This window comes from Actinomyces israelii (genome assembly GCF_030253495.1).
In the GTDB taxonomy this organism is placed as follows: Bacteria; Actinomycetota; Actinomycetes; order Actinomycetales; family Actinomycetaceae; genus Actinomyces; species Actinomyces israelii.
Genome location: NZ_CP124548.1, coordinates 403,140 through 460,810 on the forward strand (window position 1 = coordinate 403,140; position 57,671 = coordinate 460,810).

Sequence of the window (57,671 nt, forward strand, 5' to 3'; positions counted from 1 at the left end):
GGATCCTGGTATGGACCGCGGCGCTGCGGCGCAGCGCCGCCCGAGTCGCATGAGTGTGCTCCCGCAGCCCGCAGCCCCGCGATCCTTCGCCGGTCGGGTCTCCGCCATATGGCGCACCGCGGCAGAGCCGAGGGACCCTGGGCTGTCGGCCTTCTCGGCAACGACTACGGTCCCGCCTGAGCCGTCCGCGCCGGCGTCTCAGGCGGGGCCGAGGGTTCCGCGCACCTTCCTGGACCGGGTCGCCGCCTGGTGGCGCACGAGCGCCGTGGGGCTGTGGGCCGTCGTGGCCGTCATGGGCCTGTTCGAGCTGCTCGTCCTGGGCCGGACCCTGGTCTTCGGCGGTCCTCAGGAGAACGTCCGACCCTGGCTGGCGTTCGGCCTGCTCGCCACCCTGATCCTGCTCGGTCGGCGCCGCCGGCCGCTGGCGGTCGTCATTGCGGTCTCTCTGGCCTCCGCGGCCATGGACCTGTGGGGTCTGCGCGGAGGCCTGGCCGTTCTGACGCTGGTCGCTCTCTACTCCCTCTTCGTCATTGCGGGAACGGCTCAGCGCCTGGTCGGTCTGCTCATGGTCGTCGCCGGCTGGGCCCTTCCCCTGGCCGGGACGTCCTCATCCTTCACTCCGGGAGACATCCTCATTCCGTACCTCATCCTCCTCTCCGCCGTCGTCACCGCGGCAGCGATCTCCCGGTCCCGCAGGGAGGCCCTGGAGCACGGCGACGCCCTGCTCGCGGCTCAGGCCGCCGAGCACCGGCTGCTGGCGCAGCGCGACGCCGCCCGCCGCCAGGCGCGGGTCGCGGCCGAGCTCCACGACTCCGTGGGGCACGACCTCACCGCGATCATCTCCCTGTCCGAGGGGCTGGCGGGCGCCACCGGCGACCCCGACCTCGACGAGGCCATTGGCACCATTAACGCCCTCGCCCGCGAGGGCCTGGCCGACACGCGTCACGCCGTCGACGCCCTGTCCCCCCTCCCATCCGCAGCCGGCGACGCCGTCGGGCCTCGCGGCTGGGACCGCCTGGGCGAGCTGCTCACCACGGTGAGGGCCACCGGCATCGGCGCCGCCCTGACCGAGACCGGGCTCCGCTCCGAGGACCCCGGGGTTGGCGCCCTGGTCTACACCGTCGTGCGAGAGGCCCTCACCAACGTCATGCGGCACGCCGCGGGCGCCACCCGCGCCGTCGTCGCCCTGGACCACGCGTACGGCGCCACCCGGATCACCGTGTCCGACGACGGCCGCGCACAGGGCGCTCCGAGCGCTCAGGAGGATGGGGTCCCGCAGCCGGGGCCTCCTGAAGGGCCCCTCGCCGCGCCGTCGTCCGGGCACGGGCTCATCCACCTGGCCGAGGCGCTCCACGAGGCCGGCGGTGCCCTGAGCGCCGGTCCTGTTCCCGGCGGCTGGAGACTGCACGCCGTCGTCCCCCACCAGGCGGGCGCGCGGGCGGCGCCCGGCACGAGCACGATGACGGCCCCGGCCGTCGTCCCTCACCGGACGGAGGCATGACCGTGCCCGGCAGCAGGTCCAGGAGCATTGGGAACGGCGCCGGCCGGGCGCTTGCCGTCATGATCGTCGACGACCAGAAGGCCGCCCGCATGGGCCTGTCCCTGACCATCAACCGGGCCGACGACCTGCGGGTCGTCGCGCAGGCCGACAACGGCCAGGACGCCCTCGACCAGCTCGACGGCCTCGCCCAGCGGCATGAGCGCCTGCCCGACGTCGTGCTCATGGACATCCGCATGCCCGTCCTCAACGGCGTCGACGCCACCGCGCGCATCACCCAGCTGCACCCCACCATCAAGACGCTGGTGCTGACCACCTACGACCAGGACGACTACGCCTTCGGCGCGCTGTCCGCGGGCGCGGCCGGGTTCCTCCTCAAGGACACGCGGAGGGACCAGCTTCACCAGGCGATCCGGGCGGTCGCCTCCGGGGACGCCATCCTGACCCCGCGCATCACCCGCGAGCTGCTCAACCGCCACATGTTCCGGCCCGTGGCCTCGCCCCAGCAACGCGCCGCCCTGGAGCGGCTCGGCCGGCTGAGCCGGCGCGAGCACGAGGTGGCCGAGCTCATCGCGCAGGGGCTGACGAACGCCGAGATCGCCCAGCGTCTCACCATCGCCCCCGACTCGGTGAAGAAGAACGTCACCCGCATCCTGGCCAAGCTGGACCTGCGCGACCGGGTGCAGCTCGTCATCCTCATGCGCGACATCCAGTCGTAGCGGGCGGAGGGCCGTCGGGCGGCCGGGGCGGGAGGGCCCAGCCTCAGGGCCGGCCGTGCGGGGCCTCGATCGGGCCGGCCGTGCGGGACCGCCGTCGGGCCCGACTCCGACGGCGGTCCCTGCGCGGGTGCGCGAGCGCCGCTACGACTCCCCGGGCGGCGGCCCCTCGGCCAGCAGGTCCGGGCCCGGCACCGGGATGCGCTCCATCTCCCCGGGCTCGAACTTCACCAGGCCGCCGGCGTACGTCCGCCCCCGGCTCAGGGCGACCCCCGCGCGCAGGTGGTCCGCGAGGCGGTCCAGGAGCGGGCCGGCCATCGGCTCGCGCGGGTAGAGCCCGTGGGCGATATTGATGTGACGGGCACCGGCGTCGTTGCGCACGAAGGCCGGGGGGCGGCGGGCCATGTAGGTGGCCAGGATGGGGGCGGGCTCGCGCAGGCCCACGCTCCACCAGGCCCTGCGCCGGGAGGCGATGTACCCCTCAGGGACGCCCAGCGCCCTGGCCTCGCGCAGGAACGCGTCGATCTGGCGGCGCTCGTCGTCGTCGAGGACATCGAGGTCCACGGGCAGGTCCACCACCCGGCGCAGGGCGTCCGCGCTCTCCAGGCGGGCACCGGCGTCGAACAGTTCGCGGGCCCGGGTGATGCTCGGGAAGAGCATCCTGGCGGGGAGCGCGAGGCGCCGGTCGCGCCTGACCCACACGGCGTTGGCGCCCGTGACGGCTCCGCGGTGCACCCGGCACAGCTTGCCGAGCTCGACGTAGCCGGTCGGGATCCCGGAGGCCGCGCGCGTCAGGGCCGACCAGCGGGCCGCCTCGGCAAGGCGGTGCCGGGGGATGTCGCGGTCCTGGTCGAGCCGGCCCAGCTCGTGCACCGACGCGACTCGGCGGATTGTGATCGACGGCGGCTTCTGGCCCATGCGGAAGCAGGTGATGGCGCCGGTGGTGGCGGCGTCGGCGAACGGTGCGGCCGCGGGGTCGAGGACGTGGATCGATGCAGCCCCCAGGTCGTCGAGAAGAAGCCGGCGCATGAGCCGGCCGTAGCCGGTGTCCAGCCACTCCGCGGAGGTGATGAACGCGCCGTAGTCGCCGTCGTGCCCGAGCTCGGCGGTGGCGAGGAGGAAGTGGGCGTGGAGCCCGGCCAGTGCGGTGGCGGGCAGGCCGCGGCGTCGGGCCGTCTCGGTGAGCCAGGCCTTCCACTCCGGGGCGATCCGGTGGTGGCGCACGTACGGAGGGTTGCCCAGGAAGAGGGTCGGGCCCGGGGCCTCCGGCAGGCTCAGCGCGCGGTAGTCGGCCAGGTGGATGCGGGCGCGGTGCGCCAGGCCGGCGGCCGCCAGGTTGGCGCGCAGCATGAGCGTGGCCAACGGGTCGATGTCTACGCCGTGCAGCGAGGCCTGCGGGAACTGGCGGCCCGCGGCCAGCAGGTAGCGGCCCGAGCCGGCTCCGGGGTCGACGACGCGCGCCGGCCGGCCCTGACCGGCTGCCCAGCCGACCATGGAGCCGATGATCTCCGGCGGCGTGTAGGTCTGCCCGAGGCGGCGGCGCTCCCGCGGGGAGCGGATGGCGCAGTAGGCCTCGCCCAGCGGGTCCTCACCATCGCGGATGCGCGCCCGGATCTCGTCCACGACGGCGGGGGCCGGGGCTGGGCGCCCGCCGGGGCCCGGGCACGAGGCGGAGCTGCTGGGGCCCGGGCGCGAGGCGAGGCCGCCGGGGCCCGGGCGCGAGGCGGGGCCGCCGCGGCGCTCGCCGTCGGGGCCCGGGCGCGAGGTGGGGGCCCGCATGCTGCGGACGAGCCGGGCCTCGGCGGGCGTGAGGTCTCCGGAGTCCGCCGCCCCCAGTGCGACGGCGAGGGCGACCAGGGAGCCGATGGTTGTCGGGGCGCTCATGTCGTGCAGCATTTTAGATGGCCGACGGCGGTGGCGGGATGGGGGCCGGTGGGAGGGGCGAGGCCGGTGGGAGGGGCGAGGCCGGTGGTGGAGCCAGCCGGTGTGCCGCGTCGTCTATTCCCCGCGGGCACGGCGCCATCTTGCTCATCTCTATCGCGGGATTGCCTGGGAATCGGGCTTCCTCGACCAGGTCGAGGCCTGTGCCTTCCGCGCTTATGGGTCGTTGTGAGAACTTAGTCGGCCTTCCGTGGTTCCGTGGCCGGTCGCGCTCGCGACTTCACGCCTCACCTCTGGTGAGCAGGGAGCGGGACTCGGGTCGTGTGTTCGGCGGCTCGCTCATTCAATGGACATCCTGTGACAGGAGATGACCCTGGAGACCGTCGGATGAGTCACTGCGCACAGTGCCGCGATCTGCCGCCTGGACAGGCCAGGCTGTTGCTCCATCCCGTAGAAGAGTCTGTCACGGGCGGGTCCCGGCCCGGGGCTGTTCGGGTGCTGCTTTCCTGGTGATTGAGTGAACTTGGGGTGGCTGTATGAGCCATAGCCTTACCCGCTGAACTGATCGCGGGACCGGCGATGCGCGCACCAGAACCCAGTCAAAGTGAACTGAGTCACATTAGTCGGGGTGGCGGGATTTGAACCCACGACCTCTTCGTCCCGAACGAAGCGCGCTACCAAGCTGCGCCACACCCCGCGTGCGGCAGGAGAAAGCATAGTCGGCTCATGACGGTGGAAGGAAATCCGCCCGAAGAGGCATCGGTCACGTGGATGCGAGGCCCGTGCTCGTCGTCAAGAGTGCGGCGCAGCCGGGTGATCCACTCCGGTACCGGACCGATCTCGGTGCGGAACTGAACCGATCTCGGTGCGGGGAAAAGCGGGCGGGCGGCGCGGTGCGGCGGACTCAGGCGGCGGGCAGCAGCGTGAGCAGCGTGGCCTCCGGGCGGCAGGCCAGGCGCACCGGTGTGTAGGGGCTCGTGCCCAGGCCCGCCGAGACGTGCAGATACATGTCGCCGACCGCCTCGGGGGAGCCGATGCGGCCCGGCCACTGCGACAGGCCCGAGGCCCGCCCGCGGTCGAGGTCGCAGTTGGTCACCAGGGCGCCGACACCGGGAAGGCACAGCTGGCCGCCGTGCGTGTGCCCGGCCAGCGCCAGGTCCACGCCGTCGTCGGCCATGGCGTCCAGCACCCGCTGGTAGGGCGCGTGGAGCACGCCGATCCGCAGCGGGCGGCCGTCGCGCCCGAGCACCGCCGGCCCGCCCCCGCCGTCGTCGTCCCGAGAGACGGGCGCCGGGAAGGCGTCGCGCTCGGCGTGCGGGTCGTCCACCCCGACCAGCTCGATGCGCCGCCCGCCGACGGCGATCGCGCCGCGGGCGTTGGTCAGGTCCGCCCAGCCGCCCGAGGCCTGCAGGTCGCGCACCTCGCCCCAGGGCAGTGCCACCTCCGCCTCGTCGAGGTCGTCGTAGGGCGAGGGCGGGTTCGAGCGCAGGTAGCGTGTGGGCAGCCTGAAGAGCGTCGTGCGGTAGTCGTGGTCGCCCAGGACGAAGGCGCCGGGCCGGCCCAGGAGGGGCTCGAGCGCGCGCCCCAGCGGCTCCAGGCCGTTGGCGAAGGACAGGTTGTCGCCGGTGTTGACGACGACGTCGGGGTGCAGGCGGGCCAGCCCCCGCACCCAGGAGACTCGGGCCTCGGTGCGGCTGGTCAGGTGCAGGTCGCTGAGGTGCAGGACGGTCAGGGGCTCCTCGCCGGCGGCGAGAAGGGGGACGTCGACGCGCCGCAGCACGGGGCGGCGCGCCTCGATGAGCGTGTATCCGAGCAGGCCGACGCCCGCGGCAGTCACGCCGGCAGCGATGCGGGCGAGCGAGCGCGCCGCACTGTGCATGGTCACGGGCACCCTGTCAGTCCCCGTCCTTGCCCTGGGGGCTCCGCTGGCTCGGCGGGGTCATCGGAATGTCCTGGCTGTCCTGGGTGGCGGACTGCCCGGCGCCCTCCTGCGCCCCCGGGCCGGCTGACGGCGGGTGGGACGCCCCCGCCTGGGGCGCCTGGCCCTGGGCCGGCTGCCCCTGTGATGAGGCCTGCTGGGAGGGGGCGGGGCTCTGCACAGGGCTCTGCCCCGCGGCGGGACTCGAGGCCTGGACGTCCTGCCCGCTCTGGCCCTCGGGGCCGGTGGCCGAGGGCGGGGCGGCGCTCGGCGTGACGCCGAGGCCCACCTGTGTGAAGCCGAGGGCGGGCTGGCCCTCCAGCGCCTTGTCCATGTACATCTTCCACAGCGGCACCGGGGCGTCCGAGCCGTACATGGTGGTGTAGTAGCGGCCGCCGATGTACTGGTGGTCCATCGAGGAGTAGCCCTCCGAGTGCCCCAGCCACACGGATGTCGCCAGCTGCGGGGTGAAGCCCGTGAACCAGGCGTTGTCCATGGACTCGGTCGTTCCGGTCTTCCCGGCGGCCTGACGCCCGTTGAGGACCGCGTCCTTACCGGTCCCGTTCTTGTCCAGGACGTGGGTGAGGGTCATCGCCGTCTTGTCCGCGGCGTTGGAGTCCATCGCCTGGGTGCAGTTGGCGGAGGGCACCTCCAGCGAGTTGCCGTCGGCGTCCAGGATGGAGTCGATGGCGATCGGGCGGCAGTAGAGGCCGTGGGCCGCGAAGGCCGCGTAGGCGCTGGCCATCTGCAGCGGCGTGACCTCCTGGGAGCCCAGCGCGATCGACGGCGTGGGGACCAGGGGGTTCCCGGAGTTGGTGGTGACTCCGAGCCGGGCGGCCCGGTCCGTGATGTTGCAGATGTCCATCTGCTGCGTCATCCTGGCGAAGCCGACGTTAATGGACTGGGCGGTGCTCTGAATGACGGTGTGATTGCCGCCCTCGCTCGCGTTGGCGTTGCCGACGGTCCACTTGTCGGCCTTGGAGGGATCGCAGGAGATCGTCCAGTCCGATGCGCCGAAGGTGGTCGGGCTGGTGTTGAACACGTCGTTGCCCGAGTGACCCTCCTGATACCACTCCGCCAGGACGAAGGCCTTGAACGTCGAGCCCGGCTGGAAGCCGGAGGTGCCGTCGTAATTCTCCAGACCTCCGTGGGAGGCGTCGGCGTTGAGGGATATCTGCGTGGTCGAGGGATCGTCCTCGGTCGCCACCCCGTAATTCGTGTTCTGGCTCAGGGCCACGATGCGGCCGGTTCCCGGTTCGACGGAGGACAGCGCCGCCTTGACGTTGGACGGGTCGCCCGTGGGCACATACTCCTGGACGGCGGCGTCCGCGGCCGCCTGCTTGTTCATGTCCAGCGTCGTGGTGATGGTCAGGCCGCCCCGCAGGAGCCGCTGGCTGCGCTCCTTCGGCGTGGCGCCGAAGAGCTCGGAGTTCTCGATCTCGGACTTCACGTACTCGCAGAAGTAGGCCGCCGTCCCGGCGGTGCCGCACCCGCCCACGGTCTCCGTGACGTGCAGCAGGTCCTCGATCTTGGTGTTCTTGCCCGCCTGCCACTGGTCCTGATCGATGAACTGCTCCTCGAGCATCTTGTCCAGGACCCAGTCCATGCGGTCCTTGGCCTTGTCCGGGTAGGCGATCGGGTCATAGGCGCCGGGCGCGTTGGTCAGGCCCGCCAGAAGCGCCGCCTCGGGGATCGAGAGCTCCTTGGCGGAGTGGGAGAAGTAGTGCCGCGCGGATGCCTCGACCCCGTAGGTGGACGGGCCGAAGGCGGCGATATTGAGGTAGCCCTCGAGGATCCGCTGCTTCGCGTCGGGGTACTTCTGCTCAAGGGTCAGCGCGTACTTGATCTCGCGGATCTTGCGACCTGCCGAGCGCGCGGTCGCGGCGGACTGCGCCGACGGGTCGTCGTTCTGGATGGCCGCCTCCACCAGCACGTTGCGGACGTACTGCTGGGTGAGGGTCGAGGCGCCCTGGGAGCCGCCGTTGGCGTTGGAGACCATGGCGCGGGCGATACCGGTGGGGTCGACGCCCTTGTGCTGGTAGAAGCGCTGGTCCTCCACCGCGATAATGGCGTTCTGCACGTTGGTGGAGATGTCGGCCAGGGGCACGACGATGCGGTTCTCGGCGTAGAACTGCGCGATCTGCGTGCCGTCGGAGGCCTTGATGACCGAGATCTGGCTCGGTTCGAGGAGGTCGAAGTCGTCGGGCAGCTCGTCGAAGAAGTTGGCGGATGCGCTCGTGAAGGCGGCCGCGGCGCCGACGGCGGGCATGGCGAACCCGGCGGCGAGTATGCCGCCGGCGGTCGACAGGAGCACGAAGACCAGGAGCATGGAGACCACCTGGGCGGGCGAGAGCGACCTGCCACGGGGGGAAGACTTCGACATGGAGGCAAGCCTACGGGCAATCGTCCGTTCGCGCTGTGGGCTACGACGCGATCGGTCTGAAAAAGACCTAAGAAATGCGCATGAAGGAGCACGGAGGGCTGGTGCCCGCTCGGCGGGGGCCGGACGGGCGCAGGACGGGCGCAGAAGGGGGCGCGGAGCGCCCCTGCGGAGGGCCGGCGCCTGTGCGAAGGCGGGCGCTGACGGGCGAGCGCCCTGCCGAGGGAGGGGCGTTCGCCCCGTGCGGGTGGTGGGCGGACGCCCCGGGAGGGCGGCCGGCGCGCCCTCCCGGACGCTGCGAATCTGAGCCGGATTTGGCTTAAGGCCAACGTGTGACATACGGTCGTCAGTGTGATGCGGCTGACATCGTCGTCGGCCGACCCGGCTAGGGAGAGAGAGATGACGACGACCGACCAGACCTGGGCTGTTCGAGCGGCGTGCGCCAACGTCGATCCAGATCAGTTGTTCGGTAAGGGCGCCGAGCAGCGGGACATCCGGTCACTGTGCTTCTCGTGCCCGGTCCGCATGGAGTGCCTTGCCGAGGCCCTCGACTCCGCCTCCTCCTTCGGAGTCTGGGGCGGGCTGACCGAGCGGGAGCGTCGTGCACTGCTGCGCCGCTTCCCCGAGGTGACCGACTGGAGCGAGTGGCTGCGCCGGGAGGACGACGAGCTCGTGGCCGAGATCCACGCCCGCCGCGCCCCGCGGATCCTGGCCCGCGTGAGGTGAGGCGGGCGAGCACCCGCCCGCATCGGCGTCGAGGACCGGTCTCGGCGCGGAAGTGAACCGATCTCGAGCCGGAGATCTACCGATCTCGGCGAGGGGGCGGCTCCGGCGTCAGCACCGCCCGCGTCACTTCCCCGACGCGCGCGGCCGCCCAGGACCGGACTGAGTCGGATCGCCCCCGCACGCGCGAGGTTTACCGTCGTGCGGGGCTGCCCGTAGGCTCGCGCCATGACTACTCACCCGACCGCCTGGGAATACGCCACCGTCCCCCTGCTCACCCACGCCACCAAGCAGATCCTTGACCAGTGGGGCGCCGACGGCTGGGAGCTCGTCCAGGTCATCCCCGGTCCGACCGGCTCGGACAGCCTCGTCGCCTACCTCAAGCGCCCGCGCGCCTGACGCCCCGGCCGCCGGCGGGGCGCGCCCTCGCACGGGCGGCGCCCCGCCGCAGTCGCGGGCGGCCACGGAGGTCCGTCACCGGGCGCGACGGCGCAGGCGATCGACGTCGAGCAGCGTGACCGCGCGGCCCTCCAGGCGGATCCAGCCGCGGGAGACGAACTCCGCCAGGGACTTGTTGACCGTCTCGCGGGAGGCCCCCACGAGCTGGGCCAGCTCCTCCTGGGTCAGGTCGTGCGGGACGTGCACGCCGTCGTCCGTCGTCGAGCCGAAGCGGTCGGCCAGGTCCAGCAGGGCCTTGGCGACGCGCCCGGGGACGTCGGAGAAGACCAGGTCCGCCAGCGCGGTGTTGGTGCGGCGCAGGCGCTGGGCCAGGGCGCGCAGCATGTCCTTGGCCAGGGTCGGGTGCGACTCGACGAAGCCCATGAGCTGCGTGTGCTCGAGAGCCAGCAGCTCGGTGGGGGCGACGGCGGTGGCCGTCGTCGAGCGCGGGCCCGGATCGAAGAGGGTGAGCTCGCCGACCACCTCGCCCGGGCCGAGCACGGCCAGCAGGTTCTCGCGGCCGTCCGCCGAGGTGTGGCCGAGCTTCACCTTGCCGGAGAGCAGGATGTAGAGGCGGTCGCCGGCGTCCCCCTCGTTGAAGAGGGTCTCGCCGCGACGCAGAGTCGTCTGCGTCATCATGGCGCGCAGCTCGTCCTGCTCGTCGGGGGTCATTCCCTCGAAAAGCGGGATTCTGGCGATGATGCTGTCTTCCACGAAGGTCCTCCTGTGGGGTTGATCGGCTGGGTCCCGGCCTTCAGCGGGCAGCCCTGTGCTCTATCCTGCCACGGCTTGTGATCTGTGGCACGCGGATAAACATTGTAGTCTCTATTGTGATCCGGTCGGCATCCGAGGGCCGGGGCGCATGACAGTGAGGAAAGTGAATGAGGGGGTCCGCGACCGCGCCGGCTGACGCGCTCGGGCGCCCGGGGGCGACGGCCCTGCGCGCCCGCGCCGTCGATGACGAGCTCGCCGCCGCCTACCCCGATGCGCGCTGCACCCTGGACCACGACGGTCCCTTCCAGCTCCTTGTGGCCACGGTCCTGTCCGCTCAGACCACCGACGCCCGCGTCAACACCGTCACCCCGGCGCTCTTCGAGGCCTGTCCCGACGCCGGTGCGCTGGCGGCCGCCGACCCGGGCCGGCTCGAGGCGCTGCTGCGGCCGCTGGGCATGCAGCGCATGCGCGCCGAGCGGCTCATCGGCCTGGGCGACGGGCTGGCCGGGCGCTTCGACGGCGTCGTACCGCGATCGCGCGAGGCGCTCGTGAGCCTGCCCGGCGTCGGGCGCAAGACCGCCAATGTCGTGCTGGGCAACGCCTTCGGGGTGCCGGCGCTCACCGTGGACACCCATGTGGGCCGTCTGTCGCGGCGCCTGGGCTGGACGACGGCGAAGGACCCGCTGCGGGTGGAGCGCGACCTGGCCGCGCTGTGGGAGCCGGAGCGCTGGACCGACGGCTGTCACCGCCTCATTGCGCACGGGCGCGCGGTGTGCGGCGCCCGCGCGCCGCGGTGCGGGGAGTGCGTGCTGGCCGAGGCCGAGCTGTGCCCGCGGGTGGGCGTGTGAGCTGACGTCCTGCGGCCGTCTTCCTCGGGGCTGCGATCGGGTGCCGGGGGCCGTCCCGTCCGCCGCCCTATCGCTTCTGGCTGATCTCGGCGAGGAAGGGCAGGAGGGCGTCGACGAACTGCTCGGGAGCCTCCTCGTGGGGGAAGTGCCCGACGCCACGCACCGTCACCTGCCGCAGGTGCTCCGCGACATGGTGGACATCGCGCGCGTACGCCTGTGCCGGCTGAACCGGGTCCACCTCGCCCTGCACGCTCATGACCGGCACCTCCGCAGGGGCGCTCAGGCACATGATCTCCTCACGGCTGAGGACCGTGCGGCGAACCGTCTCCAGCGCCGAGTGCGCCGCCCCCGGCCGCGCCATGAGGGCGGCGTAGTAGCCGGCAGGCTCCGCCGCGGCCTGCCTGGTGCGGGGGCCCGCCCAGGACCGCAGCAGGCGGTCGACGCCCGGGGCCGTGCGCAGCGACCGCTCCGGAAGCAGGGGCGTCTTGAGCCACAGGTACTGCAGCGCCGCCCCGGAGACGATCCGGCCGCGCAGCGAGCGCAGCGCCAGCGGGTGCGGCGCCCCGACGGGCACGATGGCCGCGGTCATCGTCGGCTCCCGGTTCGCCAGTGCCCACGCGACCTGCCCGCCCAGGCCGGCCCCGACGACAACGGCCCGCTCGTGCCCCAGCGCGTGCACGACGGCGGCCAGGTCGGAGGCCAGCGTCACCAGGTCGTAGCCCGACGGCGGTCGGTCCGAGCCGCCGAAACCGCGCAGGTCCGCGGCGGCGACGCGATGGCCGGCCTCCGCCAGGGGCTCGATGACGTGCCGCCACGTCCACCAGCACTCGGGGAAGCCGTGGACGAGCAGTATCAGGGGCTCGGCTGAGCCCGGCGCCGTGAGGGCGCCGGTGCCCGGTGACGAGGGGGGCTCCTCGGGCCCGGCGAGGGCTGCGTGGAACTGGGTCCCGCCCGCGGTGAGGTTGCGGTGGGTCCAGGGTCCGGGGCGGTTGACGATGACGGGCACCAGTGCAGCCTAGATGATTGGTTCCGGCGAGACGCAGGCCGGGTCTGGTTGCGGACGGGTGCGCGGGTCGGCGCGCCGGCCGGACGGAGACGAGCGCCCGGGATCGATCAGCCAGGTGATTGACGACGGGGTGCGGGAGGGGGCCGCGCCGGTGGCGGTGTCCCTCTCGTCGAGATCGGTTCACTTCCGCGCCGAGATCGGTCGTACTCCGGCTCGAGATCGGTCCGGGGCGCAGCGGTTCCCGGCGGGTGTCAGGCCGGCGCCGCTGCGCCCCGGACAGCGGCCGCCCTGGGAGTCCTCAGCGTCCCGCGCCGTCCAGCCCGTGCCGCGAAACCGCGGAGCCGCGCCGAGACTCCCTCGGCGCCGTGGCCGTCGGCCGTCCTGGAAGCGCATGGGAGTGGAGGATAGTGGAGGATGCGGCATCCGGTTCGGCCGTCATGTGGAAAGGCCCTCTGCGCGTGCGAAGGACTGCGCCGACTCGTCTTGACGGACTGGGAGGAACGGCGGTGTTTCAACGAGAACAGGCGTTCTCTGTGCCGGGCCGCGCTCTGCCGTGCGCGAATCGCTGCCGCGCCCGTCCCCGGGCGGGGAGCCCGCGGCCCGCGCTTCGATGCGAGCCGGGCGGCGTCGGCACGGGCCCGCAGGGTTGGACAGTGGGCCGGTGACGGTCCGAGCCCTGAGCTCTGCGCGTGACTGGGCGAGCGCATGAAGCGCATGAGGAGGGCCGCTGGCCCTGGTGATGCCTGCGCACGCTGTTCGGCCGGCATCCGGGTGCGGACGGGAAGAACCTCTGCCCGGGGGCGGTTCGCACATGGGAGAGAGGCTGCCTAACAGAGAAGCCGCAGGTTTTCGTTGAGATTCTACGGTTCTGCCTGGACCATCAAAGTTGGTTGACGTGCTCCCATGTGCGTACAGGGGGGTCTGCGCACATGGGAGCGCGTTAGCTCGTCTTGACCGATGCCGAGAGATCGCGGAATCACGCGGAAAATCGGCGCCCATCCCGGTGAGGCCCTCTTCTCCCATGTGCAACCTCTGCCCCACGCGGTCGCAATTCACACTGCGCCGCGGACGGAACGCGCCTCGCTGCGGACGGAACATGAGATTGCGGCGTGCGTGGCCGGCACTCACCCGCGCACTCCGCGCGCCTGGTCGGTGCGAGCCCGTGAGGTGCCGCCCTCAGCCCAGCAGAAGGCTGACGAGCACGTAGATCCCGGTGCCGCCGATCAGCGACAGGCCGATCGAGCGGCGCCACAGGTGCAGGCCCGCCGTCGTCCCTATGCCGGCCAGCGCCGGTAGCCAGGTGGCGGGCGCGGGGCCGACGTCGTCGAGCGTGTAGGCCACGAGCACGATCATGACGCCCAGCGGCATGGCCGAGGACAGGAAGTCGAGCAGCGGGCTCCTGCGGCGGCCCCGCAGGAGCGCGAAGGGCGCGATGCGGCAGGCGTAGGTGATGAGAGCGACCGCGCAGACGGCGACGGCGATCTGAGGGTCGGTCAGCATGAGCGGCCCTCTCCGGGTGCCCGCCTCCCGGCGGCGTCCGCGTCGGGACGCATCCTCCGGGTCCGCGCGCCGGCGCGCCGGCGCCAGCCGTAGAGCGCGACCAGCCCCGCCGCCAGCGCGCCCAGAGCGCTGAGCAGCGCAGCCGACCCGCCGATCGTCATGCCCACCACCCCAGCGAGCACTCCGACGACCAGGACCGCCCGGTCGGGGTGGTTCTTCCAGTTCTCGATCGCCAGGACGACGAACAGCGCGGTGAGCACGAAGCCCAGCAGCTTGATGTCCTCGCCGACCAGCGCCGCCAGCCCTGTGCCCGCCAGCGCCCCCGCCGTCGTGCCCAGGGTCCACGACGCATGACTGACGGCCTCGACTGCGACGATGTAGCGCCCGCTCATCGCGCTGCGGTCCTTGGAGGCGAGCAGCGCGTAGACCTCGTCGGTGATCGCGTGGACGGCGTAGAGCCGGGTCAGCAGGCGCCCGCGCACGCGGTCGAGCGGGAAGCCGAGCCCGTAGAAGACGTGCCGCCCCGAGACGAAGACGGCGGAGGTCGCGATCGCCGCCAACGGCTCGCCCGCCCCGGCCAGGGGCACGAGCAGCATCTGCATGGTCCCGGAGTAGATGACGACGCTCCACAGGGGCGCCCACCACCACGACAGCCCCTCGGCGACCAGCAGCATGCCGGCGGCCAGCCCCAACGTCACGTAGCCGATCACAATGGGCACGACGTCGCGCAGGGCGTCGCGCACGGATGTCATGGACGGGGTGGCAGCGGTGTCGGGCACGTCCCCCAGGCTAGATGAGCGGGGCGGCGGGCGGGCGCCGGCCTCCGCCCCACCCCCGGCGGCTCAGTCCGCACTGCCGGCACGACGGCGATCCCGGTCGATCCTCTCCTGCTCGCGCCGCCCCTCGAGGCGCGCCGTGTACGAGACGACGCCGACCATCACCATGAACAGGCCCAGGGCCAGGAACTTTCCCGTGACCGCGTCGGCCCACAGGTAGGTGCTCATGCTCTGGCCGAGGGCGGACTGGGTGCTCAGGGCGCTGAGGAAGGGCGAGAACGCGTCTGTCATCACGCCGGGGGCGACGAGGAAGGGCAGCCCCAGCAGGATCGAGAGGGTGCCGACCACAATGCTGCCCACGGAGGTGCGCCGTGCTACCCACATGGCGATGATGAGTGCGAGCGCTCCCACGGCCAGCTCGGTCAGGCCGCGGGGCGACATGGTGAAGGCGAATGAGTCCGAGGCGTGGGATGTCGCCATGGAGGCGCCGTCGTGGAGGAAGAACCAGGTCACGGGCAGTGCCACGATCGACACGAGGACTCCGGCCCAGTGGGTGCCGGCCCGCGACCTCGGGCGGCCGATGACGGTGGAGCCGTCCAGCGGGACGTCTTCCTCGTCATTGTCGGCGGGGCGGGAGCGGCGCCTGGTCCTGCGGGTCTCCGGCTGCTCGGGCTCGACGGCGGGGGTGGGGACAGGGTTCGGCCCGGGGCCCGCCCCCGGTGACGCGGCATAGCCTGCGGGCCCGCCCGCACCGGGTGCCGCGTCCGGGAAGGCGGCGGCCTCCGCGGGCGCCGCACCGGTGGCGCTCGGCGTCTCCGCGGGGACGGGCTGGGCGGGGGTGAACAGGGAGCGACGACGGACCGCTGTGTCCTCGACGGGAGGCTTGTCGGTCTTGCCGGGCCGTCCGGCGTCGGGGGCGAAGACCGCCGAGTCGGGCCTCTCCAGGGTGAGAGGGTCTTCGTCGTGCCTTTCGAAGGGGAAGGCGCCCGCTGCGGGCCCGGGGGTGCCGGCCTGCGGGGTCGTGGGCGTGCCGGGGGTGCTGGTCTGCGGGCTGGACGGGCCGACGCCGGCCTGCGGGGTCGTGGGCGTGCCGGGGGTTGCGGGCGTGCCGGGGGTCGTGGGCGTGCCGGCCTGCGGGGGCGCCATCCCGACGCCGGGGCCGAGCGGTCCGGGTCCGCTCAAGGGGGCGGCGTCGAACTGCGCGGCGTCCTCCCGCACAGTGAGAATCTCGCCGTTGGCGCCCACCACTGGCGCAAGGGCGGGGATCTCCAGGGATGGCGTCTCGTCGGCGGGGGTGCCTCCTCCGACAGGATCGTTCGTTGCGTTACGGCCGGGTGCCTCATCCTCAGGACGACCGGGGTTCTCAGTACTCACGGGGCCTCCTTCTGCGCTACCACCGTAGTCGTGAGACGGATTGGTTGGGAGGAGGCGTGCCGGGGCCTCCGTTGTGGGCTGCGGTTCTCCATGGGCTCTCCCGGCTCACGGGCGGGCGGTGCCGTTCGCCGGCGTGGTCGTCTCCATGCTCTTGAGCCCGGCCAGCTCGCCGGCCCGGCCCTGACGCCTGGCCAGATGCACTCCCCAGCCCACGGTCGTCAGCAGCAGGCCGGTTGCGATGAGCCCCACCCCGGTCGGGTCGCTCGGCAGCCACCGCGCGAGCCGTGCGGCTCCCGGCGCCGCGGGCCACACGCCGTGAAGCAGTGCGGGCAGGCCGGCGAGCACGAGCAGCGGTCCGATCGCCCGGGCGCCGAGGGTCGAGCGGCCCGTGAAGAAGGCGCCCGCTGCGAGCAGGACGAGAGCGGCCAGCGCCGTCGGCGCTCCGGAGAGGCCTGAGCGGCCCGGGCCGACCAGCTCGGCGTATCCGTGCTGAAGGAGCAGCAGCGCGCCGGGAACCGTCGTCGCCGTCACTACGAAGGACAGGGCGTGGGCGCGGCGCCTGGACGGCGGGGCGGACGGCGTCACCCCCCGGGCGCGGTCGGCTGCGGCCAGGCGCACGGCCAGGCGGGCGTCGGCTCGCCCGGAGCGACGGGCGTGGCGCATGCCCCACGAGCCGCCCAGGAGCACCCCCGCCGTCACCAGCAGCGCGCCGGTGGGGATGAAGGCGCGCGCCCACGGCATGGGGGAGGACTGGGCGCCCTGCGGGGCCAGGAGCACCACCGCTTGCACGGCCAGTGCCGTCAAGCCCGCCACGAGGCCTCCCAGTGAGGAGCGGGCGGCGAAAAGCCATTGTGACGCAATACATACGAGGAGTGTCAGGGCGAGGAAGAGCACAGCCGGCAGCAGTCGGCCGACGGCGGTGAAGCGGGAGGCGATGCCCAGCGGCGCCATGATCATGGGGGGCAGGACGAGCCCGACGGCGGCGGTCAGCAGGTAGTCGGCGCGCCGGGAGCGCGGGGCGACCGGCACGCCTCCCGATGGCGTGGGGGGCGCGGTGCGGGTGGCGGGGGATTGTGCGGGGGTCACGGCTCGAAGCCTACAATTCTCCGCCGGGCCGGGCATTCCCGGCCTCTCGGGCTGTCTACAGTGGTGCGGTGATCAGCATGTCGGTGAGCATCGGGCCCGGGCCTGGTCCGAGCCCCAGGCGGGGCGAGGGGCCGGACGTCCGGCCACGGGGTCGTTCCAGCGGCCCGACCGGTCCTGACGGCGCGGGTGGCCTCGGCGGCCGGGTCGGCGGCCCGGCCGGCGCCGACCCGGCCGCCGAGGCGTTGCGCTCGATCGCTGCGGACGCCCGGGTCGTGCGCGCCGAGGAGGCCCTGCGCCAGGCCTCGGCCGAGCTGCGGTTCCACGAGGCCCTGCGGCGACGGTGGCGCGAGGCCCGGGCCGAGGCGGCGGTGCGCGGCGCGATCGCCTCCGGCGGCGTGGAGGGCGTGGTCCTGCCCGCCTCCGTCCTGCGCGACGCCGTCGCCTCCGGCGGTCTCACCGAGGCGTCCACGGGCGAGCCGTCGCTGGATGTCGTCGCCGGACTGTGGCGGGCCGGGGTGCGGCTGACGACCTGGATGCCCGACCTGCGCGGCGACGCCCGACCCGCCCAGCCGGGCCCCCGGGCGCTGCTCGCGGCCCTGCACCGGGACGTCGTCGGGCCCATCGCCGTGGCCGGGCGCGTTCCGTTGGATGCCGTGGCCGCTCCCCGGCCGGCCGGGACCGCGCCCGTGGAGGGCGGGCCGGGCACCGCGCCCGATGGCGAGGCACTGACGGCACGCCTGGAGGGCGTGGCCCGTCTTATCGACCTGCCCGGCGCACCGGCGCTCGTGCGGGCCGCCGTCGTGCACGGGGAGATGGTGGCGGTGCGGCCCTTCCTCGTGGGCAACGCGGCCGTCGGCAGGCTTCTGGTCCGCCACCTCATCACTCGCGACGGGCTTGAGCCGACCGGGGTGGCGGTCACCGACCAGTACGCGGGCCGGGTGCCGTTGGCCTACGCGGACGCGGCAGCCGCCTATGCCGGCGGGACCCGCGACGGCGTCGTGGCGTGGGTCGTGTGGCAGGCCGAGGCGATCCTGGTGGGGATCCAGGAGGCGCAGGCGGTCTGCCGCACCGTCCTGGCCGGGACGACAGCGGCCGGCTGAGGCGCTCGGGTCGGTGCCGGCCGGGCCGGCTGGATCCTGGTGCCAAAGTGCGGGGGTGGTCGGTGCGGACCGGGTTTCACGGCTCTTGTAACAGGACCTTGATCTACGACCGCGAGAGGGCGGCGCGCTCAATGTCAGCGTCAGTTCGTCGTGTTCCAGAGCCCTTCGAGCGGGCGAGTCGCACGCAGTGAGCGGCGCCCGCTCTGAGTGACTGATTTCGAGGCGAGGCGGGTTCCGCCCGGTCCTCGCGCGAGCTGAGGTACGACCGCGCCGGTCGGACAGGGACGAGCACCCGGGCTTGGTCTTTTAGATGGTTGCTTCCGGGGCCTGCGGCTTCTTCTCGTCGGGATCGGTTCGAGGCGTCTGCCTGGCGCTCCGCTGCGGGCTGCGGTACTTCAAAAAGGTGGCTCCCACGCACTTTTAGCACCGATCCTCGCCCCTCCCTCGCCGCAGAACCGCGGAATCACGCCGATCCCCGCTGCGCCCGAGACCGATGAGCACCTTAAAAGTGCGTGGGAGCCACCTTTTTCTGGTCGACGCCTGGACTGTCGGGGATCCTTGAGAGTCCCGGAGGGTTGGTGGAGGTCCGGCAGAGGGCCCGCTGAGCCCCCTTGAACCGGTCTCGGCGAAGAGGGTGACAGGGGTCGAGGGGCGGCGGGCGCAGCGTCCGGACGTCCGACATCTAGCGAGGGCGGCGAGCCCGGCGCACCGCCGTCGCTGCGCCGACGACGACAATGGCCGCCGCGAGTCCGGTGAGCCCGGCTGCGCCCCAGAGGAGCCGCGAGCCGTCGGGCAGGCTCGGGCGGGGCATGCGGATCCGCACGCGCACCCGTACCGGCCGTTCGAAGTCCCGCACCGGCCAGCCCTGTGCGGCGGCCAGGCGCCGTAGGTCGCGGTCGGGGTTGACGGCGACCGGGTGGCCGACAGCCTCGAGCATGGGGCGGTCGGAGATGGAGTCGGAGTACGCCCAGGAGCGGGCGAGGTCGATGCGGTGCGCGCTCGCGTCGGCGACCAGGGCGTCAACCTTCGCGCCGTGCAGGAGACTGTGCTCGATCCGGCCGGTGAAGCGGCCCTCGGTGTCGACCTCCATGCGGGTGGCGATGGCGCGGTCCGCCCCGACGAGCGCGGCGATCGGCTCGACCATCTCGGCCGAGGACGCCGAGACCACGACGACGTCGTGACCGGCTCGATGGTGGGCCGCGATGAGGTCCAGGGCCTCGGCGTAGACGGCAGGCTCGATCACGGTAGCCAGGGCGTCGCGCACGACGGCCTGCATGTCCGCCCGCTCGACGCCCGCGGACATGAGTGCGAGGCGCTCCATGAGGCGGCCGGTCTGGTTCTCGTTGGCGCCCACCAGGAGGTAGGGAAGCTGGGCGATGACACCGCGCGCCAGGGCGGCGGTCGAGATCAGGCCGCTGCGTCGCATGGGGGAGCCCAGGGCGAGCGTGGTCGAGGTCGCCAGGATGGTCTTGTCGAGGTCGAAGTAGGCGCAGGTGCGTGCGGGGGAGCCGCCGGGGGGCGGGGCGGCCGGCGGGGTTGGCGCGGCCGGCGGGGCGCTGCCGTCAGTGGCGCCGGGGCTCCTGGGGGTCGTCACGGTCGCTCACCTCCCGCTCCTCGCTGTGACAGGTGCCACAAGGATACTCGACTGTGCGAGGCGGTGCGAGGATGTGCTGCTCCGGGGCGCTCAGCCGGCGGCTGGAGCGCTCGGGCGGCGAGGCGGCAGGTGCTGTGGACGCGGGAAGCCCCGGCGAAGCACAATAACGGGGAGTCACTCGGCGACCACCGGATGGCTCCTCAGAATCGACTGGGATGTTGACTCAACGACCCGTCAGGGCGTTGATCAGAGCTGCAAGGGCCCAGATCGACGGTGGAAGCATCTCCAACGCAGTCCGCCAGATCTGGGCCTTTTGCGAGCCCGTCATCCCCGTGCGTGCCTTCTTCCCCTTCTTACGGGGGCGACGCTTCCGGTTCTTCGACGACGTGCCCAGCCTCACCCTCTCTCGGTGCACTCCCCGGCAGAGCTGATGCTGTGTTGACCCGGGGTGCGCTGTGGAGGCAGGACCAGTATGCCGCAAGACACAGGACGGGCGCGGCGGGTTGTCTGGACACTCGGCCGGACGACTTAGCGTCCTCCAGGCGCGGTGGGGAGTCGGTATGACTCCGCGGTTTGGCGGTGCGGGTAGGGCGGTACGAGGAGCCGAAGGCGCGTGGGGCCATCGCTGTCCGAGACGCGGAGACGCCCGGCGTGCCCGGCGTGCGTCGGGCCGGCGCCTCGAACCGATCTCGGCGCGGAAGTGAACCGATCTCGGCGAAAGATAACGGGCACGAGGGCCGGACAGAACCGGCGCCAGCGGAGGCGGGCTTCACAGGCGCCGTCGCGCATCCGTTTTCCACAGGGCTCAAGACGGTTGGATGCGGCACTGCGGTGTCATGGCCCACCCTGGAGACGCAGAGGCGGGGCGCCTGCGCCCCGCGCGGGCGGGGGATGCCCCGGTCTCCGCACCGTCCGCTCTGTGCTCTTCTGCCTTCTTCCGCCCCTTCCTCGCCCCAAGGAGCTGCCGTGTCCGACTCGACCACACCTTCGGCCCTCCCGGACGCGCCGGGCCCCCGGTTCGCGGCGGATGCGTCGCGCCCGGCGCAGTCCCCCGCATCTCGGTGCGCCGTGCCCGCTGCGTCCACAGCGCCCGTCGCCGACGAGGCGCCGCCGACGCCCGACGTCCGTGTCCTCGTTCTCACGCCTTGGGCAGTTCCCGCCGCTCGGGCGGGCACCGCCACTCGGGCCGATGCTGTCGTTCAGGCCGAGGCCGCTGCCCCTGCCTCGGCCGACGCCGCCGTTCCCGTCGTCCTGGCGGACCTCCCCGACCAGGCCGCCGAGGCCGACGCCGTCGCCCTTGTCGCACCGGACGACCCGGCGTGCCCCGCCGCGCTCCCGCCGGGCGCGTCTCCGCCCGATCTCCTGTCGGAGGCGCTGTCCGACGCCCTGTCCGAGCCCCGGACCGAGGAGGTCCTCGCCCTCGTGCGCGCCTGCACCGGCGGCGACCCGGTGCTGTGCCCCGTGAGCGACCTGACCGACGTCGTCGACAAACTCACGGAGACCGCCGCCGCCGTCCTCCTCCTGGGCGCCGCCGACGTGCTCGCCGACGCCCCCGTCGAGGACCTGGGCAGAAGCCGCCTGAACACTCTTGCCCTGGAGGAGCTCGCGGCGCCCGACGGCCCCGACCGCCTCGTCGCCGCCCTGCTGAGCGCCCAGCACCCGCCGCGCGCCCGCGTCGTCGCGCTCACCGGGGCCCGCGGCGGACTGGGCACCAGCACCTTCCTGCTCCACCTCGCGCGCGCCTGCACCGTCGCCGGCGCCCGGGTGGCGCTGCTGGACGCAGACCCGGCGGGTGGCCTCGGCCTGCTCATCGGTGACGACGTCGTCCCCGGCCTGCGCTGGGGCGACCTGCCCGCCGAGGAGGCCGCCTTCCGCCCCGACCGCCTGGTCCCCGCCCTGCCCACCTGGCTCGGCATGCCCGTCCTGACCGGAGACGGGCGCGGCGGGGCCTCCAGCCCGGCGTGCGTCGGCCCCGCCCTGGAGGCGCTGCGCGCCTACCACGACCTCGTCCTGGTCGACCTGCCCCGCGGCGCCGAGGTCCCGTCCGGCTGCCTCGTCCTGCTCGTGACCGGCTTGGACCTGCGCTCGGCCGTCGCCGCCGAGGCTCTGGCCGCCCGCGCCCGGCCGGCCGAGGGCGGGTCGGTGGCGCTGGCCGTGCGCCTGGTCGGGGAGGACGTCACCGCCGACGACCTCACGGTCATGGCCAGGGCGCCGGTGGTCGCCAGGATTCCTCACGACCGGGCCGTCGCTCAGCGGGTGGCGCGAGGCGACGACCCGACCCGGGGCCGCGGCGGCGCCCGCCGCGCGGCCCGTGCCGTGGCGGCGGAGCTCGTCGGGCTCGTCGGGACGGAGCGGCCGTGGTGAGCCCGCGGCAGGGCCCAGGCCCCGCCGGGCGGGACAGAGACGGCGCCGGGGGCGCAGCGGGTGCCGGAGGTGCGGCAGGCTCTGGGAGCACCACTGGAGACGAGCTCGCCACCGTGCGCGGGGCGCTGGCCCGCGGCGTCAGCCTGGAGCGCGCTCTGGGCCGGGCCGCCGCGCCCACCACCGGCGCCGGCGGCCTGGCCCGCCTGAGCCGCCGCGTGCGCGCCGACGTCGAGGGCGCGGGCCCCGTGCTCCAGCCGCTGCTGGAGACCGACGGCGTCACCGACGTCCTCGTCGGGGCGGGGCGCACCTGGATCGACCGCGGCCGCGGCCTGGAGAGCATCGACGCCGCCGCCCTGCCGGAAGAGCGGGCGCGTGCGCTCGCGGTGCGTATGGCCGCCTCCTGCGGGCGCCGGTTGGACGATGCCAGCCCTGTGGTGGACGCGACCCTGCCCGACGGCACCCGCCTCAACGCGGTCCTGCCGCCCCTGTCCGCCGACGGCACGCTCATCTGCCTGCGCACTAAGCGGCGTCGTGCCTTCACCCTGGACGAGCTCGTCGAGGCCGGGACGGTCGCGCTCGGCCTGGACGCGGTGCTGGCCGAGCTCGTTGGGGCGCGGGCCTCCTGCCTGATCACCGGGGCGACCGGCACCGGCAAGACGACCCTCCTGGCGGCCCTCCTCGGCCTGGTCAGCACCGCCGAGCGCATTGTGTGCATCGAGGAGGCCGCCGAGCTGCGCCCCGACCACCCCCATGTCGTCCACCTCCAGGAGCGTGGCGACAACGTCCAGGGCGTCGGGGCGGTGCCCATGACCGCGCTCGTGCGCACGGCGCTGCGCATGCGGCCCGACCGCATTGTCCTGGGGGAGTGCCGCGGCCCCGAGGTGCGCGACGTGCTCACCGCACTCAATACCGGGCACGAGGGCGGCTGGGCGACCCTGCACGCCAACTCCCCGGCCGACGTCCCCGCCCGCCTGACGGCGCTGGGGGCTCTGGCTGGGCTCGATGAGGCCGCGGTCGCCGCCCAGGCCGTCAGCGCCCTGGACGCCGTCGTCCACCTGCGGCGCACTGACGGCGCGGCGGGCGGCGGGCCGAACGGCCCGTCTGGTGGAGCCGGCGGCGCCCCGTCCGGCACACGCCGCTATGTGGCCGGGATCGGCATGCTGCGCCGGGGCGTGCGGGGGCGGCTCGTGTGCGACGATGCGCTCCAGGTCTCCCTTGACGGCGCCGTGAGCGCCGGGCCGGCCGCCGACCGGCTGGGCGAGCGCATCGGGGGCGGGCCGGTCGCGGCGGCGCTGAGGAGCGGGGCGTGATGGATCTCGGCGTGATCGCCGTCGGGCTGCTGGTGGCGCTGGCGGCCGCCGTCGTCGCACTGCCGGCTCGTCGGGGTCGCCCCGCCGGCATGGGCGCCCATCACGCCGGTGCCATGGCCGCTCCGGGGCTGGGCGGCGGACCCCCGGCGCGGCCCCGGGAGGACTTCGACGTCGGCCTGCTCCTGACCGAGGTCGCCACCCTGCTGCGCGCCGGGGCGACGCCGCAGCGAGCCTGGTCCCGGGCTCTGGCGCGCGGAGGCGTGCTCGAGGGGGCGGAGCCGGGCGACGACGGCGTCCCGCCCGCCCTCCTGGGGCTCGGCCGGGCTGCTCCCGAGCAGTGGCGGCCGGTGCGGTCGGACGGCCGGTGGGCGTGGCGCCCGCCGCTGCCGGGACCGGGGCGCCGGGCCGTCCGGGAGCGGCAGCGGGCCGCCGCGGCTGCAGCGCCCGGGGCGGTGGCGGCATGCAGGCTCACCGCCGTGCTCGGCGCGCCGCTGGCCGAGGTCCTGGAGGCGGTCGCCGGCGGGGTCGCCGAGTCCGGGCACGCCGAGTCCTCGCGTCGCACCGCGCTGTCGGGGCCGCGGTCCACGGCCAGGATGCTGGCCGCGCTGCCGCCGGTCGGGCTGCTGCTGGGGGCGGCCGTGGGGGCCCGGCCCGAGGAGGTGCTGCTCGACGGTGGCCTGGGCAGCGCGCTGGGGCTTCTCGGCGTCGGCCTCATGGTCGCGGGGCACCGGGTGACGGCGCGGATGGTCGCGGCGGCGACGGCGAGCAGGAGCCGGGTGGACGAGGCGCTCGTACTCGACCTGGCCTCCGCCGCACTGGCCTGCGGGGCGTCCCTGCCCGGGACGCTTCAGGCCCTCGGGAAGGCGCTGGAGGAGGACGAGCTGGCGGTGGTGGGCCGGGCGCTGCTGCTGGGCGCCGACTGGGACGAGGCCTGGGAGGCCCCCGACGACGAGGCGTGGCGGCAGCGGCGCACGCGGCTGGAGGGGTGCCTGCGTCCTGGCTGGGAGGACGGGGCCTCTCCCGTGGCGCTGCTGGCGGGGACGGCCGCCTCCTTGCGCGCCGGCAGGCGGGCGGCCGACGAGGAGGCGGCCGAGAGGCTGGCGGTGCGGCTGGTGCTCCCGCTGGGGCTGTGCCACCTGCCCGCCTTCATTGTGCTCGGGATCGTGCCGGTGGTGGCGAGCGTCGGACTGGACCTGCTGCACGGGTGACTCGCCGAGATCGGTCGGGTGGCTCGGGTTTGGGGGGTTGTGCGCGGGGCCGTGGGTGAAGGGGACGGGCGATCGCGTTGGTGGCTGCTTGTCAGTGGTCTGCCGGCCCGGAGCAGTGGTGAGTCGGGTGGGAGGGTGCCGCGGGGGCATTCCACCGTCCAGGGGTGAGGAGGGGCTGGGCGGCGGGTCGGCTGAGGTCCGGGGGCTGGGCGTCTGGCTGCGCGGCGCCGGGAGTGGCGGGGCGGGATGTCTGAGAAAGGGCGGCGGCGTGCTTGGCGAAGGGGTGCAGAAGCGACTCGGAAGGTAGAAGACCGTTGGCCGCCAGGAACGCGGCCGCCCGGCCCGTGCTGGTGCGCCGGCGGGGCCGGAGTACCCGGGGGTCCGGCCACCATGAGCCGGCGGGCCGGGTGCCGGCGACCACGATCACAAGGACGCAGACTGACTCCTTGCGGCCAGGGCCGGGGCTGCGACGCCTCCGTATCCGCACCCGGGAAGGACTGGGCTGTGCGACCGGGGCGACCGAGCGCGCCATCGCTTGCTACGCTCCTTTGTTCCTTTCTGTACGGCTAAGAGGAGCGTAGTAAGGCACGAAGGAGCGTAGTAAGCGATATCCCTGCGGCGGTCATGGATCAGCGGGAGGTGGTGGATGTGGTCAGCCCGGGGCGTCATGGAGGTCCTCCTCATCAGGTGCGGGGCCGGCCCCGTGGCGGCCTGCGGTCCCGGAGGGGCCTTCGCGAAGGCCACCGGGACGACGGCGCCCCGGCGGCCTCCTTGAACCGATCTCGACGAAGAGGGACGCGCCGAGGGCAGTGCGGGGCGACGGCGGCGCTCCGGCGGGCTGCGCTCGGGCGCGGCACCCGGGCGCCCCGGGAGACTGGTGCCCCGCGCGCCTCCGGCTCCTCGCGCCGCCCGGCCCGCACAGCGATACCGGGGAATCGCGCAGTTCCTCGCACCCGATTCCAACGACTTCCGCAGCAGGACCTACGCGCCCGAGCCGGTGAAGAGGGCGTCGAGCCGGCGACGCGTCCCCCGCGCCCACGCGCTCGTCGAGACCACGCCCAGGGCCACGACCACCAGCCCGAGAACCGCGGCGAGCCAGAACACGGGGTGGCTCGCCGCGATGAGGCGGGCGTCGTCGGCGCCTGTGACCAGGCCGGCCACCGCCACGCCGAGGGCCACCCCCACCTGGCGCGAGGCCGAGGCGATCCCCGAGGCCGCACCCGCCTGCGACAGCGGCAGCCCCGCCACCGCCGTCGTCGTAATGGGCGGGTTGACGAAGCCGAGCCCGACCCCCAGCACCATGAAGGCGGCGATGAGGTACCAGGCCGGGGTCCCGCTGCGAATCAGCGCCAGCAAGATGCCGGTCACCGCGATCGCCGCGCCGCCGATGACCAGGGACGGCCGGGTGCCGCGGCGGCCCACCAGCCGCCCCGACGTCGGCGAGCTGAGCGCCAGCACCGCCGCCATCGGCAGGATGAGCGCTCCCGTCGTGAGCGCCGAGTAGCCGAAGGGCCCCTGCAGCAGCAGCGAGATGAGGAAGAGGAATCCGCCTTGGACGGTGAAGACCGCCACCGCGATGAGTACCGAGGAGCTGAAGGCGGCCGAGCGGAAGAAGCGCAGGTCGATCAGCGGCTCCGCGACCCGCTGCTCCACGGCGATGAAGAGCACCAGGGCCACTGCGGCGAGCGCGGCCGCCGCGAGCACGGGCGCGGAGGACCAGCCGCTGTCCGGGCCCTCGATGAGGGCGCCGACCGTCCCCGCCAGGAGCACCATCATGAGCAGCTGGCCGGCCGGGTCGAACCGGCGGGGGTGCGCGGCGCGGGACTCCGGGACGAACAGCGCCGTTCCCGCGAGCGCGGCCAGGCACACCGGGACGCTCAGCCAGAAGTTCGCCTCCCACCCGAAGGCGTCGGTCAGCAGCCCGCCGATGAGCGGCCCGAGCCCGAGCGACAGGCCCGTGACCGCGCCCCAGACGCCGATCGCGGCGGCCCGCCTCGCCGGGTCGGTGTAGGTCGCCGAGATGATCGACAGGGCGACCGGCGTCAGCAGCGCCCCGCCCACGGCCTGCAGGCCGCGGCCCGCAATGAGCCAGGTGATCGTGGGCGCCAGGGCGCACAGGGCCGAGGTCGCGGCGAACAGGGCCAGGCCCGTCATGAAGGCCCGCTTGCGCCCGAGGCGGTCGGCCATCGAGCCGCTGACCATCAGGAGGGCGGCGATCATGAGGGTGTAGGCGTCCACCACCCACTGCAGCTGGGTCGTCGAGGCGCCCAGGTCCGCGCGGATGACCGGCAGGGCCACATTGATCAGGGCCGCGTTCATGGAAGAGATGAACAGCGCCGTGCAGCAGGTGACCAGGACGACGGCGGGGCGCACGGTCCGGCCCCTGACCGTGAGGGGCGCGCCGGGGGCGGGCTTCTGCGTGTCGGGCGCGCCGGCGGCGGGCGGGGTGCTGGGCGTGCTCATCGAGGCTCCTCATCCGTGGGGCGGTGGGTTCGACGGCGGCGCCCGTCACGCGTGAGCACCCGCAGCCGGACGCTACGCGTCGCTGCGGGTGCTCATGAGCAGTCTACGCCTGCTGCGCGCGGTGCGGCGGCCGGGCGCCCCGGACCGATCTCGGTGCGGAGACCTACCGATCTCGAGCCGGAGCTGACCGACCTCGGCGGCGCACCGCGAAGAGCCGTCAGCTCCGGCGAGTCATGGCACGATATGCCCATGGCTCTGTCGAAGAAGCTGCTCAGCCGCGACGAGGTCGTGGTGCGGCACATGCACACCCACATCAAGCTCCTCCTGTGGAGGATCATTCTCGAGGTCGTGCTGCTCGTGGCCGGCGTCGTCGGCTCGGTGCTGGCTCCGGCCTCGTGGTCCCCCTGGAGCCTGATCGGCATCTGGGCGGTGGTGCTGGTGGTGAGCGTGCCGCTGCTCATCGTGCCGTGGCTGCAGTGGTACACCCGCACCTACACGGTCACCACCAAGCGCATTATCACCCGCTCCGGCGTCCTCAAGCGGGTGGGCCACGACCTCCCGCTGACCCGGATCTCCGACATCCAGCTGGACAAGGATCTCACCGACCGCTTCTTCGGCTGCGGCACCCTCGCGCTGCAGACCTCGGCCGACGACCCGCTCCTCCTGCACGACGTGCCCCACGTGGAGGTGGTGCAGGTCGAGATCTCCAACCTGCTCTTCAACGACGTCCAGGGAGCCATCGACGCCGACCCCCGCAGCTGAACCGGCAGCAGGTGCGCGGGCCGATGCGCCCGGAAGGTCGATGTCCCGCCGTCACCCCAGGGTCTCGACGACGCCGATCGCCTGGGCGACGCCCTGGATGGTCGCGGCGATGCGCACGGCCTCCCACACCTGCTCGGTGGTCAGGCCCTCGGCGCGCGCAGTGGCGTCGTGGGAGGTGACGCACTTCTCGCAGCCGTTGATGGCGGACACCGTCAGGATCCACAGCTCGAAGTCGACCTTCTCGACCCCGCCGGCCGAGCCGATGATGTTCATGCGCAGGCCCACACGCTCGTTGTCGTAGTCGCCGCCCAGGAAGTGGCGGGTGCGGTAGGCGACGTTGTTCATTGCCGTGATCGCGGCGGCGCCGAGCGCGGCGGAGCGGGCCTGCTCGCTCAGGTGATCGCGGGCCTCCTCAGCGACCTGCACCAGGACGGACTCGTTGCGGGTGGCGGCGGCCGCGGCCAGGAAGGCGCCCCACTGCTGCTGCTCGGTCAGCGTGGTGGCGCGGGTGAGGCTGGACAGGTTCAGCGAGAGGTCCTTGGCCCAGTCGGGCAGGGCGGAGCGCAGGGTGGCGATGGTCATGCGTATTCCTTACGTGAGGTCGTGGGTGGTGGTCTGTCAATGGGCCCGACGGCGGTGCCGGCGGTGCCCGGGTCGTGCTCGGGGCCGTGGTGGGCGGGCCGGTGTCCGAGTCAGCCCTTCATCTCGGACAGGGCGTCGATGGTGGCGGCGCCGGCCTTCCAGTTGCAGGCGCACAGCTCGTCGGACTGGAGGGCGTCGAGCTGGCGCAGGACCTCCTCGGTGTTGCGGCCCACACTGCCGGCGTCCACGCAGACGAACTGGATGGTGTTGCTCGGGTCCACGAGGAAGGTGGCGCGGTCGCACACGCCGTCGCGGTTCAGGACGCCCAGGGCGCTCACGAGCTCGCGCTTGAGGTCGGCCGCCATGGGGAAGGGCAGGTCCTGGAGGGCCTCGTGGCTGCGGCGCCAGGCGTAGTGGGTGTACTCGTTGTCGGTGGAGACGCCCACCACCTCGCAGTCGCGGTCCTTGAACTCCTCGTACAGGTCGCCGAAGGCGGCGATCTCGGTGGGGCACACGAAGGTGAAGTCCTTGGGCCAGAAGAAGATCACGCGCCAGGTGCCCTCGGGCACGGCGGAGGAGACGGTGGTGAAGTAGTCCTCGGGCCTGTCCGCGGCGACGTCCTTGAGGTTGCCGGGGACGACGGCGGTGAGCTCGTAGTCGGGGAACTGGTCGCCAATGGTGAGAACGGGCATGTGTGCTGCCTCCTGAGGTGGTCGGTCGTCGGTCTGTGCGCATGCACCACGGTAGAACCAATAGGCGATAATTTCCAACAACCTATTCTTGATAGGTGCAGAAGAACAAGTTATGGCGCCGTCGTTCTCCCCACGCCTCGCGGCGCCGGCCGGCGCCAGTCCCTGTGGGGCGCGCGGCGGAGTGGCGGGGTCGTCGGCGTGTTGCCCCGTCGCCACGGCCGGTCACGGCGGCGCGCCCCTGCGCGCCCGGTCGGGCCCGCAGCCAGAACTCTCCGATCCGCGTCATCGAAGGCGCGCCCCTGCGCGCCCGGTCGGGCCCGACGGCCTCGTGCACGAGCCGCGCAAGCCTTGCGCGCCTGACGCGCACACGTTCTGAAGGAGACCCGCATGCGACTGAGCGTCCTCGAGCAGATCTCCCTCTTCGCGGGCCGGACGCCCCGCCGGGCCGTTGAGGACATTGAGGACACTGAGGACATTGAGGATACGGTCCGCCTGGCCCGCGGCCTGGAGGACAGCGGCTACCACCGCTTCTGGCTGGCCGAGCGCCACAGCACCAGCGCCTTCGCCTCCAGCGCCCCCGGCCTGCTCATCATGCACATGCTGGACGCGACCGACCGCATCCGCGCGGGCTCCGGCGGCATCATGGCGATGCGCCACGGCTCGCTGCAGGTCGCCGAGCGCCTCGCCACCCTGACGACCCTCTTCCCCGGACGCGTGGACCTGGGGCTGGGCCGCGCGCCCGGCGGGCTGAGCCGGCGCGGGCGCCGCACCGCTACGGTCATCCCATGAGCGCACCGTCCCCGCCCTCGCCCCCGCCGCCCGTCGCCACGGCGGAGCAGGCCTGCGCCCTGCGCGAGGACCTGACGGCCGGCGGCTGGGGCGTGGAGTCCACCCGGCGCCTCCTGGGGCCGGTCGCCGACGACGCCCTGCGCCGTGAGATCCGCCTGCCCGCCCTGCGCGCCGTCCGCGCGGCCCTGGCCGACAGCCGCGCCACCGGCGCCGCCCCGTCCCCGGTCGCGGTGCTCACCGCCCTGTTCATGCTCGGCGAGCCCGTCGGGGCCGACGAGCTCGACGCCGCCCTGCCGCGCACTGGCGCCGGTGGCGCGCTGGCCATGGGCCTCGTCCGCCCCGCCGGGGCCGGTGGGCCCGACGCCGCGGCCCCGTCGTCGTGCCCCGGGCCATGCCCCGCCGTCGTGCGCGCCGCCGTCGACCTGCGCCCCCACGAGGCGGTTGACGACACCGGCGACGTGCGCTGGTGGATCGCCTCCGACCTCGGCGAGCTCACCACCGGCCGCGAGCTCGCCCCCGACCACGTCCTGGGCATCGGCGGAGCGGGCCTGACCCTGGCGGGCCTGACCCCGCGCGCCCCCGTCGCCGCCGCCCTGGACCTGGGCTGCGGCTGCGGCATCCAGACCCTCTACCTCCTGCGCCACGCCGACCGCGTCACCGCCACCGACATCTCCGCGCGCGCCCTGGCCTTCACCGCCTTCAACACCGCCCTGGCCGGCACCGGCCCCGACCGCCTGGAGCTGGTCCGCGGCTCCCTCCTGGAGCCCCTGGCCGGCCGCGACTTCGACCTGATCGCCGCCAACCCGCCCTTCGTCCTGACCCCGCCCGCCGTGCGCGAGGCCGGCCTGCCGCTCATGGAGTACCGCGACGCCGGCACCCCGGTGCTGCCCGCCCTCGTGCCCGCCGTCGGCGAGCACCTGCGCCCCGGCGGCACCGCCGTCATGCTCGGCAACTGGGAGCACCACCGCGGGCATGACTGGCGCGAGCGCGTGCGCGCCTGGCTGCCGGACGACCTCGACGCCTGGGTCGTCCAGCGCGAGCGGCAGGACCCGGTGGAGTACGCCGCCATGTGGCTGCGCGACGGCGGCACCGCCCCCGAGCGCGACGAGGCCGCCTTCAACGCCCGGCTCGGCGCCTGGATTGACGACTTCGCCGCCCGCGGCATCGAGGCGGTCGGCCTGGGCTACCTCATCGTGCACCGCCCCGGCCCCGACGACGGCGGACGCGAGCCCTGGCGAGTGCTGGAGGAGGTGGGCGCCGCCCCCTCCGGGCCGCTGGGGGAGCACGTGGCGCAGGTCATCGCCGCGCGCAGCCGCCTGGCGGCCATGAGCGACGACGACGTGGCCGCGCTGCATCCCGTCGTCGCCCCCGACGTCACCCAGGAGCGCCACCTGCGCCCCGGCGCGAGCGACCCGACCGTCATCCTCATCCGCCAGGGCGGCGGCCTGGGCCGCACGGTGCGGGCCGACACCGCGCTCGCGGCGCTGGTGGACGTCGCCGACGGCGAGCTCAGCGTGGCCCAGATCGCGGGCGCGGTGGCCGCACTCACAGGGCAGACGGGCCTGACGGGGCCGGCGGGCGCCGAGGCCGAGGCGCTGCGGGCCGACCTCGTGGCGGCGACACGCGCGCTCGCGGGCGACGGCTTCCTTACGCTTCGATAACGTTTTCCTGATATTTCTCTGACCTCGCGGTCGGTGCCCGCTGCGGGCGGCCGCGGCGCGGAATCAGCGCCCGCTCCCCGGACCGGGCGCGCTCGCGCCGGCGACCGCGCGACCGGGCGGGCCGCCGAGGGAACCGTGTGGTGGACGTCGTACCCGGGGGAGTGAGATAGCGCGCCGACACACCCAGGATCGGCTCCTACGATCTGCCGGTGACCTTCTTCCGCCCGCTCGCGCACAGCCCTGCCAGGCGACTGCGCCTGCGCGGGGCGCTGCTCGCGGTGGTCTGCCTGGGGATGATCCTCGGCCTGTGGGGCGTCTTCGTCCTGTCCCGCAGGGGCCAGGAGCTGGAGGCGGCCGCGCTGAAGGGGTCCGAGATCGGCGCGCACTACATCAGCGCCCTGGCCCACACCGTGCTCTCGGTGGTCTCCATCCAGGCCGCGGCGGCGCTGGTCGGCATCATTCTGCTCATCGGCCTGCTGCGCAGGAGCCATCGGCGGGCGGTGTGGGCCGTCATCGCCGTGGTGGGGTCGAACCTGTCCGCCCAGGCCCTGAAGTACTCGATCCTGTGGCGGCCGGACTACAACATCTCCGCGCGCTGGGACAACGCCAACACCCTGCCCTCGGGCCACACGACCATGGCGACCTCGGCCGCCGTCGCCCTCATCCTGCTGTCGGGCAGGAGGTGGCGGGCGCTGTCTGCCTGGGCGGGGGCGCTGTTCGCCATCGCCATGGGCTACTCCACCCTCGTGTGTCAGTGGCACCGCCCCTCCGACGTGATGACCGCCGTCCTCCTGCCCGTGGCCTGGGGCGCTCTGGCGGTGGCCGGGGGAGTGTGGGACTCGACCTTCTACGGCGCCCCGCAGGGAAGGGCCGGGGACGCCGGGGAGAGCTCCGACGACGCCGCGCGCCGCCCACCGCCGCTGCCGCGCCTGCGGGCCCAGAAGACCGGCAACACCCTGCTCGCGGTGCTCGGCGCGCTCAGCACGCTGGCGGCGGTCCTCCTGGGCGTCTGGGTCTGGATGAGGATCGATGCGCTGGCGACCCGCCGCGTGCTCTTCGCCTCCTACGCCACCGGGTCGGCCGCCGTCGTGGGAATCACCTGCCTGGCGATGGCGGCCCTGGTGGACCTGACCGACTGGGGGACGGCGCGGCACAGGCTCTGACGCAGGGCCGGGCCGCGCGCAGCCGTCGCGGATGCTGTGCGAACCGATCTCGGCGCGGAGCTCGACCGATCTCGGCGGCCGGCGGTTCTACGCGGCGTCGTCGCCGGCGGCGGGCAGCGTCACCGTGAAGGTCGTCCCGTGCGGCGCGCCCTCGGGGGAGCCCTCGGGAGCCTGCCGGGAGTCCACGGTGAGCGTGCCGCCGTGGGACTGGACGATCGCCAGCGCGATGCTCATGCCCAGGCCCGTCGACCCGGTGCGCCGCTCCCGCGAGGCGTCCCCGCGGGCGAAGCGCTCGAACATCCTGTCGCGCACCTCCGGGTCGATGCCCGGGCCGTCGTCGGCGACCGTGATGACGAGCTCTCCGGGACCGCGGGCGGCCCCGGGTCCGGCGTCCCCGGCTCCGCGGGCCTCCGCCCGGTCGACCGGCTCGCCGGTCCCCGCCTCGGGGGCGTCGGGTCCGGACGGTGCGCCCCGCGGGCCGGAGCCGGCGCCGTCGGGGCCGCCCCCGACCGGGCGGCGCGTCAGGGTCACGCTCACCCGCGAGCCCGCCGGCGTGTGGACGCGGGCGTTGGCCAGGAGGTTGACCATGACCTGGCGCAGGCGCGCCTCGTCGCCCAGCACCAGCGGCGGCTCGGGCTCGAAGTCCTCGCGCTCGTCCTCGCTCAGGTCCGCGGGCGGGTCGAGGACGGCCAGGCTGAGGTCCCAGACGTGGTCGGGGCCCGCGGCGTGGGCGTCGGAGACGGTGTCCAGCAGGATGCCGACCAGGTCCACCTCGTCGCGGCGCAGCTCGCGCCCGGCGTCGAGGCGCGCCAGGAGCAGCAGGTCCTCCACGAGCCGGCTCATGCGCAGCGACTCGGAGTGCACCCGGTCCAGGGCGTGCACGGCCTCCTCGGGCAGGGCGGCGTCGGCCCCCTCCCGGGCGATGAGCTCGGTGTAGCCGCGGATCGAGGCCAGCGGGGTGCGCAGCTCGTGGGAGGCGTCGGCCACGAACTGGCGCACCTGGGTCTCGCTGCGCTGCCGCGCCGCCAGGGCCTCCTCGACGTGGCCGAGCAGGGTGTTGAGCGCCGCGCCGACCTGGCCGACCTCCAGGGAGGAGGCCAGGTCCGCCTCGGGCACGCGCTCGTCGATGCTGACCTCGCCGCGCGCCAGGGGCTGGGAGGCGACGCGCTCGGCCGTGCACGCGACCCGCTTCAGGGGAGCCAGGGCGGAGCGCACCATGACGCTGCCTGCCAGCGCCACAATGAGGGTGCCGGCGACGGCGATGGCCCCCTCGATGAGGAGCTGGGCGCGCACGAGCGCGTTGTCTACCTTCATGGACAGGCCCGTGATGACGATGTCGCCGGTCTTGGTGTCCTTGGTCACCAGCACCCGGTAGTAGCCCAGGGAACCGATGTCGACGGTGACCGGCCGCCCGGTGACCTCCAGGGACAGCAGCGCCTGGCACTCGGCCTGGGTCAGGCCCTGGTAGTGGCCGTCGTCGTCGATGTACCCGGCCGTCACGGTTGAGGAGGTCGATGCCGAGCCCTGGGCGTCCTGGCTGTCGCGCGCACCGGAGGCGATGAGGGTCAGCGTGCCGGCGGGCTGCCCGGCGGCGTCCAGGCCCGCGGGGATCGGCCTGGCGTCCCCGGGCGCCTTGCCGGGGCCCGGGGTCTCGCAGGCGCCGGGCTGCGGGGAGGCGGAGGCGGACGACGACGGGGCGGGGGCCACTGCGTCCCCGCTGAGGTCGGACTCGTCGTGCTCCGTGCCGTGGCGGCGCATCTCGGCGCGGTGGGAGGCCGCCGTGAGCTGGTCGTCGAGCCGGTTCATGAGCGTGTGGCGCAGCGTGAGCGTGGAGAACGCGCCCATGGCGGCCGCCATGAGGAGCACGAGCCCGAGGACGCCGACGACGAGGCTGGTGCGCAGGCTGCGCGGGCGCAGCCCGGAGGCGGAGGAGTACTGGGCGTTCACGATCCGGCCCCGGCGGCCTCAGCCCTGCGACCGGCCAGGGTCGGCGGGCTTGAGCACGTAGCCGACGCCGCGCATGGTGTGGATCATCGGCTCGCGGCCCTTGTCGATCTTGCGGCGCAGGTAGGAGATGTAGAGCTCGACGATGTTGGCCTGACCGCCGAAGTCGTAGTTCCACACCCGGTCCAGGATCTGGGGCTTGGACAGGACCCGCCGGGGGTTGCGCATGAGGTAGCGCAGCAGCTCGAACTCGGTGGCGGTCAGGTGGATCTCGTCCTCGCCGCGCCAGACCTCGTGGGAGTCCTCGTTCATGCGCAGGTCCCCGACCTCCAGCAGCTCGTCGCGCTGCTCGGCGCTCGCGCCGGAGCGGCGCAGGAGGGCGCGCAGCCGGGCGACGACCTCCTCCAGGGAGAAGGGCTTGGTGACGTAGTCGTCGCCGCCCGCGGTCAGCCCGGCGACGCGGTCCTCCACCGCGTCCTTGGCCGTGAGGAACAGGACGGGCACGTTCGACTGGCGGCCGTGGATGCGGCGCATGACCTCCAGGCCGTCGAAGTCGGGCAGCATAATGTCCAGGACGACGACGTCGGGCTCGATCTCCCGGGCGGCGCGCACGGCGGCGACGCCGGTGCCCGCGGTGGTCACCTCCCAGCCCTCGTAGCGCAGGGCCGAGGCCAGCAGGTCGGCCAGCATCTGCTCGTCGTCGACGACGAGGACGCGCACGGGTGAGCCGTCGGGGCGGGTGAGGGTCTCAGAGGAGGTGCTCATAGGAACATCCAACAAGAGTTTCCTGTGCCGCGACTGTGCGTCGCGGCCGTCGTCGCGGCCGTGTTCCGGGACTGGGCCGGGGCGCGGCGGGAGAATGTGACGGGCGCCCCGCCTGTGGTAGGACAATGGTGCGTCCACGGGTGTGATATGTGCCGCTTATAGGCCATTTCGGGACCACGTTACATTTTTGTAACCATCGAGGGTTGGGTGTCAGCGCGGCGCCTGAGGCAGGCTTACCGGTGAATATATTTCCCCTTCTACCTTACCGGGACACTCGTGGAAACCATCCAGGGCAATGAGCGCCTCTTCGGCGCCGAGGACGTCTTCTTCTCGACGACCGACCTCAAGGGCGTCATCCGCAACGCGAACCAGACCTTCCTCACACTCGCGCGCCATCCGCGCGAGGAGATGATTGGTGCGCCGCACAACATTATCCGCCATGACGACATGCCGGCCGGCGTCTTCAAGCTCATGTGGGACGACATCCAGGCCGGGCGGCCCGTGTGCGCCTACGTGCTCAACCGCGCCGGCGACGGGCGCGACTACTGGGTCTTCGCCACGGTGACGGCCATCGAGGACGGGTACGTCTCGGTGCGCACCAAGCCCCTCGATGACGGCACGTTCGCCGCGGTCCGCGAGGTCTACGGCCGCGTGCGCGCGATCGAGCGCGAGGCGGCCGAGCAGGGCGTCCCGCGCCGCCAGGTGGCCGAGAAGGGGGCCGAGGTCCTGCTGGCCGAGCTCGCCGCCCTCGGGTTCCCCTCGCTGTCGGCCTTCAGCGTCGCCTCCCTGCCCACCGAGGCCGTCCTCCTCATCGACGAGGGGGTGCGCGTTCCGGTCCGCCACGGGATGGAGGGCCCAGCCGCCACGATCCTGGGCGGCGCCCGCGACATCGAGCGCGACAGCGACACGCTCGTCGGGCAGATGGGCGGCTACCGCTCCCTGCTGGACGGCCTGGGCGCCTGGATGGAGGAGGCGCCCGCGATCATCGAGCGGGCGCGCCGTACCGGCGAGCTCGTCTCCATGTTCGACAGCCAGGACCCCGAGTCCTCGGTGCCCGCCGTGGCGGCGCGAGTGGCGGAGCGCACCGCTCACGCCGTCGAGCAGCTCACGGGTCTGACCGAGACCGTCTCCTCGCTGTACCGGGCCGTCCAGGAGCTGAGCTTCCGCGCCTCCCTGATGCGTCTGCACACCCTGGTGCTCGGCTCCTACGCCGCTGCCGTGGTCGATGGCACGGAGGAGGACGTCCCGGCCGCGATGACCGAGCTCCACCGCGCGCTGGCCGCCGACCTGGCGGCCGTCGGCGCGGCCTGCGCCGATCTCGGCGCCCGGCGCGACGGGCTCGACGGCGCCATGCGCCTGGTCGTCTCCGACCTCGACCGCACGAGGCGCCCCTTCGGCCGCTGGCTGCGCGCGCTGCAGGGGGAGTACGCCTCCCTGCGCGAGGGCAAGGAGGGCGACGTCCTGGCGCTGCTGGGGGAGGCCGAGCGCCTGTCGGACGCGGGCTTTCCCGAGATGTCCTCGCTGGCGGCGCTCGCGGCCCGCTGCCGAGGCCTGGACCTCTCTTACAATGCGGATGCGATGGATGGTGCTAGCATGTCGGTATCTAGCGCGATCGCCGAGCTCGGTATGAGAGCCGCCTCTATCCCCGGAGGCGTGTGCTGACGCGCCCCGAGCATTCAGGAGAGAGCAGACGTGGAGTCTCAGGTCGGATACGAGAGGTTCTTCGAACCAGACGACATCTTCTTTTCGACGACCGATCCCAAGGGCGTCATTCTGCGGACCAACCGCACCTTCGACACCCTGTCGCGGTACACGCGCGAGCGGCTCATCAGCGCGCCCCACAACATCATCCGGCACCTGGACATGCCCGCGGGCGTCTTCAGGCTCATGTGGGACGACCTCCAGGCCGACAAGCCGGTGTGCGCCTACGTGGTCAACCGTGCGGCGGACGGCCTGGACTACCGCGTCTTCGCCACCATCGTGCCGATCGACGGCGGGTACCTCTCGGTGCGCACCAAGCCGCTCGACACCGTCACGCAGCAGGCGGCCGAGCAGATCTACCGCACCGTGCGCTCCCGGGAGCGCACGGTCGCCGCGCGTGGCGCCTCACGGCGTCAGATCGGCGAGTACGGCGCCGGCGAGCTGACCCGCGAGCTGGGCGCCATCGGCATCGAGTCCCTGCACGCGATGACGCTGGCGCAGCTGCCCCGCGAGGTCTCCGACCTGGTCTCCGCGGGCGTGCGCGTGCCGGCGCCGCCGCCGGTGTCCGGCCCCGTGACCCAGATCCTGACGATCGTCGGCCACATCGAGAAGGACACCAACCTGCTCGTCTTCGAGCTGGAGGAGTACCTGCGGCTGCTGACCTCCCTGGCCAGCACCAAGGACGTCCTGCTCGACGTGGCCGACCGCACCGAGGCCTTCGGCGAGGTCGTGGGCGGCCGCGCGCTCAACATTATGGACAAGGCGGACGCCCTGGCCTCCCAGGTCATCGACCTGTCCCGCGCCACGGCGCCGGCGCTGCGCGCCCTGCCCGACCGCATGGACGCTCTGCGCCAGTCGGTGCTGGACCTGCGCTTCTCGGTGGCGCTCATGCGCCTGCTCACGCTCATGGTGGGGCGCTTCGCCCGCTCCGTCCTGGACGGCAGCGAGGAGGATCCCGCGGGATCGATCCGGGACCTGTGCGGGGCCCTCGAGGACGGCTTCTCCGGCCTCGGGCCGCTGTGCGCCGAGGTCGAGGAGGGCGTGGCCTCCCTCGACGCCGAGCTGGGCCGGATCACCCCGAGCCTGGACCGCATGGTGCGCCGACTCAGCCGCTGGGTGGACCGCTACAGCGGCCGGGGCGCCTCCGCCGCCGTCGCCCGGGCCACGGCCCTGGTCGAGCGCGGCACGCCCGAGGTGCGCGGCATGGCGGCGCTGGCCGCGGAGTGCCGCGGCCTGCACCTGCCCTTCGACGACGCCGTGATCCGCCGTCGTCTGCGGACGCTCCAGTCGGCCCTGGCTGAGATCGGCTGACAGATCGGCTGACACATCGGCCGATGGACCGGCGGGCCGGCGGGCGGCGTGTCGAGGCCGGTGTCGGGTGCCCGCGGGGGCCGGGGGACGAACCCGCGCCCTGCGGTGCCGGACGATGCGTTACAGTCGCCCGCAGGAGGCCGTCCGACGGTCTCAGGCATCTCCGGGCGGGCCCCGCGGTGGGGCGGGACCGTCGGAAGAAACGCGAGGAAGGCAGCCGTGTCCACCAAGCTTGTCATCGTCGAGTCCCCCAACAAGGTCCGTTCCATTGCCGCATACCTGGGCGACGACTTCGACGTCGAGGCCTCCGTAGGCCACATCCGCGACCTGGCCCAGCCCTCCGAGCTGCCGGCCGCTCAGAAGAAGGGCCCCTACGGCAAGTTCGCGGTCGACGTCGAGGACGGGTTCAAGCCCTACTACGTCATCAACCCCGACAAGAAGAAAACGGTCGCCCAGCTCCGCAAGGCGCTCAAGGGCGCCGACGAGCTCTACCTCGCCACCGACGACGACCGCGAGGGGGAGGCCATCGCCTGGCACCTCCTCCAGGTCCTCAAGCCCAAGGTGCCCGTGCGCCGCATGACCTTCACCGAGATCACCAAGGAGGCCGTCACCCGGGCGCTGGCCGGCACCCGGGACCTGGACATCCATCTGGTGGACGCCCAGGAGACCCGCCGCATCCTGGACCGGCTGGTCGGCTACGAGGTCAGCCCCGTGCTGTGGCGCAAGGTCCGCGCGGGCCTGTCCGCCGGCCGCGTCCAGTCGGTGGCCACGCGGCTGGTCGTCGAGCGCGAGCGGGAGCGCATGGCCTTCGTGCCGGCCGGCTACTGGGGCGTGGAGGCAGAGTTCTCAGCGTCCGCAGAGTCCGCAGAGTCCGCGGCGTCCGCGGGGCTGCCCGCCTCCTCCGAGGACGCCCGTGCCGGCGTCTTCACCGCTCGCCTGGCGACCCTTGACGGGCGCCGCGTGGCCACCGGCCGGGACTTCACTGACGCCGGGGCCCTGCGCCCCGCCGCGCTCAAGGCCGGCACCGTCCACCTGCACGAGGTCGGGGCCCGGGCGGTGGCCGACGCCGTCGGACGCGGCCGCCCGCACGTGGCGCAGGTCGAGGAGAAGCCCTACCGGCGTCGCCCGGCCGCCCCCTTCACCACCTCCACCCTCCAGCAGGAGGCCTCCCGCAAGCTGCGCATGAACCCGCGCGAGACCATGAGGGTGGCGCAGAGCCTGTACGAGAACGGCTTCATCACCTACATGCGAACCGACTCCACGGTCCTGTCCGGCCAGGCCGTGGCCGCGGCGCGCACCCAGGTCGCCGAGCTCTACGGGGCCGACTACGTGCCCGCTGCCCCGCGCGTCTACGCCACGAGGTCCAAGGGCGCCCAGGAGGCCCACGAGGCCATCCGCCCCGCCGGGGACCACTTCCGCACCCCGGCCCAGGTGGCGGACCGGCTCACCGGCTCCCAGTTCCGCCTCTACGAGCTCATCTGGAAGCGCACGGTCGCCTCCCAGATGGCCGACGCCGTCGGCTCGACCGCCACCGTGCACGTGGATGTGCCCCTGGCCCCCGCCGCCGGGGCGTCGCGGGACGCGGGCCCGGGCTTCGCCACGGCCGGCTTCACGGCCTCGGGCACCGTCATCACCTTCCGCGGGTTCCTCGCCGCCTACGAGGAGGGGCGCGACGCCGAGCGCTACGAGTCGGACTCCGAGGGCGGCAGGACCGGCGCCAGGGGGGGCAGGGACGTGCGCCTGCCGGCCATGAGCGCCGGCGATGAGCTCGCCGCCCTGTCCGCCGAGGCCTCCGGCCACGAGACCACCCCGCCGCCGCGCTACACCGAGGCCTCCCTGGTCAAGGCCCTGGAGGAGCGCGAGATCGGCCGTCCCTCCACCTACGCGGCGACCATGTCCACGATCTCGGACCGCGGCTACGTCGACCACCGCGGGCAGGCGCTCGTGCCGACCTGGCTCGCCTTCGCCGTCACCCGGCTGCTGGAGGAGAACTTCGCCGAGTTGGTCGACTACGACTTCACCGCCTCCATGGAGGCCGACCTCGACCGCATCGCCGCCGGGCGGGAGGACCGGGTCGACTGGCTCACCCGCTTCTACTTCGGGCAGGGCGCGCGGGCGAGCGCCGACGGCGACAGCGGTGAGCGGGGCGCCGGCGGGCCGGTCGGCGCCGGGCGGGGCGATGGTGCGCAGGCCGGCGCCGAGCAGGGCCTCAAGGGCCTGGTGGAGAACCTGGGCGAGATCGACGCCCGCGCCGTCAACTCCATCGAGATCGGCGAGGGCATCACCCTGCGGGTGGGCCGCTACGGCCCCTACCTGGAGGACGCCGAGGGCAAGCGGGCCAATGTGCCCGCCGACGTCGCCCCCGACGAGCTGACCGTGGCCAAGGCGCGCGAGCTGTTCGAGCGCGCCGCCGACGACGGCCGCGAGCTCGGCGTCGACCCGGCCACCGGGCACACGATCATCGCCAAGGACGGCCGCTACGGGCCCTACGTCACCGAGGTGCTCCCCGAGCCCGAGGAGGCGGCGTCGTCGTCGGACGGCGAGGCGGACAGGACCGACAAGCCGAAGCGGCGCGCTGCCAGGACTGCCAGGGCGAAGGGCCCCAAGCCCCGCACCGCGAGCCTGCTGAAGTCCATGAGCCTGTCCGCGGTGACCCTCGAGCAGGCCCTTGACCTGCTGAGCCTGCCGCGCGTGGTGGGCCAGGACGCCGAGGGCGTGGACATCACCGCCCAGAACGGGCGCTACGGCCCGTACCTGAAGAAGGGGACGGACTCGCGGTCCCTGGAGACCGAGGAACAGATCTTCACGGTGACCCTCGAGCAGGCCCTGGAGCTGTTCGCACAGCCCAAGCGGCGCCGCGGCCAGGCGGCTGCGCGCGGCCCGCTGCGCGAGCTCGGCACGGATCCGCAGTCCGGCCGGCCCGTGGTCATCAAGGACGGCCGCTTCGGGCCGTACTTCACCGACGGCGAGACCAATGTGACCCTGCGGCGCGGTGACGACCCGGACACGGTCACCCCCGAGCGCGCCTACGAGCTGCTCGCGGAGAAGCGCGCCAAGGGCCCCGCCAAGAGGCGTACGACCCGCAGGACCGCGGCCAGGAAGACCGCTCAGAAGACGGCCGGGAAGACGACGGCGACCCGCAAGGCGACCGCCAAGAAGACGACCACCCGCAAGAGGGCGGCGGCCTCCCCCTCCCAGACCGAGAGCTCCTGACGCCGAGATCGGTCGTATCCCGGCTCGAGATCGGTCCTACGACCGATCTCGATGCGGAAGTGAACCGATCTCGACGGGCGGCGTCGCAGACCTGCGACAACACGGCGACAGGGCCGGGCCACGCAATCGGTAGTGTGTGCTCCGCACAAACACCCCAGCTGATTCCCGAGAGGAACTCACATGCGTCTTCCCAAGACCGCTCTTGCCGGTACCGCCGCTCTGGCCCTGACCCTGTCCCTGGGGGCCTGCTCGCTGTCCGTCAACGGCTCCGACTCCGCCGGCACCACCTCCCCCGCGGCCTCCCAGGCCCCGCAGGCGGACGCCGGCTCCGGCGCCGCGGCCGGCACCGACGGCCCGACCGCCAAGGGCGCCACAGCCACCAGGGACTCCGAGGGCAAGGAGGACGCGGACGGCAAGAAGGACTCCGACGGCGACGACGAGAAGGCCCCCGTCACCGACCCGGCCTGGAAGGAGATTGTCGACACCGGCGAGCGCACGGAGGTCTCCGGCGCCTACTCCGTTGCGGACGCGGGCGCGACCCTCAACCTGGTGGGCGACCTCGAGACCCTGACCATCCAGGGCGCCGGCGCCAAGGTCGCCGCCGAGAACGTCGGCACCCTCATCGTCCAGGGCTCCAACGTCGTCGTCTATGCTCGCGACATCGACCACGTCCAGATCCAGGGCGCCGGCGTCACCGTCCACTGGCTCGGGGACGACCCCGACATCCAGGACCAGGGCGCCGACAACACCACCGGAAGGCTCACCCAGTGAACCCAGAAGGCTCCGCAGCGAGGCCCGTGTGACCCGGCCCGCCGCACCGCTCCCCCCGCCCGCCGCGCCGTCCGCCACGGTCCTGCTCGTCGACGACGAGGCCCCGATCCGCCGCTCCCTGGGCCCCTACCTGGAGCGCAGCGGCTACCGGGTCATGCCGGCGTCGGACGGCGCGGAGGCCCTGGAGCTCCTGGCCGCCTACGAGATCGACATCGTCGTCTCCGACGTCCTCATGCCGCGCATGGACGGGCGGGAGCTGGTGCGGCGGGTGCGGGCCGGCGGCGCCTGGACCCCCATCATCCTGCTCACCCAGGTCGATGCCTCCTACGAGCGGGTCTCCGCCCTGGACGACGGCGCCGACGACTACCTGTCCAAGCCCTTCGACCCCGCCGAGCTCGCCTCCCGCATCCGGGCGGTCCTGCGCCGCACCCGGGGGACCGGGCAGCCCCTGACCGCCGCGACCCGCCTCGTGTCCGGCGACCTCGTCCTGCACCGGCCGGCGCGCCGCGTCGAGCTCCGCGGCCGCGAGCTCTCCCTGACGCCGAAGGCCGTGACGCTCCTGGACTACCTCATGAGCCACCCCGGCGAGCTCCACACCCGCGACGCCCTTCTGTCGGCCCTGTGGGGCATCGACTTCGCCTCCTCCACGCGCGCCGTCGACCACCGCGTGCGGGAGATCCGCCGGGTCCTGGACGACGACGCCTCGGCCCCCGCCTACATCGAGACCGTCCCCTCCGTGGGGTACCGCTTCCGCGCCGAGGTCCACGCGTGAGACGGGACGGCGCGGACCGGTCGTCCTCGGAAGGGGGCCGGCCGGCCCGCCGCGCCCTGGCCGGGTGGGCCGTCGCCCTCGGGGCCGCGGTCGTGCTCACCGCGGTCAGCTGGCTGCTGTGGGGCGACCTGAGCCTGCGGGTGACGGCCTCGCCCGCGCTGGTGGTCGGCGAGATCCTGGCCGCCGCCCTCCTGGTCGCCCTGGCAGTGGCCGTCGGCCGGCGTCGTCGGGAGGCCGCGCTCCGGCGGGTGCGCCTCCAGGTCCAGGAGGAGGCGCGCATGCAGCACCGCCAGTTCCTGCGGCGCCTCGACCACGAGCTCAAGAACCCGCTGACGGCGGTGCGCGCCGCCGTCGCCGACGCCTCGCGGGGCGCGTCCCCCGCCATTGCCGTCAACCTCGAGGTCGTCGACGCGCAGTCCCGCAGGATGAGCCGGCTGCTGACCGACCTGCGCAAGCTCGCCGAGCTGGAGGCGGCGCCCCTCGCCCTGGAGGACGTCGACCTGGCCGAGACGGTCCAGGACGCCGTGACCGCCGTCATCGAGGAGGCCGCCGGGCGCGGGGTCGCCGTGCGCATCCGCCTCGACCTGCCGTCGGCCCCCTGGCCCCTGCCGCACGTGCGCGGCGACGGCGACCTCCTCTACTCGGCCGTCTACAACATCGTGTCCAACGCGGCCAAGTACACCCCCGCCGGCGGGGCGGTGGAGGTGCGCGGCCGCGAGGAGGGCGGCGCGGTGACGATCGAGGTCGCCGACACGGGCATCGGCGTGCCCGAGCGGGAGATGGGGCTCGTCTTCCGCGAGCTGGGCCGCGCCGGCAACGCCCGCGCCCTGCCCGGCTCCGGGCTGGGCCTGCCCCTGGTGCGCACGATCGCGCAGCGCCACGGCGGGAATGTGGGCATGGCCTCGCGCGAGGGCGTGGGCACACGCGTGTGGCTCGTGCTCCCGGTGGCGGGCCCTGGTCCCGCGAGAGTCGCCTGAGCCCGACGATGACGCCCTGCTCAGCGGGCGGCGCTGCACCCGGCGGCCACACCAGTCTGTCGCGTGATCGCGACAGGCGGATGGCATGAACTGCCGAGGGTTTTGGACTGTGGTTGATTGTGCTGTGCTGGGCGGCTTTGTTATTGCTTGTCAGTCTGTGTTCGACATCGCCGGGTGCCCGGGCGTCAGCGTGGAGGCGTGTTTGGCTTGTGTACCAGGCTCTATCCAGGAGGCAGTGTCGGTGATAGCCCTGCTTCTTGCGGTGTAGCGGTGTGCGCCCCCTCGTTCGTTGAGGGCGGGTGCCCACGACTTGGCCTGGGCACCCGCCCAGCGCATCCCGGTTCTTCCCGCCGAGAAACGCATTCCGTATCTCGCCGGGTGCCGGGTGCCGGGACGGAGCTGGGCGGAGGTGTGCCAGGGTGCCACGGCCCGGGGGCGGGGTGGATTGTCTCCCCCTGTCGTGTGCGGGCCGCTGCAGGTCGCCATGTCGATGGCCTCGCGCACCAGGACTGGTGCCGCCTATGATCGCCCCAGTCGCACAGCCCACGACCTTCCTGGGCGTGGGGCACCCCCTCTCCATCAAACCCGAGACGGTTCGCAGGTGAGGGGGCAAGGGTACCGGGACGGTTCCCAGACCCAGGCCCTGTCGCGCTCTCAGCTGGCAGGCCACCCACACCTCGCCGCAGTGCTCCGGCTGAGCCCGGCACAGATACTCCATAACCGCACTCCGCCGCTATGGGGCAACCTGCCCATCCTCCAGTTACTACGCACCCGCCCTATGACATGCTGGTTCCTTGGCCTGATGAGGAGACCACCCACGAACACGACCCGTGCGCAATGCCTATCGCGCATCCCCACTGGCCTGTTGTCTCGCGCGTCGCCGTGTATTTTTGTGATGCGTGTCATGCCGAGATGTCTCTGCGGCGGGTGAGTCTGTCACCCTGACTTGTAGGAGTCCACCATAGCAACCATTTAGTATATTTCTGTGAATGCGACCTTCTTCCGCACTTTCTGGAGGGCAGGCAGTGCCAATCGACACCGCATCCCGCCTTCAGTGTGGAGGAACTCGAAGAAGTGAACGACGGTGTCCCGCTGATGAGCGTCTATCGCGATCGTCGTGTACACTCATGCCCAACGGCAGTTCCTGACACTGAGACCGAAAGGTTTGCTACATAAGGCCTACCCTGAATCTATTTACCCACAGTTATGTCTTGCGCACCTTCGCATTGCTCATCATGTCCAATTAACGAGGCATCTGGCGACAGATATTATGATGGTCCCTGAAAAAATTGAGTTTAAATCTGGAGTTCTCGACTCTCTTATTCATGAACTACTGCGGAAGTATCCAAAAAAAACGTTTGGTATTCTTTATGCCGAGCAGGATTCTGATGCGGTGGTGGACTACTATATATTTCACGACGATGACCGCGAGGCTCCGGAGACTAAAAAATCATTCCAGTCGGTCGGTCGGTACTACAGCAACAATGCTAATGCGGGATTCCGCGCAACGAGAGGCGAAACTGTTCGCGAACATTTAGTGTGCGCCAAAAAAGGATATCGTAAAGTCGCAGTCTTTCACACGCACCTTCGTCATCCTGCCTATTTTGCCGAGATAGACGCCATTCTTCATCCGAGCGAGGCGCTGTGGCACCTTCTGGTCAGTCTTCGAAATCCTTCATTTCCAGAAATTGCGGCCTTCGCTATTGAGCGTGGAAGAGTCAAGCGGGTCAGGCTTGCCGACGACAGCACCAGCGAGCCACTGTTATCGGGCGAGCAGGAAACGCCTAGGCTATTAAATGATGTCCGTTTTATTAATATCAACGGATTGTATGTGAGCGAAACGCTAATTACAAATAAACAATACTATAACGTGCTCCGTTATCATACCGGAGTCCCAAAAAATGAGTTTCCAGTCACCGAAGTAACGTGGCGCGACGCCGCTACTTTCTGTGTGATCACGGGAACCAGGCTATTAAAAGAATACGAATGGGCATCACTATGCGACGACTCCTTCGTAGAAAAGCGAGATGGCCAGCGAAACTCCAGTCTGACAGAATATGCTGTATTCAGCGAATCGTCTGAAAACAGGCTGCTCAAAGTTCGAAGCAGAAAGCCAAATAAATTCGGCTTATATGATATGCAAGGCAACGCCTGGGAGTGGTGCGACTCCTACGATCACGGTACAGCGCCGACGAAAGGAGGCAGTTATTATGCATTTTCGGAAATGTGTCACTCAGATGCACGAGTAATTCTTCCGAAAGATTATCGTGCAAGAGATCTTAGTTTTCGAGTATGCTACGGAGGTTCAACATGAAAATCAGTTTCTTGGATCAAAACCTAGAAGCAGCAGGTGCGCACAGCATGAGCGATATCATTACGCAAATGTCTGCGTATAGCCCAGATTTTGCGAGTTCTTGCTTAGACGAGAACAACAAACTCCGATGGAATGTTCTTGTTCTCATTGATGGGGAACTTGCCGATGCGCCAAGTTATCTATACGTTGACGAGAAGAGTTCGGTGGAATTTCTTATCCAAATAGCAGGTGGGTGACGGGATGAGGCTGGAAGAAAAACGAACGCGTTTCGATCGTCAACTTATTATGCCAGAGATAGGAGAAAAAGGGCAGGACATACTGTTTCACTCGCATGTCGCGGTGGTCGGAGCAGGCGGCCTCGGTTACCCAGTTATCAGTTATCTTGCTGCTGCTGGTATCGGTCGGATAACTATCGTTGACTCCGATATCGTCGAATTGACTAATTTGAACAGACAGCTCTTCTATCGCACCGAAGATCTAGGAAAGAAAAAGGCGATGCTAGCAAGAAAGAGGATAGAAGCCGCATTTCCGGACGTGATCGTCGATACTCATATTGAGCACCTAACCAGTATAAATGTCGATGCTCTTCTGATCGAAAACGACATCATTGTCGATGCCGTAGACAACCTGTCAACAAGATACGTTATCAACCGTTGGGCCGTGAAGAAGGGTGTGCCCGTTATATTTGGAGCCGTTGAAAGTATGAGAGGGATGGTGTATGTTTTCGATCCAGGAGATCCGGGGAAACCGTGCTATGAGTGCATGTTCCCCCAGCGAAAGAAGGGGCGCCCCACCCCTGTTCCCATTGTGGGGGCCGCAGCCGGCGTCATTGGTTCCTGGCAAGCAGTCGAAGTCGTGAACTACTTGTGTCACGGAAACAGTACCGGTAGCGGAATGTTGAATATTGACATTGGGCGCGGCCGTGTTGTAACCAGAAAGAATATCTTGAATAGTTCTTGTTTCTGCAGAGGAGAAAGGGGCTTGATATGAGAAGTGTGCAGATGCAAGAGACCGAGTTGACACAGGCGGAGGTCGAGGACAGCGAACCTCTGGTTTGCTATGAGCGTTCGCTCTACCACTACCTGAGACGAAACAAGGGCATTTCCTCTTTCTACTGGCTGTACGCAGATCGTCATAACCATCTTCAGCATGTGCCGATGCAGAATGAGGCTCTCCAGTTTCATTATGACGGCTTGACGTCACTGCTGGACAGGATAGAGGATGAGCGCTGGATACCTCGGGCCTTTTTTGTTGAGACGCTACGAGAGATGCTGGAGCAGGGCTACCAGGCGCGAGCCATGCTCTGGACGCCGCGTCCCGATGGAAGCACCTACCGGACGAGTTCCTTGATCGAGGGGGCGGACAAGGCCGGCTTTTTTCTTACCAAGACAAATGAAGTGATGCGTCGTACCCGGGTGCACTCACCTTTTGATGAGGTCGTTGGGAGGTGCTCATTCACCCCCGAGGGAGAGACACTTGTAGGTTTCCTTCGGATGGACTATGAACTCGAGGAGGGGCTTAGGTCAAGAGAAGGCATGAGACTATTCTCCTATATCGTCAAGAACCTTTATGGGTACACAGTCGAAGACGGAAGTCTGCATCGTAACAGCGGTCCGGCCAGGTATGACCGCTCAGCCTGCCGTGACCTGCTCCACTCCGTCGAAGAGGAACGAGAGAAACTATTAGAAATTCGAAACGATAAGGCGCTGCAACTTCGTTTGAATAAGCACATCGGGAACAAACTCGTTCCGTTGTGGCGTGCATGGTATAAGATAACGGCAGATCCGTCCATCGCCTTATTGATCCCTCCGGGCGCCATTGACGAGCTGGAGACTAATCGGTTGCTGTGCGCTGATCGTCTTCGCCGCTTGCAGAAGTGGTTTACGGTTATGGTCGGCAGGCAGAACAGGTCATCCACCTCATCCTATATCAATGCATTGGAAGCGCTTACTGAGGCGCATGAACGGTGGACTAAGACGGCTGACAGAACGTTCATCGAGGCGATATGCGCGTGCGACAAGGTGGAAGCATGAAAGATATTGAATTTTTGTTACGTGGAATTGTTTCAGAAGTTGATATGAAAAAAATATGTGCACAACCCGAGAACTTCGTGAATTTGCCTTTGACGCATCTCGGCGTCGACAGCATCGCAGTTTTTGAGGTGCTGGAGAGAATTGAGAGCCGAATCGGCCACCAATTGGACTACGATAAGCTGGACTATGAAGACCTGATTACGCTCGAGGGACTTCTCCGCCTTCTCGGGCCCGGTAGTGACGGAATTGATTGATGATGAAAATCCTTATTTTTGGAGAAACCAGCACCGTGTCCTCTCTGAAGTCGGCTTGTGAGCTGCGCGGATTTGAGCCCGTTGTTCTTTACGAGAAGGAATTGTGTTCTCCGTGCGACTACGACGTGATTGACATCTGGCGCGAACCAACTCAGATTGCGTACGATCTGAAGGAACGTTACGGGGTGCCAGCCGGAATAGTTAACTGTATCGAGCAGTATGTTGGTGTCCTCGATGCCGTCTGCCACAAATTGGGTTTGATCACCGCAAATGCGTCGGCGGCACGAACCTTGCGTAGCAAGGCCCTCATGAAGGAGTGCTGGGAGAAGCACAGGGTTCCTACACCCCGTGTTTTTCACAAAGGGCCAGGCGTGCCTCCTCAACTTTCGGGCGAGGACTTTCCGGTCATCGTCAAGCCTGTGTACGGCGCTGCCAGCGCTGGCGTGGTATTGGCTCATGACCAGAAGGAGTTGGAAAGGGCTCGACAGGGTGCTGCGAGATTCAATGCCACCGCCCTGGGCAAGGAAGGGCACGCTCGCTCCGGTATTATGATCGAAGAGTATGTTGATGGTCCGGAGTTCTGTGTGGACCAGGTCTGGCAATCAGGTCGGGCAGTGGCGCAGGGGGTGCTGGCGAAGGGGGTTCCGCGGGCGCCGGACTTTATGGATCGACTTTACCTAGCGGATCCGGACACTCCTGCTGACGAGCTTTGGGCGCTGTGCGATACGGCACGCGAGGCGGTAATGGCGGCCGGTGTTCGTCACGGCGCCACGCACACCGAGGTCCGACGTGATGAGCGCAGCGGTGAGTACGTAGTTATTGAGGCTGCGTTGAGACCAGGCGCGGGGTGCGGTTTATACCCGACCTATAAACGAGCGTACGGAAATGACTTCTTTTCCGCACTCGTCGATGCCTGCATTGGATTGGCTCGAAAGGATGGTGACATGCTGCCGGAGCCAGCCTCTGACCGTCACTATTGGTATAATGTCGGATACTCCGTCTCCGGCCGGATACTCTCTCTTGATCTGCCTGAGACTTTCTACGAGAAACATCCGTACGTGGACCGAGTCATCTGGCGTCGTAGGGTTGGAGACTATCTTCCTCGCGAGGGATCTACCTATGGGTATCTGGCATGGTTTGAAGGAGTACTTCCAGCGGGCGAGGACCCGGAGGCGCTCTTACGCTCCGCGGGTCAAGATCTCATCGTGAAGGTTGACGATGGCCAGTAATCGAGTCGTCTCCTTGGACGCAAAGATTAGTATCCCGATCGGGATGCTAATCTCGAACACGGGTAATGGAATGTACCTGCTGGCTGTAAGTGTTATCCTCTACAGGTCCTCAGGCGCCTCCGGAATGTTTGCCTCCTTGCTGGTGTATCAGGCAGTTGCGGTACTATCCATGCAGGTGTTCGCCTCGGTGGGGGCGGACCGCGGATTTGCGCAGAGGCTTGCGGTCACGGCAGAAATCGTCCGGGCGGTCATCGTCGCTGTGGGCGCGGCCGGTGCTGCCACAGGTCATACTGCGATACTCGTGCTCGCAGGAGTTCTGCTCAGCCTAGTCCAGCCCTTCTTCCGCACGTCGATCTTCAAGATCGGTCCGCTTATCGCGGAGGGTAAGACTCTCGCCAGATACAACGCCAGGACATCGACTTTCCAGCAGTTGGGGATGTTCCTGGGTGCGGCTGCTGCCGGCTGGTTGCTCACATTGTGGACCTACTTTCCGTTGTGGATCAACGCGGTCAGTTATCTTGCCTCGGCGTTCTTCACCTGGATCGCTGTCGTGCCAAAGCAGGATGAAGGGCTTGGCGGTGCCAGTTGGCTGAGGTCGGTGTTCAGGCCACGGCAGGCCTTTGAGGACTGGCGGGCAGGGATAGTCTACATTGCAAGGTCGAAGATAATCCTTGGAATGTGCGCGTTCGCCGCTGTCGACTTGATTTACGTCAATGTCATCAATGTCTCCTACCCACCTCTTCTCAAAGGACTAGAGTTGAGTGACCACTGGCTCTCGGTATGGGATGTGTGCTTCGCAGCGGGAGCCATTGCCGGTGCCAATATCTTCGGGTACCTCTCCATCCTCCAGGGGCGCTGGGAGGTCATGGTTCTAGCGGTCGCTGTGCAGGCGGGGCTGGCGGTTTATCTTGTAGTGGAATCCTCTTATCTGATCGCCTGCTTCATGGTGATTATTGGCGTGGTGAACTCGGTTTCAGTGTCGGCGTTTTCTTTTTACTTGCAGACAACTGCCAGCAAGGAGATGGTGGGAAGGATCGCAGGAGTACGGCAATTATTTCTTACGATGTTCTCCGCCGTGCTGATGCCGTGGCTCTCCTCTGGTGTCGACGAGTCTCTCGCGGTCGGACGCTTGCGAGTTGCCGTGATGGGCCTTGTTGCCGCGGCCTGCATCGCAGCTATGTTCCTTATTTTTCGTAACGGCTATGCGTTACGCATGGCGGATAAGAAGGGTCCATGAGCTCATGACTCTTTCCCGAACCCTCAACCATGTTGCCGCAGAGCATTCTAGCATGATTGCCGTCGAACAAGGTGCTCATCGAATGACCTACACGGGGCTGTACAGGAAAGCTGCGCAGATCGATCTTCTCCTGGACAGGCTACCTGACGCTTCGGGCCCGGTCACTGTTATGTGCCGGAGCGCCCTTAATGCTATTCCGATCATGATTGCGTGCGTGATGTCAGGCCGGAGTTACCTGCCGGTGGATGTGGCGAACCCACCCAGACGAGTGGAGCAGCTCATGCGCCGATCCGGGTCGGTCCACTTGGTTTCTGACTGTCTTCGCGACGCGTACGGCACTTTTCTGACATCGCCGTCAAGACTCGACTCTCAGATGCAAGTTTGTTCGTTGCGTGGTGCCGTTCCGGACGCTTCGCCGGCACTCGTGCAGTGGGCCTATCACCTTTACACCTCGGGGTCGACGGGCACGCCAAAGGGAGTACTTCACACCTCTTCCGACATCGTGAACATGGTAAAAGCTTATACTGGCTCCATAACTCTCGGTGAGAAAGACCGAGTCGCGATGCTCTCTTCCCTGGGTCATGACGCCGCGGTTGTTGATGTTTACTCCTGCTTGCTGACCGGCGCCACCCTTGTCGCCGTGGATGCCTCTTCGCCACTGTCCTTGAAAACCGAGGTCCCCAGGGTCTTGCGCTCAGGCGTAACTGTGTGGCACTGTGTACCCACCGTCCTCGACATGGTCGCCAGCCAGTTTTCCGGTGAAGGACTGAACGACCTGAGGGTCGTTCTCGGAGGCGAGCCTGTGAGCAGGGCGACTCTGGAGAACCTGTGGGTGAGGGTGCCGAGTGCCAGGATCTTCAGCCTTTACGGCCAGACAGAGTGTTCGGTAATCTCCGGCAAGTGGATAGAGCCCGACGATACTGCACTGACTCTAGGAGATCCTCTCAAGGGCGTGGAGTGGCGTGAGGGCCAAGGTTCTGGTAACGGGCCCCACCATCTACTAGTCCGTTCCGATGCTGCCGCCACCCATCGCGTGGTCGATGGTGATCCATTGCCACTAGAGAATTGCGATGGATGGTTTGATACCGGCGATGTCGTGACCGCCCATGGAAATTCATTCACGTTCCTTGGAAGAGCCGATCAGGTGGTCAACATTGGGGGTTGCCGCGTGGACATCCTGGAGGTGGAAGAACACGTCAAGAAGTGTCCGGGAGTGGAAGACTGCGTAGTGTTCCTTGATGACTCAGGTGCACCGGGACCAGCACTTAAATGCTTGGCTCGGGGCGGTGAGAATATCGCAATCACAGACATCAATGCTTTTCTGTCAAAGCGGGTTCCCCACCATCTTCTTCTGCGATCGTTTGTAACAACCGACGCCTTGCTGCCGCGCACGTTGAGCGGGAAGAAGGACCGGCGCGCCGCAGTTAGGATCGCTCTCGAGCAGCAGTGATCACTCGGTCAGACCGCCCGAGGATTTGGATGGTACGCAAGGTGGCGTCGGCGCTGGCCCTTGCTGCACTACGTTTCTTTACACTTTCCTTTATGTTTTTTAGAGAGATATGGCTGAAATTAGACAAAACGGTATTCTGGGCGACTGCTGCGGGGTTCCTGGGAGGTGCTTACAGGGGGTCGTGCAGGACTGCTTCATGCGGGTCGACATGACGGGGGGCGTCGGAGACGCGCCCGGCGGTCCACCCCTCGATTTCATTACTGAGTTTCGATGCCGGCATAATCAGGCTCTGCCTCATCTCTCAAAAACAGTGCACTTTTCATCACTGCCCGAGAAACACCAGGCGCTCCAACTTCCGCCACCTATACCCCAAGCAGTAGAGGTGACACTCTACTAGGACGCGAGCCCCTCGGCGACGTCGGCGGGCAGCGGGTCGATCGGGCAGCTCGCGCCCTCATCGGGCAGCACGCCATCGACCAGGTAGTCGCTGACGCGCGAGACGGCGCACGTGTTCGACAGGGAGGCGCCGTGCTCGTAGCCCTCGACGGTGAGCAGGTGCCCGGCGTCGAGCTGCGAGGCCAGGGACCGGGCCCACGAGTAGGGGGTCTGGGAGTCCCCGTCGACGCCGACGACGAGGATCGGCGCCGAGCCGGAGGCGTGGACCTCGGTCGGCGCGGAGCTCGCGGTGACGCCCCAGCCGTGGCAGTAGGCGTCGGTCCCGGCCGGCAGGGAGCCCATGGCGTTCATGAGCGGGTAGTCCTCGGCGGACTTCGCGGCCTCCGCGTTCCAGGTGGCCTGGTCGGCGACGTCGGGCGAGTCGGCGCAGATCACCGCCGTGTAGGTCATGGCGTATGACGCCTCCTGCTGCGACGCCGGCTTTGAGATCTGCCCCGCGCCCGGGGCCAGGGCGCCCACGCGCGCGAGCTCGGTGCCGTCGTGCCGGCTCATCGCCTGGGACAGCGCCCTGGTCAGCGCGGGCCAGTACTCGGGCCGAGCCAGCCACAGGTTCTGCGCGTGGTTGAAGGCGGTCGCGGCGTCCATCCGGCCGGTCCGCCCGTCCGTCTGGGTGACGGTGAGCGGCTCGGTGCCCAGGCCCTTGAAGAAGGCGATCAGCTGGGAGACGGCGTCGTCGACGGTGCCGGTGAGCGGGCAGCCCGCCTGCCCCAGGCAGGACTCGAGGTACGCCCGCGCCCGGCCCTCCCGGTAGGTGAGCTGGGCGTCGGCCACCTCCGTGCGGGTCAGCGCCGGGTCCTGGGCGCTGTCCAGGACGACGCGCCCGACACTGCCCGGGAAGAGCTCAGCGTAGGCGCTGCCGATGACGGTGCCGTAGGAGTAGCCGAGGTAGCTGAGCCGCTCGTCGCCGACCGCGGAGCGCAGGACGTCGAGGTCGCGGGCCACGTCGAACCTGCCCATGTGGTCGATGAGGCCTCCGACCTCGGAGTAGGTCCGGCAGGCGTTGGCGTCGGCAGTCCCCTTGGCCGCCGTCGACGTCCAGAAGATGCCGTCGATCTTCGGGGTCGCGGTGGCGTCGCCCGACGGCGGGGTCCCGGCGCCTGCCGTCGGCGGCTCGGTGGCGTCGGGCGTCGGGGAGGCCTCGGTCTCCTCTGGGACCGGGCTGGGATCGGCCGCCGGGACCGCGCTGATGCCCGACGCCGGGGCCGGAGCGGCGCCGTCGTCGACACTTCCGCCGGGCGGCGCCGCGTCACCGGCCACGCCGCCGCTCTGCGCGACCTCGTCGGCGTCCCAGCAGGTCAGGCGGGTCGAGTCACCGACGCCGCGCGGATCGAAGCCGACCAGGTCGTAGGAGGCGAGCATCTCGGGGGTGTACGAGGCGGCGGCGGTCGCGACCATGCCGGTGCCGCTGCCGCCCGGCCCGCCGGGGTTGAGGAACAGGGAGCCGAGCTCGGCCGTGCCGTCGGAGGCCGGTAGGCGCCTGAGGGCGATGGAGATGGTCTCGCCGTCGGGATCGTCGTAGCTCAGCGGGACGGTGGCGGTGGCGCACTGGTAGCCGTCCGCGCCGTCCGCGCAGTCGGCCCAGCTGAGCTCCTGGTCATAGAAGGTCTCCAGGCCCGCCGGGGCGCCGCCCGATGGCGAGTCCGGCGAGCCGCCTGCCGCTGGGTCGCCCGCGGACGGGTCGGATCCCGTCTGCGCGCCGGGCGGTCCCGACTCGTCGTGCGCGCCGTCGGGGCCCGCCGGACCCGGCCGGCAGGCCGTCAGGGCGGCGCACAGGCTGAGAGCCGCCAGCGCCGCTGCGGGACGCCTGAGACAGAATCTCCAGGCTGACGTCATGCTGAGAAAGTACCACGACGCGCGCGCCGCCCTCCGCCCGTCTCATCTGTCGCAGGACGGCGACAGCGCGAGGACATCGCTGCGACATTCCGTTCGTAGGGTCGTCTCCATGAACCACTCGATCCGCTTCCCCGCCGCCGGCTCCGGTGCGCGTCGCACGCGACCCGTCGCCTGCACGGTCCTGCTCGGGGCCGCCTGCCTCGCCCTGAGCGCCTGCGGCTCCTCGACGCCGGTGGCGACATCCTCCTCGCAGGTCGACGCGACCGCCCCGGCCGCCGCCGTCGGCCCCGACCAGACCGCGGATGCGACGGGCTCGGCGACGTCGGCGACCGCGCCGACCGCGGCCGCCTCCGCCGGCGCGACGGCCCCCGGCTACGCCCCGGGCGAGGCGCCGCCCGTGCCCCTGTTCACCCTGCCCGACATGGGGCTGCTCGCCGCCGGGGACGGCGCCCTGACATCCGATCAGACCGCCACCGTCGACTCCGTGCCCGGCGTCACCGTCTCCCCGGCCCGCTGCGACCAGTCCGGAGGCATCTCCGCGGGCTCCACCGGCACCGTCCTGATCAGCGGCGGCCCGGCCGCCCCCGACAGCGGCGGCTCGACCGCCGGCGCCTCCTCCTCCGACGGCGGGGCGACCGTCGTCGACAATGGCAACGGCTCCGGCTCCTACACGAATGGGACCACGAAGATCGTGACCAATGGCGACGGCTCAGGAACCTATGTGGATGCGACCCTGTCGGTGACCGTCAACACCGACGGATCGGGCACCTCCACCAACTCCGCCACCGGGGAGAACATCGTGGTCAACAGCAACGGCTCGGGCTCCTACAAGCGGGGCTCCGTGAGCATCGTCAATAACGGCGACGGCACGGGGAGCTACACGGACGGGGCGCTGTCCATTGTCAACCACGGCGACGGCACGGCACTGGTCAACGGCCGGAGCACGGCCGCCAAGCCCCTGCCGCCGGTCGGCAAGGTCGGGTCCTTCCCCGGGATCGACGCCGTCAGGCCGGTGAAGTCCTGCGGCACCGCCATCTCCCTGGACTCCAGCATCCTGTTCGACGTCGACTCCTACCAGGTCCGCCCCGAGTCGAGCGAGCTGCTCAGCTCCCTGGCCCAGGTGCTCACCCAGGCCGGGGCCCCGAAGGCCACCGTGGCCGGGCACACCGACTCCGTAGCCGACGAGGCCTACAACCAGACCCTCTCCGAGCAGCGCGCCCAGGCCGTCGTCGATGCCCTGCGCGACGCCGGCGCCACCACTGAGCTCACCGCCGTCGGCTACGGGGAGAGCCGGCCGGTCGCTCCCAACACCACTCCCGACGGCTCGGACGACCCGGCCGGCCGCCAGCTCAACCGACGGGTCGAGATTATGATTCCGGTCTTCTGACCCGTGGCGGGCTGCGCCGGATCGTCTGCGGCCGACGGCGAGCGGCCCCGCCACGAGCGCGCCCGCAGTAGCGGAAGCACCCGCGCCGAGCGCAGCCCCTGCCCACCTCACCCCACCTGTCACCCCGCCTGCAAGGAGCATGTCATGACCACTGCAAGCACCGCGACCACTATGAGCACCATGAATAACGACATGAGCGCCGCCCCCGTGTCCCCGGCCGCCTCCGCCGCCCTCGTCGGCGCCGGGGACGCCGATGGCCTCGTGCCGTCCCGCCCGGGTCCTGCGCGCCGGCTGGTCGCCCTCGCCTGCGCCGTGGCGCTGAGCGCGGGCCTGCTGGGGGCCTGCACGGTCAACCTGGACCACACGAGCAGCGGCTCATCGGGATCCGCGGGTGCGTCCTCCCATTCCGCAGTCGACCCGTCACAGGAGCCGTCGGGGGACTCCGACGGGGACATGCCCACGTCGAGCGCCAGCCCGACCGCGCTGCCCCCGCTGACCGACCAGGGCGGCACGGCGTCCCCCGATCCCGGGCGCCCGGGGGCGTCGGCCACTATTACCAACGAGGAGTGGGTTCGCGCCCAGCAGTCCGGGGGCAAGAAGACGATGACGCCGGACAACGGCCAGGTTGTTGTCGATCGCTCGTACGCGACGATTGTCATTGAGGGCGACGTAACGAACCTGACGGTGAGCGGCGAGGGCGTCACCGTCATCGTCGACTACGCGCAGAACATTATTGTCAACAGCAATGCCAATGTCTATGTGCGCGACACCAAGAGCGTCACGGTTACCAGCAGCTACAGCACCGTGCTGTGGGCCGGCAGCACTCCGCAGATCAAGGACCTCGGCGACGGCAACACGATCAAGAACCAGGCCGAGGACAACTAGGTGACTGATTCCGGGCCGGGCGCGGGTCGGGCCGTCAACGCCGATGGCGGTCCGCCGCCCTCCCGCGCCACGCCCTCTCGCACCCCGGTGCTCGGCCCCGGAGCCCCTTCGTCGAGATCGGTCCGGTCTCGCGCCGCGCCGACCATCTGGACGGCGTCGGGCGGCTGGCTCGCCCACCGACAAGCTGTACAAGAACTCATATGGCCGGAATTAAACAAAATCGTTGTCTGACGGCGTGATTGTGAGGTGCTCGAAGTCGTGGTCGGAGGTGCAGTTGGTGATGTGGGCGGTGAAGGCCGCGAAGGTGTTCTGCGGGGCGGGCGCGCGGGGGTTCGCGATATTGTTCTTGGCGGCGTCCCGTATGTGCTCTGTGGGACCCGAGATCGGGGGCGTAGAGGGCATGTGGATGGGCGTGATACGCCCTGACTCCTGACCGGTGGCGTAGAGACCGGCCAGGGCCTTGGGCGCTGGAACCTGGCGTTGTCCAGGACAACCGCGATCTTCCTTGTTCCTGTCGGTCTCACGCGACAGGCGCCCCATCGTGAGGGCGGGTCTGCTCGGCGTTCTGGTCTCTCTCGATCGGGTAGGCCCTC

Annotated in this window: 46 protein-coding genes, 1 tRNA gene and 1 pseudogene (1 of these 48 only partly in view); 30 read left to right on the forward strand and 18 right to left on the reverse strand. The window is 70.6% G+C overall.

Annotated elements, in window-relative coordinates; genetic code table 11:
- The 3 genes in view from AIF0345_RS01565 to AIF0345_RS01575 are tightly spaced (each overlapping or abutting the next) and all read left to right on the forward strand, a layout consistent with a single transcriptional unit that may run on beyond the window.
- On the forward strand, positions 1-53 hold the 3' end of the coding sequence (locus AIF0345_RS01565; RefSeq protein ID WP_268918537.1) for an ABC-2 family transporter permease. It extends 778 nt beyond the left edge of the window; only the last 53 of its 831 coding nucleotides appear in the window; the start codon falls outside the window, past its left edge; its stop codon occupies positions 51-53.
- A complete protein-coding gene (locus AIF0345_RS01570; protein WP_285296921.1) occupies positions 50-1,501 on the forward strand; it encodes a sensor histidine kinase in 1,452 nt (483 codons plus the stop codon). Before AIF0345_RS01565 ends, AIF0345_RS01570 begins: the two co-directional genes overlap by 4 nt.
- Positions 1,498-2,217 (forward strand): response regulator transcription factor, encoded by a 720-nt coding sequence (locus AIF0345_RS01575; protein WP_285296922.1) that lies wholly within the window; start codon positions 1,498-1,500, stop codon positions 2,215-2,217. The genes AIF0345_RS01570 and AIF0345_RS01575 overlap by 4 nt, the downstream gene beginning before the upstream one ends.
- Positions 2,218-2,358: 141 nt before the next feature.
- Here AIF0345_RS01575 and AIF0345_RS01580 read toward each other — a convergent pair whose 3' ends face one another.
- From AIF0345_RS01580 to AIF0345_RS01595, 4 genes are all read right to left on the reverse strand, one after another.
- Positions 2,359-4,098 carry an Eco57I restriction-modification methylase domain-containing protein gene (locus AIF0345_RS01580; RefSeq protein WP_285296923.1) on the reverse strand — a complete coding sequence of 580 codons (1,740 nt, stop codon included), beginning with the start codon at positions 4,096-4,098 and terminating at the stop codon, positions 2,359-2,361.
- Between the two features lie 620 nt (positions 4,099-4,718).
- A tRNA-Pro gene (locus tag AIF0345_RS01585) sits at positions 4,719-4,792 on the reverse strand.
- Between the two features lie 207 nt (positions 4,793-4,999).
- A complete protein-coding gene (locus tag AIF0345_RS01590; protein WP_404975963.1) occupies positions 5,000-5,980 on the reverse strand; it encodes a metallophosphoesterase in 981 nt (326 codons plus the stop codon).
- A gap of 10 nt (positions 5,981-5,990) precedes the next feature.
- Complete coding sequence (locus tag AIF0345_RS01595) at positions 5,991-8,396, reverse strand: transglycosylase domain-containing protein (protein WP_273168096.1); 2,406 nt, start codon at positions 8,394-8,396, stop codon at positions 5,991-5,993.
- A gap of 396 nt (positions 8,397-8,792) precedes the next feature.
- On the opposite strand from AIF0345_RS01595, the gene AIF0345_RS01600 reads away from it, so the two are divergent.
- Both AIF0345_RS01600 and AIF0345_RS01605 read left to right on the forward strand, forming a co-directional pair.
- Positions 8,793-9,119: a WhiB family transcriptional regulator gene (locus AIF0345_RS01600; protein ID WP_043563151.1), complete on the forward strand. Its 327-nt coding sequence runs from the start codon at positions 8,793-8,795 to the stop codon at positions 9,117-9,119.
- A 225-nt stretch (positions 9,120-9,344) separates the two neighbouring features.
- Positions 9,345-9,515: a DUF4177 domain-containing protein gene (locus AIF0345_RS01605; RefSeq protein WP_084682566.1), complete on the forward strand. Its 171-nt coding sequence runs from the start codon at positions 9,345-9,347 to the stop codon at positions 9,513-9,515.
- A 75-nt stretch (positions 9,516-9,590) separates the two neighbouring features.
- Here the strand turns inward: AIF0345_RS01605 and AIF0345_RS01610 are convergent, their stop codons facing one another.
- Entirely contained in the window at positions 9,591-10,268 is a 678-nt protein-coding gene (locus AIF0345_RS01610; RefSeq protein ID WP_273168093.1) for a Crp/Fnr family transcriptional regulator, read from the reverse strand.
- A gap of 167 nt (positions 10,269-10,435) precedes the next feature.
- Between AIF0345_RS01610 and nth the strand changes: the two genes are divergently transcribed.
- Positions 10,436-11,116 (forward strand): endonuclease III, encoded by a 681-nt coding sequence (gene nth / locus AIF0345_RS01615; RefSeq protein ID WP_268918533.1) that lies wholly within the window; start codon positions 10,436-10,438, stop codon positions 11,114-11,116.
- A gap of 67 nt (positions 11,117-11,183) precedes the next feature.
- On the opposite strand, the gene AIF0345_RS01620 is transcribed toward nth, so the two are convergent.
- From AIF0345_RS01620 to AIF0345_RS01640, 5 genes are all read right to left on the reverse strand, one after another.
- Positions 11,184-12,122 carry an alpha/beta fold hydrolase gene (locus AIF0345_RS01620; RefSeq protein WP_285296924.1) on the reverse strand — a complete coding sequence of 313 codons (939 nt, stop codon included), beginning with the start codon at positions 12,120-12,122 and terminating at the stop codon, positions 11,184-11,186.
- Positions 12,123-13,298: 1,176 nt separating this feature from the next.
- A complete protein-coding gene (locus AIF0345_RS01625) occupies positions 13,299-13,622 on the reverse strand; it encodes a branched-chain amino acid transporter permease (RefSeq protein ID WP_285296925.1) in 324 nt (107 codons plus the stop codon).
- Entirely contained in the window at positions 13,616-14,374 is a 759-nt protein-coding gene (locus AIF0345_RS01630; protein WP_268918542.1) for an AzlC family ABC transporter permease, read from the reverse strand. Before AIF0345_RS01630 ends, AIF0345_RS01625 begins: the two co-directional genes overlap by 7 nt.
- 90 nt (positions 14,375-14,464) lie before the next feature.
- The gene (locus AIF0345_RS01635; RefSeq protein WP_285296926.1) at positions 14,465-15,772 is read right to left on the reverse strand and encodes a hypothetical protein; all 1,308 of its coding nucleotides are present in this window, start codon (positions 15,770-15,772) and stop codon (positions 14,465-14,467) included.
- 105 nt (positions 15,773-15,877) lie between these two features.
- A complete protein-coding gene (locus tag AIF0345_RS01640) occupies positions 15,878-16,858 on the reverse strand; it encodes a hypothetical protein (RefSeq protein ID WP_268918530.1) in 981 nt (326 codons plus the stop codon).
- A 77-nt stretch (positions 16,859-16,935) separates the two neighbouring features.
- On the opposite strand from AIF0345_RS01640, the gene AIF0345_RS01645 reads away from it, so the two are divergent.
- On the forward strand, positions 16,936-17,958 hold the full coding sequence (locus AIF0345_RS01645; protein WP_311136109.1) for a Fic family protein: 1,023 nt from the start codon (positions 16,936-16,938) through the stop codon (positions 17,956-17,958).
- A gap of 682 nt (positions 17,959-18,640) precedes the next feature.
- On the opposite strand, the gene AIF0345_RS01650 is transcribed toward AIF0345_RS01645, so the two are convergent.
- Positions 18,641-19,552, reverse strand: a complete 912-nt coding sequence (locus AIF0345_RS01650) for an HAD family hydrolase (protein ID WP_285296928.1) — start codon at positions 19,550-19,552, stop codon at positions 18,641-18,643.
- Positions 19,553-20,518: 966 nt separating this feature from the next.
- On the opposite strand from AIF0345_RS01650, the gene AIF0345_RS01655 reads away from it, so the two are divergent.
- The 3 genes from AIF0345_RS01655 (at position 20,519) to AIF0345_RS01665 (ending at position 24,434) form a co-directional block, all read left to right on the forward strand.
- A complete protein-coding gene (locus AIF0345_RS01655; RefSeq protein ID WP_285296929.1) occupies positions 20,519-21,916 on the forward strand; it encodes a cellulose synthase operon protein YhjQ/BcsQ in 1,398 nt (465 codons plus the stop codon).
- 113 nt (positions 21,917-22,029) lie between these two features.
- Positions 22,030-23,226 (forward strand): TadA family conjugal transfer-associated ATPase, encoded by a 1,197-nt coding sequence (locus AIF0345_RS01660; RefSeq protein ID WP_285297872.1) that lies wholly within the window; start codon positions 22,030-22,032, stop codon positions 23,224-23,226.
- Positions 23,226-24,434: a hypothetical protein gene (locus AIF0345_RS01665; RefSeq protein WP_285297873.1), complete on the forward strand. Its 1,209-nt coding sequence runs from the start codon at positions 23,226-23,228 to the stop codon at positions 24,432-24,434. Before AIF0345_RS01660 ends, AIF0345_RS01665 begins: the two co-directional genes overlap by 1 nt.
- A gap of 981 nt (positions 24,435-25,415) precedes the next feature.
- Here the strand turns inward: AIF0345_RS01665 and AIF0345_RS01670 are convergent.
- A complete protein-coding gene (locus tag AIF0345_RS01670) occupies positions 25,416-26,897 on the reverse strand; it encodes an MFS transporter (RefSeq protein ID WP_285296930.1) in 1,482 nt (493 codons plus the stop codon).
- Positions 26,898-27,146: 249 nt separating this feature from the next.
- Here AIF0345_RS01670 and AIF0345_RS01675 point away from each other — a divergent pair, with 249 nt between their 5' ends.
- On the forward strand, positions 27,147-27,659 hold the full coding sequence (locus tag AIF0345_RS01675) for a PH domain-containing protein (protein ID WP_285296931.1): 513 nt from the start codon (positions 27,147-27,149) through the stop codon (positions 27,657-27,659).
- Positions 27,660-27,710: 51 nt separating this feature from the next.
- Here the strand turns inward: AIF0345_RS01675 and AIF0345_RS01680 are convergent, their stop codons facing one another.
- Entirely contained in the window at positions 27,711-28,241 is a 531-nt protein-coding gene (locus AIF0345_RS01680; RefSeq protein WP_268917520.1) for a carboxymuconolactone decarboxylase family protein, read from the reverse strand.
- Between the two features lie 110 nt (positions 28,242-28,351).
- Positions 28,352-28,933 carry a peroxiredoxin gene (locus tag AIF0345_RS01685; RefSeq protein WP_285296932.1) on the reverse strand — a complete coding sequence of 194 codons (582 nt, stop codon included), beginning with the start codon at positions 28,931-28,933 and terminating at the stop codon, positions 28,352-28,354.
- Between the two features lie 387 nt (positions 28,934-29,320).
- On the opposite strand from AIF0345_RS01685, the pseudogene AIF0345_RS01690 reads away from it, so the two are divergent.
- The 3 genes and pseudogenes from AIF0345_RS01690 to AIF0345_RS01700 form a co-directional block, all read left to right on the forward strand.
- Positions 29,321-29,680 (forward strand): annotated as a pseudogene (locus tag AIF0345_RS01690) (LLM class flavin-dependent oxidoreductase); the annotation flags it as partial.
- A gap of 38 nt (positions 29,681-29,718) precedes the next feature.
- The gene (locus AIF0345_RS01695) at positions 29,719-31,383 is read left to right on the forward strand and encodes a class I SAM-dependent methyltransferase (protein ID WP_268917521.1); all 1,665 of its coding nucleotides are present in this window, start codon (positions 29,719-29,721) and stop codon (positions 31,381-31,383) included.
- Positions 31,384-31,592: 209 nt separating this feature from the next.
- Positions 31,593-32,546, forward strand: coding sequence for a phosphatase PAP2 family protein (locus tag AIF0345_RS01700; protein ID WP_268917522.1), 954 nt, complete (start codon positions 31,593-31,595; stop codon positions 32,544-32,546).
- An 87-nt stretch (positions 32,547-32,633) separates the two neighbouring features.
- Here AIF0345_RS01700 and AIF0345_RS01705 read toward each other — a convergent pair whose 3' ends face one another.
- Both AIF0345_RS01705 and AIF0345_RS01710 read right to left on the reverse strand, forming a co-directional pair.
- Positions 32,634-34,403 (reverse strand): sensor histidine kinase, encoded by a 1,770-nt coding sequence (locus AIF0345_RS01705; protein ID WP_268917558.1) that lies wholly within the window; start codon positions 34,401-34,403, stop codon positions 32,634-32,636.
- Positions 34,404-34,511: 108 nt separating this feature from the next.
- On the reverse strand, positions 34,512-35,255 hold the full coding sequence (locus AIF0345_RS01710) for a response regulator transcription factor (protein ID WP_043562348.1): 744 nt from the start codon (positions 35,253-35,255) through the stop codon (positions 34,512-34,514).
- 276 nt (positions 35,256-35,531) lie between these two features.
- Here AIF0345_RS01710 and AIF0345_RS01715 point away from each other — a divergent pair, with 276 nt between their 5' ends.
- The 14 genes from AIF0345_RS01715 (at position 35,532) to AIF0345_RS01780 (ending at position 52,517) form a co-directional block, all read left to right on the forward strand.
- Positions 35,532-36,917 carry a PAS domain-containing protein gene (locus AIF0345_RS01715; protein ID WP_285296933.1) on the forward strand — a complete coding sequence of 462 codons (1,386 nt, stop codon included), beginning with the start codon at positions 35,532-35,534 and terminating at the stop codon, positions 36,915-36,917.
- A 30-nt stretch (positions 36,918-36,947) separates the two neighbouring features.
- Positions 36,948-38,267, forward strand: a complete 1,320-nt coding sequence (locus AIF0345_RS01720) for a diguanylate cyclase (protein ID WP_285296934.1) — start codon at positions 36,948-36,950, stop codon at positions 38,265-38,267.
- Between the two features lie 219 nt (positions 38,268-38,486).
- Positions 38,487-41,480, forward strand: a complete 2,994-nt coding sequence (topA, locus tag AIF0345_RS01725) for a type I DNA topoisomerase (RefSeq protein WP_285296935.1) — start codon at positions 38,487-38,489, stop codon at positions 41,478-41,480.
- Between the two features lie 180 nt (positions 41,481-41,660).
- Entirely contained in the window at positions 41,661-42,251 is a 591-nt protein-coding gene (locus AIF0345_RS01730; protein ID WP_268917526.1) for a hypothetical protein, read from the forward strand.
- 28 nt (positions 42,252-42,279) lie between these two features.
- Entirely contained in the window at positions 42,280-43,023 is a 744-nt protein-coding gene (locus AIF0345_RS01735; protein ID WP_285296936.1) for a response regulator transcription factor, read from the forward strand.
- Positions 43,020-44,000, forward strand: coding sequence for a sensor histidine kinase (locus tag AIF0345_RS01740; RefSeq protein WP_268917528.1), 981 nt, complete (start codon positions 43,020-43,022; stop codon positions 43,998-44,000). Before AIF0345_RS01735 ends, AIF0345_RS01740 begins: the two co-directional genes overlap by 4 nt.
- 1,117 nt (positions 44,001-45,117) lie before the next feature.
- Positions 45,118-46,314 (forward strand): SUMF1/EgtB/PvdO family nonheme iron enzyme, encoded by a 1,197-nt coding sequence (locus AIF0345_RS01745; protein ID WP_285296937.1) that lies wholly within the window; start codon positions 45,118-45,120, stop codon positions 46,312-46,314.
- A complete protein-coding gene (locus AIF0345_RS01750; RefSeq protein ID WP_268917530.1) occupies positions 46,311-46,550 on the forward strand; it encodes a ubiquitin family protein in 240 nt (79 codons plus the stop codon). The genes AIF0345_RS01745 and AIF0345_RS01750 overlap by 4 nt, the downstream gene beginning before the upstream one ends.
- Positions 46,543-47,304, forward strand: coding sequence for a HesA/MoeB/ThiF family protein (locus AIF0345_RS01755; RefSeq protein WP_268917531.1), 762 nt, complete (start codon positions 46,543-46,545; stop codon positions 47,302-47,304). The genes AIF0345_RS01750 and AIF0345_RS01755 overlap by 8 nt, the downstream gene beginning before the upstream one ends.
- Positions 47,305-47,315: 11 nt before the next feature.
- Positions 47,316-48,347: a hypothetical protein gene (locus AIF0345_RS01760; protein WP_285296938.1), complete on the forward strand. Its 1,032-nt coding sequence runs from the start codon at positions 47,316-47,318 to the stop codon at positions 48,345-48,347.
- The gene (locus AIF0345_RS01765; protein WP_268917533.1) at positions 48,344-48,601 is read left to right on the forward strand and encodes a phosphopantetheine-binding protein; all 258 of its coding nucleotides are present in this window, start codon (positions 48,344-48,346) and stop codon (positions 48,599-48,601) included. Before AIF0345_RS01760 ends, AIF0345_RS01765 begins: the two co-directional genes overlap by 4 nt.
- Before the next feature lie 2 nt (positions 48,602-48,603).
- Positions 48,604-49,830 (forward strand): ATP-grasp domain-containing protein, encoded by a 1,227-nt coding sequence (locus tag AIF0345_RS01770; protein WP_285296939.1) that lies wholly within the window; start codon positions 48,604-48,606, stop codon positions 49,828-49,830.
- Positions 49,831-49,843: 13 nt separating this feature from the next.
- A complete protein-coding gene (locus tag AIF0345_RS01775) occupies positions 49,844-51,067 on the forward strand; it encodes an MFS transporter (RefSeq protein ID WP_285296940.1) in 1,224 nt (407 codons plus the stop codon).
- Between the two features lie 4 nt (positions 51,068-51,071).
- Complete coding sequence (locus AIF0345_RS01780) at positions 51,072-52,517, forward strand: AMP-binding protein (protein ID WP_285296941.1); 1,446 nt, start codon at positions 51,072-51,074, stop codon at positions 52,515-52,517.
- A 393-nt stretch (positions 52,518-52,910) separates the two neighbouring features.
- On the opposite strand, the gene AIF0345_RS01785 is transcribed toward AIF0345_RS01780, so the two are convergent.
- Positions 52,911-54,806, reverse strand: a complete 1,896-nt coding sequence (locus tag AIF0345_RS01785; RefSeq protein WP_285296942.1) for an alpha/beta hydrolase — start codon at positions 54,804-54,806, stop codon at positions 52,911-52,913.
- A 109-nt stretch (positions 54,807-54,915) separates the two neighbouring features.
- Between AIF0345_RS01785 and AIF0345_RS01790 the strand changes: the two genes are divergently transcribed.
- Positions 54,916-56,193 carry an OmpA family protein gene (locus tag AIF0345_RS01790; protein WP_268917538.1) on the forward strand — a complete coding sequence of 426 codons (1,278 nt, stop codon included), beginning with the start codon at positions 54,916-54,918 and terminating at the stop codon, positions 56,191-56,193.
- Positions 56,194-56,337: 144 nt separating this feature from the next.
- Positions 56,338-57,078: a DUF3060 domain-containing protein gene (locus AIF0345_RS01795; RefSeq protein WP_268917539.1), complete on the forward strand. Its 741-nt coding sequence runs from the start codon at positions 56,338-56,340 to the stop codon at positions 57,076-57,078.
- Positions 57,079-57,288: 210 nt separating this feature from the next.
- On the opposite strand, the gene AIF0345_RS01800 is transcribed toward AIF0345_RS01795, so the two are convergent.
- Positions 57,289-57,480 carry a hypothetical protein gene (locus tag AIF0345_RS01800; protein ID WP_268917540.1) on the reverse strand — a complete coding sequence of 64 codons (192 nt, stop codon included), beginning with the start codon at positions 57,478-57,480 and terminating at the stop codon, positions 57,289-57,291.
- Between the last annotated feature and the right edge of the window lie 191 nt (positions 57,481-57,671).

Bases quoted from the DNA above. Each gene is read 5' to 3' on its own strand.
- AIF0345_RS01670 (WP_285296930.1), bottom strand. From the start codon at position 26,897: ATGAGCACGCCCAGCACCCCGCCCGCCGCCGGCGCGCCCGACACGCAG.
- AIF0345_RS01785 (WP_285296942.1), bottom strand. From the start codon at position 54,806: ATGACGTCAGCCTGGAGATTCTGTCTCAGGCGTCCCGCAGCGGCGCTG.
- AIF0345_RS01730 (WP_268917526.1), top strand. From the start codon at position 41,661: ATGCGTCTTCCCAAGACCGCTCTTGCCGGTACCGCCGCTCTGGCCCTG.
- AIF0345_RS01570 (WP_285296921.1), top strand. From the start codon at position 50: ATGAGTGTGCTCCCGCAGCCCGCAGCCCCGCGATCCTTCGCCGGTCGG.
- AIF0345_RS01795 (WP_268917539.1), top strand. From the start codon at position 56,338: ATGACCACTGCAAGCACCGCGACCACTATGAGCACCATGAATAACGAC.
- AIF0345_RS01600 (WP_043563151.1), top strand. From the start codon at position 8,793: ATGACGACGACCGACCAGACCTGGGCTGTTCGAGCGGCGTGCGCCAAC.
- AIF0345_RS01780 (WP_285296941.1), top strand. From the start codon at position 51,072: ATGACTCTTTCCCGAACCCTCAACCATGTTGCCGCAGAGCATTCTAGC.
- AIF0345_RS01675 (WP_285296931.1), top strand. From the start codon at position 27,147: ATGGCTCTGTCGAAGAAGCTGCTCAGCCGCGACGAGGTCGTGGTGCGG.
- AIF0345_RS01630 (WP_268918542.1), bottom strand. From the start codon at position 14,374: ATGACATCCGTGCGCGACGCCCTGCGCGACGTCGTGCCCATTGTGATC.
- AIF0345_RS01695 (WP_268917521.1), top strand. From the start codon at position 29,719: ATGAGCGCACCGTCCCCGCCCTCGCCCCCGCCGCCCGTCGCCACGGCG.
- AIF0345_RS01770 (WP_285296939.1), top strand. From the start codon at position 48,604: ATGAAAATCCTTATTTTTGGAGAAACCAGCACCGTGTCCTCTCTGAAG.
- AIF0345_RS01580 (WP_285296923.1), bottom strand. From the start codon at position 4,098: ATGAGCGCCCCGACAACCATCGGCTCCCTGGTCGCCCTCGCCGTCGCA.
- AIF0345_RS01710 (WP_043562348.1), bottom strand. From the start codon at position 35,255: ATGAGCACCTCCTCTGAGACCCTCACCCGCCCCGACGGCTCACCCGTG.
- AIF0345_RS01750 (WP_268917530.1), top strand. From the start codon at position 46,311: ATGAAAATCAGTTTCTTGGATCAAAACCTAGAAGCAGCAGGTGCGCAC.
- nth (WP_268918533.1), top strand. From the start codon at position 10,436: ATGAGGGGGTCCGCGACCGCGCCGGCTGACGCGCTCGGGCGCCCGGGG.
- AIF0345_RS01575 (WP_285296922.1), top strand. From the start codon at position 1,498: ATGACCGTGCCCGGCAGCAGGTCCAGGAGCATTGGGAACGGCGCCGGC.
- AIF0345_RS01760 (WP_285296938.1), top strand. From the start codon at position 47,316: ATGCAAGAGACCGAGTTGACACAGGCGGAGGTCGAGGACAGCGAACCT.
- AIF0345_RS01595 (WP_273168096.1), bottom strand. From the start codon at position 8,396: ATGTCGAAGTCTTCCCCCCGTGGCAGGTCGCTCTCGCCCGCCCAGGTG.
- AIF0345_RS01800 (WP_268917540.1), bottom strand. From the start codon at position 57,480: ATGCCCTCTACGCCCCCGATCTCGGGTCCCACAGAGCACATACGGGAC.
- AIF0345_RS01680 (WP_268917520.1), bottom strand. From the start codon at position 28,241: ATGACCATCGCCACCCTGCGCTCCGCCCTGCCCGACTGGGCCAAGGAC.
- AIF0345_RS01645 (WP_311136109.1), top strand. From the start codon at position 16,936: ATGTCGGTGAGCATCGGGCCCGGGCCTGGTCCGAGCCCCAGGCGGGGC.
- AIF0345_RS01605 (WP_084682566.1), top strand. From the start codon at position 9,345: ATGACTACTCACCCGACCGCCTGGGAATACGCCACCGTCCCCCTGCTC.
- AIF0345_RS01685 (WP_285296932.1), bottom strand. From the start codon at position 28,933: ATGCCCGTTCTCACCATTGGCGACCAGTTCCCCGACTACGAGCTCACC.
- AIF0345_RS01665 (WP_285297873.1), top strand. From the start codon at position 23,226: ATGGATCTCGGCGTGATCGCCGTCGGGCTGCTGGTGGCGCTGGCGGCC.
- AIF0345_RS01625 (WP_285296925.1), bottom strand. From the start codon at position 13,622: ATGCTGACCGACCCTCAGATCGCCGTCGCCGTCTGCGCGGTCGCTCTC.
- AIF0345_RS01705 (WP_268917558.1), bottom strand. From the start codon at position 34,403: ATGGCGGCCGCCATGGGCGCGTTCTCCACGCTCACGCTGCGCCACACG.
- AIF0345_RS01765 (WP_268917533.1), top strand. From the start codon at position 48,344: ATGAAAGATATTGAATTTTTGTTACGTGGAATTGTTTCAGAAGTTGAT.
- AIF0345_RS01790 (WP_268917538.1), top strand. From the start codon at position 54,916: ATGAACCACTCGATCCGCTTCCCCGCCGCCGGCTCCGGTGCGCGTCGC.